We start from the raw sequence: 55,451 nt of genomic DNA, 5'->3' as shown, positions 1-55,451 counted from the left end.
CTTGAGGGAGCCCGAGATGCTGGATTGCGTGTTGTCGTTGGGGTGAGTTTTTGAGAGGGCCTTCTTTTTTTGTGTGAAGGCCCTCCTTCATTTGGGCTGCCGTGTTCTTTTGGGCTGCCGTGTTCTTTAGCCGCGCGTGGCGGGGCCGGCGGGGATGGCGGGGCTACGATTGCGGTCCGGAGCCTGCGCTCCGGACTGCCCCTTCGTCATCTTCGTCCAGGCCTTCGGCCTTCCCTTCAGATTCCCTCGGGCGCATCTACACGCCCCGCCATCCCCGCCGGCCCCGCCACACGCTCACGATGAAGTCTGGTCACGGTCGCTGGGACGGGATACGTGCCTGGCATGTTGGCGGTCAGTCGCGGCAAGATGGAGGATCTTGCGTTGTCCGCCTCAAGTCGGCCGCGCGGGCGGCCTCTTGAGGCTTATGCGGTGTCTTGCGTTCGGTGATGACGCCTTCGCGGATGTGATGGCTGACATCCGGTATTGATGCACTTGCCAATGCAACGACGTGTTGTCTGAAATATGCAGCTTCGGTGCCTGAGCGTCAGTTCAGTTTTGCGCCGGAGACCTCGACGGCTTGCTTCCAGGTGTCCAGTTCCCTGCCGATATGAGCGGCGAAGGCGGCAGGGGTGGAGCCCACGGTTTCATACCCGTAGCTGTTGAGCTGGGCCTTCAGGTCGGGGGTGTTGATGGCGGCGGCGATGGCAGTGCTGACGGTGTCCAGGATGGCAGGCGGGGTAGCGGCAGGAGCCAGGATGCCGTACCAGCCGTTGACGACGAAGCCGGGAACGGCTTCAGCGACGGTGGGAACGTCGGGCAGCAGGGGCGAACGGCGCTCGCCGGTGACGGCCAGGGCCTTGAGTTTCCCGGACTGGACTTGCGGCAACGAGGTGGAGATGCTGTCGAACATCAGCGAGACTTCCCCGCCTAGCAGGGCGACGACGGCGGGGCCGCTGCCCTTGTAGGGAACGTGCAGCATGTCCACGCCGGTCTGGTGCTTGAACATTTCGGCGGCCAGGTGGCTGGTGTTGCCGTTGCCGGCCGAGGCGAAGCTGAGCTTGCCGGGGTGCTGCCTGGCATGGTCGATGAGTTCGGGGATGTTGTTGGCCGGCGTGGACAGCGGGGCCGAAACCAGCATGGGCAAGGTCGCGACCAGCGAGACCGGGGCGAAGTCACGGCGCGTGTCGTAGGGCAGCGAGGGGTAGAGACTGGGGTTGATCGTGTGGGCGGCCAGCACCATCAACAAGGTGTAGCCGTCGGGCTTGGCGCGGACCAATTGCGCCGAAGCGATGGCGCCGCCGGCGCCGGGCTTGTATTCCAGCACCACGGGCTGGTTCCATGTCTTCTGCAAGGCCGCGCCGAGCGGCCGCGCCAGCATGTCGGCGCTGCCGCCGGGCGGATAGGGGATCAGCAGCGTGATCGGCTTGTCGGGGTAGGCGCCGGCCCCGGCCGAGGTGGCGCACAGCAGGCCGGCGGCGAAGGCAAGAGCGGTCAGGATGGAACGGTACATGAGAGGCTCCCGCAGGATCAGGCGTAGCGCGGCACGCCTGCGGCGTCCAGCGCGATGACGCGCGGCGTCGCGGCAAACAGCAAGGGCGCTTCGGTGGCGGCCTGCAAGTCCTCCGCGCTGACGCCCTGCAGCGCGGCGTGGACGCGCAGGCCGCCGGGCGTCACGTCGATGACGGCCAGGTCGGTGTAGATGCGCGTGACGACGCCGGCGCCGGTGAGCGGATAGCGGCATTGGCGCAGGATCTTGGGCGCGCCATCGCGGCCGCGGTGTTCCATCATGGCCAGTACCTGTCGCGCCCCGACGGCCAGGTCCATGGCGCCGCCGACAGCCGGAATGGCATCGGCGGCGTCGGTCTTCCAGTTGGCCAGGTCGCCACGCGCCGACACCTGGAAGGCGCCGAGCACGGCGTAGTCGAGATGGCCGCCTCGCATCATGGCGAAGGACACCGTGTGCTCGGTAATGGACGCGCCCGGCAGCAGGGTGATGGGCTGGCGGCTGGCGTTGATCAAGTCGGGATCGACCGCCGCTCCCGCCGCCGCGGGCCCCATGCCGGTGATGCCGTTCTCGCTGTGCAGCAGAATCTCCTTGTCGGGCGGCAGGTAGTCGCCGACCAGGGTCGGCATGCCGATGCCGAGGTTGACGACCGAGCCGTCCGGTATGTCGCCGGCCAACAATTGCGCGACCTGCTGGCGGGTCAGGGGGATGATCGTCGGCATGTCAGGTCTCCACGCGCACCACGGTTTGCACGAACAGGCCGGGCGTCATGATGTGCTCGGGCACGAGCGTACCCAGCGCCACCACTTCGTCGACCTGGGCGATGGCATGGCCCGCGGCCATGCACATCACCGGATTGAAATTGCGCGCGGCATGGCGGTACATCAGATTGCCCCAGCGATCGCCCTGGTGCGCGCGGATCAGCGCGTAGTCGCCGCGCAGCGGCTGTTCGAGCACGTAGCCGACGCCGTCGATCACTTCCTGGCGGCGTCCCTGCGCCAGTTCGGTGCCATAGCCGGTGGGCGTGTAGAACGGCCCGAGGCCTGCCCCGGCCGCGCGCAGGCGTTCGGCCAGGGTGCCTTGCGGCACGCACTCCAGTTCCACCTCGCCGGCGCGGAAGGCGCGGGCGAAGGCCTCGGAATTGGGCGGACGGGGATGCGAGCAGATGATCTTGCGCACCAGCCGGCGGTTGAGCAACGCGGCGATGCCGCGGTCATGGGTGCCGGCGTTGTTGGCAATGACGGTCAGGTCGCGCCGGCCAAGTTCGGCCAGGCAATGCAGCAGCTCGTATGGCACGCCGGCTTCGCCGAAGCCGCCCACCAGCACGCTGGCGCCGTCCGTGATGACGGCCACGGCATTCATCATGGAAGCCTGAATCTTGTCAATCACTCATTGCTCCTGGACGAGGCCGGCGGTGTCCACGATCCGCTTCCAGCGGACGCGCTCCTGGTCGATAAAAGCGGCGAACTCGGCCGGCGTGTTGCCGCCGGGCTGTCCACCCATGGCGCGAAAGCGTGCGGCGATGTCGGGGCTGCGCACCACGTCGCGGGTGGTGGCCTGGAGCGTGTCGATGACGGCGGCGGGCGTGCCGGCCGGCGCCACCAGGCCGAACCAGGCGGTGACCACCATGTCGGGCACGCCGGCCTCGGCCATCGTGGGCACATCGGGCAATTCCGCCAGGCGCCGTTCGCTGGTGACGGCCAGGGCGCGCAGCTTGCCCAACTGGATGTAGGGCATGGAACTGGGCAGGTTGTCGATCATGAACGTGAACTGCCGGCCCAGCAACGCAGCGACCGCCGGGCCGGCGCCCTTGTACGGCACATGGGTTCCGCCGATGCCGGCGCGCTGCTTGAAAAGTTCGGCCGACAGGTGCGGCGATTGGCCCGTGCCCGAACTGCCGAACGAGACCTGGCCCGGATCCTGCTTCGCCTGGGCCAGCAGGTCGGCCACGCTGCGCGCGGGCGACGCCTCGTTGACCACCAGCACGTTGGGGACCGAGATCACCAGCGTCACCGGCACAAAGTCGGCCGGTTGGTAGGGCAGCGTCTGGTAGAGCGCATAGTTGATGGCGTTGGGGCCGATGTTCCCCATCAGCACCGTATAGCCGTCAGGCTTGGCGCGCGTCAGCGTCTGCGCGCCGATGATGCCGGCGGCGCCGGCGCGGTTCTCCACGATGATCTGCTGGCCCAGTTTCGCGGCCAGCTTGTCGGCGATCAGGCGCGCCGCGATATCGGTGGTGCCGCCGGGCGAGGCCGGCACGATGAGGGTGATGGGCCGTTCGGGCCACGCCGCGCGGGCGGGGCCCGCCATGGCGAACAGCAGCGCGCCGGCGGCCAGCCAGCGTTGCGGGTGCGGCATGCTTGTCTCCCTGCGTGATCCTTGGACTGATCAGCTCGTGCAAAAGAGTGTGGCCGCGATGCCGCGAAATGCCTATTCCGGAATCTGGAGGAGCGGCTTCGCCTGCGCAGAAGAGCGTCCGCCCCGTCAGCGCGCCGGGCGCGCCGCCATCTGTGCCGCCGTGCGCAGGAACGACTGCAACGCGCGATTGCCATCGTCGCGGCGCGTGACCGCGTAGACCGTGCCGCTGCCCGCCGTGGCGGACAGCGCGCACACGGCGATGCGCGCGCCGAAGTGGCCGCAGGCCGACCGCGGCACCAGCGCCACGCCCAGCCCGGCCGCCACCAGCGCCAGCTGCGCCGGCACTTCGGCCACGCGCTGCGTCACCGATTGCGCCAGGCCGGCGCGAGCGCAGGTATCGGCCAGTTCGCGAGCAAAGGCAGACGTGTCCGTGCGCAGCATCACGAACGCCTCGCGCGACAGATCGGCCAATGCCAGGCGCCTGCGGCCGGCCAGGCGGTGGCCGGCGGGCAACGCCACCACCACCGGATCGGGCCACAGCGCCAGCGATTGCAATTCGCCATCATCGACCGCCGTGCGCGAGATGCTGACGTCGATGCGATGCCCGCGCAGCGCCTCCAGCTGCGCCGCCGGGTTCATCTCGTTCAGCAGCACCGAAACCTGCGGATGACTGGCGGCATGGCGCGCGATCAGCGCCGGCACCGGCCCCATGAAGTGCGAGCCGGACAAGCCGATCTCGACCCGCCCCGCCCTGCCCTGGTCCACCGCGCGCACCCGCACCGTGGCGTCCTTGAGACCGGCGAGCGTGCCGCGCACGTCATTCAGGAACGCCGCGCCGGCCTCGGTCAAGGCCACCCGGCGGTTGCTGCGGTCGAACAGCTTGACCTCCAGCTCGCGCTCCAGCTGCGCGATCTGCAGGCTGAGCGGCGGCTGTGAGATATGCAGGCGCGCCGCCGCGCGGGTGAAGTTCAGTTCTTCGGCCAGCACGGCGAAGTAGCGCAGTTGGCGGAGTTCCATGACGGGGAGCGTAGGGCCGGGCGACGGCGAATGATTTGCCAAAGATATGAAACCAGACAAAAACTATATTGGAAAGTATCAATTCCGGCGAGCAGAATAAACCCGACCCTGACGCGCCGGCCCCTGCGGCCCTGACAGTCCGCCGATCCTGACATCACGCGGACATAGGCCGGAAACGCGCAGCCATTCCAAGAATCTCCGGAGACCTTCCATGTCCGCCTCCCCGCGCAACATCCGCATCGGCCAGATCGTGCCCAGCTCCAACACCACGATGGAAACCGAGATCCCCGCCATGCTGCGCCGCCGCGAAGCCCTCGCGCCCGAGCGCTACACCTTCCATTCCAGCCGCATGCGCATGAAGCAGGTGACGGCGGCCGAGCTGGCCTCGATGGACCGCGAGTCCGACCGCTGCGCGCAGGAACTGTCCGACGCGCGCGTCGACGTGCTGGGCTATGCCTGCCTGGTGGCCATCATGAGCCAGGGCCTGGGCTATCACCGCGTGTCGCAGGAACGCCTGCATCAGGCCACGGTCGCCAACGGCGGCGCGGCGCCGGTGATCTCCAGCGCGGGCGCGCTGGTCGAGGGCCTGCACGCCATCGGCGCGCGCAAGGTCGCCATCCTCACGCCCTACATGAAGCCGCTGACCAAGCTGGTGGTGGACTACATCGAGCATGAAGGCATCGAGGTCCACGACAGCCTGTCGCTGGAGATCCCCGACAACCTGAAGGTCGGCGCGCAGGATCCGCTGGCGCCGGCCGAGCATGTGAAGCGGCTGGACACGCGCGGCGTGGACGCGGTGGTGCTGTCGGCCTGCGTGCAGATGCCCTCGCTGGCCTCGATCCAGCCCACGCAGGACCGTCTCGGCCTGCCGGTGGTGACGGCCGCCGCCGCCACCGTCTACCGCATGCTGCAGGAACTGGGCCTGGACACGCGCGTGCCGGACGCCGGCGAACTGCTGTCGGGCAAGTATTGAACGCCTGAATCGTTCCGGCCGGCAGCCTACTTGCCCAGCGACAGGATCTCGTTGGCGTTGACGATGGCACCGGCGATTTCCTCGGTGGTCACGCGCTTGTTCATGGCCTGCTCGCGGATCAGGTCGTAGGCCTGGCCCTCGGTCACATTGCGCGTGCGCATCAGGATGCTCTTGGCCTCGGCGATGCGGCGCGCGCCCAGCAGCTTGCCCTCCAGCTTGCGCAACCGGCGCGCGTGCGACTTGATGTCGTCATAGACCTGCCGCGCCACCACCAGCGAGGACAGGAGGCCGAACGAGCGCACCGGCGAGGGCAGCACGGCCTTGGCGCCGATGCGCAGCACGGCCTCGACGATGGTCGGATTCTCGTAGGTGACGATGGCGATCACCATCGGCGCGTCCTCGCTCTTGGCCCACTCGAAACCCAGGTCGATCACGTCCGGCCGCACGGCCAGGAACACCACGTCCAGCCCTTCCGGCAAGGTCGGCGCCGGCGGCCAGAAGGTCTGCACCTGACAGCCGATGCGCTGCAACTGCTGCGTCAGCTGGCGGCCATCGGCATCGTCCGGATGGTAGACGGCGATGCGCAGCGTGCGCAGGTCCTTGAGCAGGGAAGGCGTCGCGCGCACCGCGCGCTGGCGGCTGGCGGGCTCCCCCATCAGATCTCCAGCGAGCTGAGGGTGGCCGTCCAGTCGCCCAGCGAATGGGTGACCAGGTACGGATCGGGATGCACGGGCCGCGTGGCCTCGCGCACGATGGTGAATTGCCCCTTGGCGTTGACCCGGCCGACGCGCGGGTACAGGCAGGTGTGATGATTGGTCGGGTCGATGCGCACGCGGCCCTGCGGCGCCGAGAATTCGCTTTGCAGCACGCGCGGCAGGATCTGCGCGATCTCGTCGGTGCCGGTGTCGCGGTAGGCGTTGGCGAAGATGTGCATCTGGAAGTAGGCCGCCTCCCAGCACAGATTGGGCACGCAGTCTTCGCCGAAGCGCCGCCGCAATCGCTCCAGGCAGCGCCGGTTGATGTCGGAATCGATGGACTGGAAGTACGGCGCCGACGTGAAATGCCCGGCCGCCACCGCCGGCTCCATCTGGGACAGCTCGGCCTCGGACGTGGTCAGGCTGGCGATCGGCATGGTCTTGGGATCGAAGCCGGCGTCGGCATAGGCGCGGTACAGGCAGGCGGTGGAATTGCCGACCACGGTCGAGAAGATGAAGTCCGGCCGCTTGTTGCGGATGTCGTCCAGAATCTCGCGGTAGTCGCGCTCGGTGGCGTTCAACGCCACGTAGCGCTCGCCCAGCTTGGCGCTGTCCTGGCGCTGCAGCACCAGCTCGCCCATGATGCGGTTGGACTCGTACGGATAGATGTAGTCCGAGCCGATCAGGTAGACGCGCGCGCCGAAATTGGCCGTCATGAACTCGGCCAACTGCACGCTGTTCTGGTTGGGCGCGGCGCCGGTGTAGATGATGTTGTTCGAGAACTCGAAGCCCTCGTACAGCGTGGGATAGAACAGCAGCTTGTTCCACTTTTCCACCACCGGCAGCACGGCCTTGCGGCTGCTGGACATGTAGCAGCCGAAGATCACGTTGACGCGGTCCTGCGTGATCAGCCTTTCGGCCAGCACGCTGTAGGTGGCCGGATCCGAGCACGGGTCGTAGCGCACCGGCACGATCTCGCGGCCGTCCACCCCGCCGCCCTCGTTGATCTCGTCGATGGCCAGCAGCGTGCCCTGCAGCTGCGAGCGACCGATGGTCGATGTGGCCCCTGTTTCCGAGAACAGCACGCCCACGCGGATAGGATCTTTGTTCGCCATAGTCAGGGCCTGCGCGGACGCGCAGGCCGCTCCGGGTTCGATCGCGTCAGTTTCAACATGGGCGGCAGCGGCGTCAACACGAGGATTCCTGGGGGTCAGCCGGCGGCGATGCGGGCGTAGGCGCGCGCCAGCGCGGCGGCCAGCCTGGCCGGATTGGTCACGAGCTGGTAGCCGCCCGCGCCGAACATGGCGCGCAGCTGCGGCGCGGCGCGCGCATCCAGCGCCAGGCAGTGCACCCTCAGGCCACGGCGGCGCAAGGCCAGCGCGGCGGCGCGCGCGTCCTCGACCAGGTAGCGCGGATCGTGCACGTCCACGTCCGAGGGCTCGCCGTCGGTCACCACCACGATGGCATGGCGTTCCGCGTCGGCGCGCAGCGCCAGTTCGCCGGCGTGGCGCAACGCCGCGCCCAGCCGGGTCGAATGGCGCGCGCGGGCGGCCTCGACGCGGCCGGCGGCCGGCCCCAGCGGCGATTCGCCGAAATCCAGCAGCCGCACGTAGTCCACCGCCGCCCGCGTGTCGGAAGAAAAACCATGCACGGCCACGCCGTCGCCGCTGCCGGCCAGCGAACCCGCCAGCAGCAGCGCCGCGCGTTTCTCCAGATCCAGCACCGTGAGCCCGCCCGACGCCGCCAGGTCGTTGGCCGACTCCGACAGGTCCAGCAGCACCAGCGTGGCGCAGCGGCAGGGCTGGCGACCGGGCCGCATGAACAGGCGCGCGTCCGGCGCCAGATCCAGCCGCCGGTCGACCAGCACCTCGATGGCGGCGTTCAGGTCGATGTCGTCGCCCTCCCACTGGCGCCGCAGCCGGCGGCCCCGGTTCAAGCGCCGCGACTGCGCCAGCGCGACCTTGTGCCGCGCCGCGCCGCCGGCCGCGCCGGTAACGGGGCCGGGCGCGGCGCGCTCGATCACCGTGCTCCAGTCCGGCCGCGCGCGGCCCAACCGGTAGTCCCATTCCGGGTAGGCGTGGCGCGCCAGCTCGGCGGGCGCGGCGGCCTCCGGCGGCGCGCTGTCCGGCGGCGACGCGTCCGTGGGCGGCGGCGCGTCCTGGCGCGCGCCCCGGGCGGTCAGCGCATGCGCCTCGGGCGGCGGCTGGGCCGATTCACCGTGGTCCCACAGATAGGAATTGTCATCGCGGTACGGCACCGGCACGGCGTGCTGCTGCGGATTGAAGCGCACCCGCATCTGCCCCAGGTCATTGGCCAGCACCGAGGCCAGCCGGCGGAACGCGGCGGCATCGCCCAGATCCGGCTGCGCCTCGAACAGGTCGCGCGCCTTGTTGACCCAGTGGTTGTCATCGGCCAGCGCCGGATCCATCAGCACGCGGTCCAGCCGCCGCGCCAGCGCGGCGTAGCTCAGGTCGGCGGGATCGGGCGCCGGCGGCACGAAAGGGCGGAACCAGCGGCGCGCGCCGGGAAAGGCGGCGCACAGCAGGCACTCGACGCGCGCGTCCTCGATCGCCGACACCACGGCCAGCGCCAGCGGCTTGAGCGCGCCCGTCGGTTGCGCGGCGCGCGAATACAGGCGGTGCGCGGCCGCGTGCGCCACGGCGGCGCGGTACAGCGCCCAGCGGTCGACGCCGTCCAGCACCGTGTAGCTGTCCGGCGCCAGCAGGTGCGTGGCGGTCAGGATGGGCCGCGACGGGGGACCGAACAGCGACTGGCGGCGCTGCGGCTCCACCGTCATCGCGCGTCGCGACAGGCCGGTCAGCAGATACGACAGCGGCGCCTGCAAGGCTTCCAGCTCGCGCGCGGCGGCCTCGCCATGCAGCGCCTCGCGCGCATAGGGATCGCGCAGCTGGAAATAGGCGCGCTGCGCGGCCGGCGCGCGCTCGTGTCGGCGCAGGCCCGCCAGCACCCAGCGTCCCAGGCCGCCGGCGCTCAGCCGCGCCATCAGCAGGTCCAGCCGCTCGGCCACGGCCTGGGCGCATTCGGGGTCTTCCTCATGCAGCGCCTGGATCCAGCGCCAGGCTTCGTCGGCCTGGGCCGCGCCCCGGCTGGCCGACAGTCGCCGCAGCTTGTCCGCCACGGCGCCTGCCAGCGGACCGGCGGCGCCCACGCCGGCCGGCGTGGTGTCATCCCAGGAAGGCGGCGGCGCGCGCATGGCCGTCATTCCAGGTTCGCGTCGATCAAGGCGCGCAAGGCGGCCGCCATGTCGGGATCGTCGGTCAGCGCGTGCGTCATGGTCATGTCGCAGCTGTCCGCCGGGCTGACGCCATCGCGAATCAGCACGCCGGCATAGATCAGCATGCGGGTGGACGCGCCCTCGTCCAGGCCACGGTCGCGCAGCGCGCGCGAGCCCTCGGCGATGCGCACCAGGCGCGCGGCCAGCGCGCCGTCGATGCCGGATTCATGGGCCACGATCTCGGCCTCCAGCGCCGGCTCGGGATAGCCGAACTCCAGCGCGGCAAAGCGCTGCCGCGTCGAGGCCTTCATGTCCTTGGCGCTGCTCTGGTAGCCGGGGTTGTACGACACCACCAGCTGGAAGTCGGGATGCGCGCGCACCAGCTCGCCCTTCTTGTCCAGCGGCAGCACGCGGCGCGCGTCGGTCAGCGGGTGGATGACCACGGTGGTGTCCTGGCGCGCCTCGACCACCTCGTCCAGGTAGCAGATGCCGCCGTGGCGCACGGCCTGGGTCAGCGGCCCGTCATGCCAGGCGGTGCCGCCGGCATCCAGCAGATAGCGCCCGATCAGGTCGGACGCGGTCATGTCCTCGTTGCAGGCCAGCGTCACCAGCGGCCGGCCCAGCTTCCAGGCCATGTATTCCACGAAGCGGGTCTTGCCGCAGCCAGTCGGCCCCTTCAGGATCAGCGGCATGCGGTGCGCGTAGGCGCGCTCGTACAGCGCGACCTCGCCGCCGGCGGGACGGTAGAAGGGTTCCTCGGCGATCCGGTAGTCATCGAGCGGGGACGGCACGTTTGCGTTCCTCCAGGCGTGACCCGTTCCGCGCCATGCGGAACGGGATGATCAGGACTCGCGGCATTCAACGATGCCGCGCGGCCTCGTTGGGCAGTCCCTCGATCGGGCATTCGGGCGTGCCCACGGTCGTGCGGGTGAAGGACTCGACCATCTTGCGCGTGCCTTCGGGGTCGTTGATCCAGTTGGCGTAGAAGTTGTACGGGCAGGCGGCCACGCCGTTGGCTTCCTCGCCGGAATTGATCTTGCCGGTGTAGCCGCGATGCACCAGCTTGAACAGGTGGTTCTGCGACTGCATGTTCTTGCGCGCGTCGCGGATCAGGCTGGTGGACAGCTCGGCGTACTGGATGCCCATATCCTCCTCGCCGCATTCGCCCAGCGTGCGGCCGTCGAAGCCGATGATGGCCGAGTGTCCGAAGTACGAATACACGCCGTCGAAACCGGCCGCGTTGGCCACGGCCACGTAGACGTTGTTCATCCAGGCCATGGCCTTGGACACCATGACCTGCTGGTCCTTGGCCGGGTACATATAGCCCTGGCAGCGCACGATCAGCTCGGCGCCGCGCATGGCGCAGTCGCGCCAGATCTCGGGGTAGTTGCCGTCGTCGCAGATGATGAGGCTGATCTTCATGCCCTTGGGGCCTTCGGAAACGTAGGTGCAATCACCCGGATACCAGCCCTCGATCGGCACCCAGGGCATGATCTTGCGGTACTTCTGCACGATCTCGCCCTTGTTGTTCATCAGGATCAGCGTGTTGTAGGGCGCCTTGTTCGGATGCTCTTCGTGGCGCTCGCCGGTCAGCGAGAACACGCCCCAGACGTTGGCCTTGCGGCAGGCGTCGGCGAAGATCGCGGTTTCCTCGCCCGGGATGGCGGACGCGGTGTCGTACATCTCCTTGGCGTCGTACATGATGCCGTGGGTGGAGTACTCGGGGAAGATCACCAGATCCATGCCCGGCAGGCCGCGTTTCATGCCCACGACCATATCGGCGATCTTGCGGGCGTTGTCCATCACCTCGGCCTTGGTGTGCAGGCGCGGCATCTTGTAGTTCACCACGGCCACGCCGACGCAATCGTTGCTGCTGGAGATATCTCCGTGTCTCATGACAATGCTCCTCGTAGTTTGGCGGTCATACCGCCAGGAAAGACCTGACCTTGTCCTGGTCCAGCGTCTCGCGCGCTTCCTCGTGCACGATGCGGCCCCGGTCGATCACCAGGAAGCGGTCGGCCAGGTCCAGCGCGAAGCTCAGCATCTGCTCGGACACCACGACCGCGAAGCCGCGCTCGCGCCGCAGCTCATTGAGCACGCGCGCGATGTCCTTGATGATGGAAGGCTGTATGCCTTCCGTGGGTTCGTCCAGGATCAGCACCTTGGGCTCGGACATCAGCGCCCGCGCGATCGCCAGCTGCTGCTGCTGGCCGCCGGACAGATTTCCGCCCTTGCGCGCCCGCATCTCCTTGAGCACCGGAAAGAAGCGGTACAGGTATTCCGGCACCGTGCGCGCGCCGCGCTCGCCGGCGCCGGCCAGGATGTTCTGCTCCACCGTCAGGAAGGGAAAGATCATGCGGCCCTGCGGCACGAAGGCCAGGCCGCTGCGCACGCGCTGGTAGCTTTCCAGCCCCGCCAGCTCGCGCCCTTCAAGCCGGATGCTGCCCGAGCGCGCCGGCAGCATGCCGATCAGCGCCTTCAGCAGCGTGGTCTTGCCCATGCCGTTGCGGCCCATCACCGCCACCGACTCGCGCGGCGCAACGCCGAAGGACACATCGCGCAGCACCTGCGACTCGCCGTAGCCCGCGTTCAGGTTCTCGATCTGGAACATGGCGTCTCCTCAATGGCCCAGGTACACGTCGCGCACACGCGGATCGGCCTGCACCTCATGCACCGTGCCCTCGCTGAGCAGGCGCCCCTGGTGCAGCACCGTGACCTTGTGGGCGATGCGCTTGACGAAGTCCATGTCATGCTCGATCACCACCATGGACTTGCCGCGCGCGATGCGCGCGAGCAGCTCGGCGGTCTGCTCGCGCTCTCGCGGGCTCATGCCGGCCACCGGTTCGTCCAGCAGCAACAGTCGCGGCTCCTGCATCAGCAGCATGCCGATCTCCAGCCATTGCTTCTGGCCGTGGCTCAGGCGCCCCGCCTTCTCGGCCAGCCGCTCGGCCAGGAATACCTGCTGCGCCATCGCCGCGATGCGCTCGCGCACGGCGGCCGTGCGGCGAAAGCGCAGCGAGCGCATCACGCCGTACTCGCGCGGCAGCGAGATCTCGAAGTTCTCCAGCACCGTCAGGTCCTCGTAGACCGAGGGCGTCTGGAACTTGCGGCCCACGCCGGCGCGCACGATCTGGTGCTCGGCCATGCGCGACAGGTCGCGGCCCTGGAACATCACCCGGCCCGACGTGGGCCGGGTCTTGCCGCAGATCATGTCCAGCAGCGTGGTCTTGCCCGCGCCGTTGGGACCGATGATCACGCGCAGCTCGTCGCGCGCCACCGACAGGCTCAATCCATCCACCGCCTTGAAGCCGTCGAACACCACCGTCAGGTCCTCGACGCTCAGGATCGCGCCTTCGCCAGGCCGGTCGGCCTGCATGCTCATGTCCATCGCGGGGGGCTCCTGCAGGTCCAATGCCGTGCTCATTGCGCGCTCCTTGCGGCGCGTCGCGCCTGCAGCTGGCCCACCACGCCGGCCAGGCCGTTGGGCATGGCGGCCACCACCAGGATGAAGACCCCGCCCAGGAAATACAGCCAGGCCTCGGGAAAGGTCTCGGACAGATAGGACTTGAGGAAGCCGATCAGCAGCGCGCCGACCACCGCGCCGGGAATCGACAGCCGGCCGCCGACCGCCGCGTAGATCACCATCTCGATCGAGGCCACCACGCCGATGGCTCCCGGCGAGATCAGGCCCACCTGCAAGGTGAAGAAGGCCCCGCCGATGGACGACAGCACGGCCGCCGCGCTGAAGACGCAGGCCTTGACGTGCGCCGTGTCGTAGCCGGAAAAGCGCACCCGGTCCTCGCGGTCGCGGATGGCGATCAGGATCTTGCCCAGCCGGCTGCGCACCACCGCCAACGCGGCCAGCATGCACAGCGTCAGGCAGACGGCCTCGACCAGGTACAGCACGCGCTTGCCTTCGTCGCCCACGATGTCCATGCCCAGCAGGGTGCGGAAGTCGGTGATGCCGTTGGCGCCGCCGGTATCGCCCTGCTGCCCGATGATCAGCACCGTCAGCGTCATGGCCAGCGCCAGCGTGACGATGGCGAAGTACACGCCGCCCACGCGCTTGCGGAAGATCGCGTAGGAAAACAGGTAGGCCGCCGCGCCCGGCAACACCAGGATCAGTGCCAGCGTCCAGCCCAGCGAATGGAACGGCTGCCACCAGGCGGGCAGGCTGTCCACGCTGCTCCAGACCATGAAGTCCGGCAGCTCGGGCGCAGAGGCCTCCAGCTTCAGGAACATGGCCATCATGTAGCCGCCCAGGCCGAAGAAGATGCCCTGCCCCAGGCTCAGCACGCCGCTGTAGCCCCAGGTCAGCACGATGCCGATCGCGACGAAGGCGAAGGCCATGTACTTGCCCACCAGGTTCAGGCGGAACGGGTCCAGCGCCAGCGGCAGGACCAGCAGCACGGCCAGCGCCACCAGCGCGATGGAAATGACTTCGGTTCTACGGTAGATCGCCTTCATCGCCTCACCCCCGCGTCTTGCTGGCGAACAGCCCGTTGGGCCGGAAGTACAGCACCACGATGACCAGCACCAGGATGGTCACCTTGGCCATGGAACCGCTCATCAGGTATTCGAACGTGGTCTGCGACTGCGCGATGGCGAAGCCGGAGAAGGCCGTGCCCAGCAGGCTCTGCACGCCGCCGAACACCACCACGATGAAGGAATCGACGATGTAGAGCTGGCCGGTGCCGGGATTGGTCGAGCCGATCATGGTGAACACGCAGCCGGCGATGCCCGCCAGGCCGGAACCCAGCGCGAAGGTCATAGCGTCCACGCGCCGCGTATTGATGCCGACCGCGCCCGCCATGGCGCGGTTCTGCGTCACCGCGCGCACCCGCAGGCCCCAGGCGCTGCGGTACAGCAGCAGGTACACGGCGATGGACACCAGCAGCGTCAGCCCCAGGATGAAGATGCGGTTCAGCGGGAATTGCAGGTCCGGCGTCGGTTCCCAGGCGCCGCTCAGCCACGATGCCAGCGGCACGCTGACTTCCTGCGCGCCGAACAGCGAACGGTAGGCCTGCTGCAGGATCAGGCTCAGGCCCCAGGTGGCCAGCAGCGTGTCCAGCGGCCGGTTGTAGAACCAGCGTATGAAGCCGCGCTCCAGCATGTAGCCGAAGACGAAGGTGGCGGCGAAGGCCAGCGGAATGGCCGCGAACAGGTACACGTCCATCCAGCCCGGCGCCCAGCGATGAAAGCCCAGCGACACGAGATAGGTGATGTAGGCGCCCATCGCCATCAGCTCGCCGTGCGCCATGTTGATGACGCCCATCAGGCCGAACACCACGGCCAGTCCGATCGCCATCAATAGAAGGATGCTGAACAGGCTGACGCCGTTGAACAGCTGCATTGCCGCGATATCGAGATTCATGGTTTGCTTCCATGCCGGGCCGGCGGACGCGCCGCCGGCCGTCGCCGCGCCGGCCGCCGCCGCGTGCCAGGGATTCCTCGGGGCGCCGCGCGGCGCCTCCAGGGGCCTACAGTTTCGGGAAGGGATTGGGCTCGATCAGCTCGGGCGATTCCCACACCACGTCGAACTGCCCGTCGGGCCGGGCGCGCCCCACCCGCACCTTCTTCCACACGTGATGGTTCTTCTCGTGCACGCGCACCGTGCCTTCCGGCGCCTCCAGCGTCAGGCCGGCCGAAGCCGCGATCACCGCGTCCGGATCGAAGGACTTGGCCTTTTCAACCGCCAACTTCCACAGGTGCACACTGTTGTAGGCCACCTGCATCGGATCGCCGATCACGCGGTCCTGGCCGTACTTGGCCTTGAAGGCCTGCACGAACTTTTCGTTGACCGGGTTCTTCAGGCTCTGGAAGTAGCCCATGCAGGCGTAGTAGCCGGCGGCGTTGTCCTTGCCTATGCCCTCGATCTCGTTTTCCGACACGACGGTCGACAGCAGCACCACGCGCGTGCCGTCCAGGCCGGCGGCGCGCAGCTGCTTGTAGAAGGCCACGTTGGAGCCGCCCACCACCGTGCTGTAGATGCACTCGGGCTTGGCCGCCTTGATCTTGTTGATGATGGACGAGAACTCGGTGTGACCCAGCGGCGCGTATTCCTCGCCCACGACCTTGGCGCCCATGCGGGCGATGGCGGGCTTGGCGATCTTGTTGCAGGTGCGCGGGTAGATGTAGTCGGAACCGACCAGGAAGAAGTTCTTGCCCTTCTCGCGCGCCATCCATTCAACGGCGGCGATGACCGACTGCGTGGCTTCCTGCGACGGGTAGAGCACGCGCGCGTCCTGCTCCTGGCCTTCGTAGTAGGTCGGGTAGTACAGCAGGCCCTTGCTGCGCGCCAATACCGGCAGCAGCGCCTTGCGCGAGGCCGAGGTATAGCAGCCGATGATGGCCGCGACCTTGTCGCGGTCGAGCAGCTTGCGCGCCTTCTCGGCGAACACGGCGTTCTCGCTGGCGCCGTCCTCCACCACCGGATCGATGCGGCGGCCCATCACGCCGCCGGCGGCGTTGATCTCTTCGATGGCCAGCTTCTCGGCGTCCACCAGCGAAGCCTCGGCGATGGCGATGGTGCCGGACAGCGAATGCAGCAGCCCGAGCTTGACGGTGTTGTCCTGGGCCCATGCCATGCGCGGCAGCGCGGTCACGCCCGACGCGGCGCTCATCAGGATCAGGGAGCCGCTTTGCTGCAGAAAGCGGCGGCGGTTGGTTTCGCTCATCAATGCGCTCCTGTGCGTTTCGGAAGGCAAGCCCGGTCCCTGGCCGCCCGGAATGGGCAGCCGCCTGAGCCAGCCGAATCACGACGGCAACCGCCCGACCGCAGCGCTTTCGTTTCTTCGGGCAAAGCTCCGCCCACGGCGCGCCATTGCGCCATCGTGAAGAAGTCGAGAAGCAAACGGAAAACAAAAAGGCCCGAGCCGGATATACCGGCTCGGGCCTTTTTGCCCTACGCCTGACTGGCAACACTGGCAGTCGGCGTGAATTCGGAGACGATCTTGCGTCTGGAATGCATTCTGAAGAAGCGGGCGGCGCCATGCCATGCGTATTTTCCCTTAGCATGCCACCGCCCACGCAAGCCGCGCCGGCTCAGGGTTTGCGGCGCATCACGCTGTTCGCGTACATCGGTCCCTGCACGTGATGACCCGTGACCACATTGGTCTGGTAGCGCTGCGCCGCGCCGTCCAGCGTGGCCGGATCCAGCACCGCGCGCATCGTCGCGAAGCCCGCCGAATCGACGCGCGCCGGCGCCTTGCCTTGCGGATACAGCGCGCGCTTGCCGTCGTCGAGCGGCGCCCGCATCACGCCGCCGCTGGCGGTCAGGTCCAGCACCAGCTTGCCGTCGCGCAGGCGCGCGGAACCGTGCGCGCCCAGCTCCGCGTCGTCCAGCAACAGGCTGCCGGTCAGCGCGACATCGCCGCTGGGCAGGGGCTGCGCATAGAGCCGCAGCACATATGGCGGCTCGCCGTTGCCGTCGTCCAGGGTCCAGCGATATTCGCCGGCCGCGAGCGGCGACACGCCAGATTGTGATTGCGCCGGCGCCGCCCGCGCGACAGTGGATTGCGCGGACGCCCCGGCGCACAGCGCGGCGCCCAGGACCGTCGCGGCGATGCCGCGCGCGGCCAGCGCGCGGAAAGAGATGGCTTGCATGATGACTCCTTGTCGATGACTCAATACTTGACGCGCATGTTCAGCATGAAGCTGCGCGGCTCGCCATAGGCATTGCCCATGTCGGCGTTGCCCAGGCGCTGGTAATAGACCTTGTCGAACAGGTTGTTGACGTTCAGCGCCAGCGAGATGTGCTCGTCGACGCGGTAGCCAATGCGCGCGTTCCACACCGCGTAGCCGCCTTGCGAGACGCGCGTGGCGCTGCCGCGCACCGGCCCCTGCGCCGCGCTTTCCGCATAGATGCCGCTCTTGACGTTGACGCCGCCGCCCACGCTCCAGCGGTTCCATGGGCCGGGCAGCTGATACGTGGTCCACAGCTGGAAGATGTGCCTGGGCGTGAAGGTGCGGAACGGCGCGCCGCCGTTGGCGCGGTCCTTCAGGTAGCGGGTGGTGTTGAAGGTGTAGCCGCCGGCCACTTCCCAGCCCGGCGCCAGCCGGCCCGAGATCTCGGTCTCGATGCCCTGGCTGCGCACTTCGCCGCTGGCCGCGTAGCAGCAGTCGCCCACCTCCGGATAGTCCGGATCGCGCTGCGCGCGATTGCGCTCGATGATGCGGAACAGCGCCAGCGAGGCGTTCAGCCTGCCGTCCAGCCATTCGCTCTTCACGCCGGCTTCGTAGTTGGCGCCAACCACCGGCGGCAGGGATCCGCCGTCCGCCGTGCGCAGGTCGCTCTGCACGCGGAAGATGTCGGCATAGCTGGCGTAGGCGGTCCAGTTCGGATCGATGTCGTAGACCAGCCCGGCATAGGGCGTCATGCGACCGTGCTCGCTGACGGCAGGATCGCTGCGTCCGCTGATCAGGTTGCGGCTCTGCGAGCGCCACCAGCTCATGCGCGAGCCCAGCACCAGCGTCAGCGGATCGGCCAGCTTGAGCCGCGTCATCGCGTAGATGCCGGCCTGGCGCGTCTTCACATCGTTCTTGCTGCCCCATTCCGGGTCGGCCGGCTCGGGATAATCACGCACGTGGTAGTCGAACACGTCGACGCCGCGCGCCGGAAAGCCCGGCAAGGCATAGGCGTTATAGGACCGCGCGCTGCGGTCGTACCAGTTGCCGCCCAGCACCAGCTCGTGGCGCCGGCCCAGCGCCTCGAAGCCGCCCGACACCATCAGGTCCAGGCCCAGCTGGCGGTTTCGGTACTGGTTGCCTCCGCCATACAGGCGCGCCCCCAGGCCCGTCGCCCGATCGACCGCGCCGCGCACATAGGCGTACTTGAGCTTGCTGGTTTCCTCTGCCTGGTTGACGTTGAAATTCACGGTCCAGTCGTCCGACAGCCGGTGCGACAGTTCGGCGAACAGCTGCGTGTTCTCGAAGTCCCAGCGGTTCCAGTCCGCGCCCAGATAGGTACCGCGCGTCAGGCCCAGGTCGCCGCCGTCGCGATAGCGCGGCATGTGCATCATGTAGGGCAGCCAGTCGCGCCGCTGGTAGCTGCCGCCCACGGTCAGGAGCGTGTCCGCGCCCAGGTCGGCCTCGACGATGCCGTAGTAGGCCTGCTTCTGCGAGTTGGCGACGTCGTAGAAATACTTGCGGTCCTCCTGCGCCGTGGCGATGCGGCCGCGCACCGAACCCGAGGCGTTCAGCGGCGAGGACAGGTCCAGCTCGCCGCGATAGTTGTCCCAGGATCCGGCGCTGGCCGAGCCCGAGAACTGGAACGCGCGGCCAGGCCGCTTGCGCACCAGGTTGATCACGCCGCCGGGCTGGCCCGCGCCGTTGAACAGGCCGGCCGCGCCGCGCAGCAGCTCGACGTGGTCGTACATGAACAGGTCGGGCTGCGCCCACGACGCGCCGCCCGTCTGCATGGGCACGCCGTCATACTGGAAGTACTCGATCTGGAAGCCGCGTGAATAGAACTGCGGAATCGCCGCCGTGGCCGCGAGGTCGATGGTGATGCCCGGCGTCTGCGCCATGGCGTCTTCCAGCGAGCTCATGTTCTGGTCCTCGATGCGCTGGCGCGTGATCACCGAGACCGATTGCGGAATCTCGCGCAGCGACAGCGGCAGCTTGCCGCCGACGCCGACGCTGGGCGCTGTGTACGAGCCGCTGCCCTCGGTCACGCCCACGCCGTCGCCCTGCACCGTCACCGGCGCCAGCGTGGCCGCCGCTCCCGTTTCCCCTGGCCCGGCTTCCTGCGCCCCCGCGGCTCCCGCCGTCATGCCCAGGGCCACGGCCAGGCATCGCCAAGCCGCTCCCTGCCTCTTGTGCGCGCGATCGCGGCCGCTGCCCGTCACGCCAGTCTTGATGCCCGACATTCCCTCTGTTTCCCGCTCGTTGAAATAAGATTGATAATCATCTTCAACGCGGCGTGCAGCGGCAATCGGAAAGGCTTTCGAATTCCGGACGGAGGCTTTCGCTTTTTGACGGGCAGGTTTACGGGCAGGTTTACGTGCAGATTCACGGGCAGGCCCGTGGCGCCGCCGTCAGGCTTGGATACGCGGCCCTTGGATGCCGCCGGCCCCTAGCGCAAGGCGCTGGGGCTGAGGCCGAAACGCCGCCGGAACGCCACGGAGAAATGCGCCGGCGCATAGCCCACATGCCAGGCCGCTTCGGACACGCTGAGACCGCCGCTCAGGATCAGCTCACGGCCGCGCAGCAGCCGCTCTTCCTGCAGGCAACGCGCCATGCTCAGGCCGAAGGCCCGCTTGAACGCCAGATCCAGCTTGCGCGTGTTCAGGCCCAGTTCGCGCGCCAGCGCGGGCGCCGACGGCGCTTGCCGCAGATCGGCCAGCAGCCGGCGCCGGGCCTCGTGCACGGCGTCCTGTTCCCGCGCCGCCGAGGCGGGCGCGGCCTGATCGCAGCCGCCCGCCTGCGCCAGCGCCACGGCGGCCAGCTCCAGGCCCTTGGCCGCCAGGTAGAGCCCGCGCGCCGGCCCTTCATAGCGGCAGACCCGCAGCTGGTCGGCGATGCGGCGCGCCTCCCGGCTGGCCGCGCCATGCCAGACGGCGGCGCCGGAACCCGCGGCCGGATCCAGCCGGGCCAGGCAATCGGGATCGACGCCCAGCTCCTGCCACAGCGCCGAGGCCGGCAGGCGCACCATCGCATAGCGCTGCGCGATGCCCGCCTCGAACGCATCCGCGCCACGCGCGCCGCCGGGATTCCAGGCCAGGCACAGGCTGGGGCCGCGCATCTGCCAGGCCGGCCGGTCCTCGACGCGGCTGCGCGCCTGCCCGTCGAGCAGGATGATCTTCAGGCCGGGATGCAGGTCTTCCTCGCGCCAGCGCGTGGTGCCGTGGCGGAAGGCGCCGGCCTGCACGGCGTAGCCGCCGTCGAGGCACAGGCTGGCGTCGATGCGGTGATGGTCGGCGGTATCGCCGGACGCCGCCTGGGCGGCGCGGATTGCGGACATGGCGGAAAGCCGGAGCGGAACGCGGCGGTTATTTGAGAATAATTATTATTAACCAAACCGCCAGGCCGCTCAACGCCGTCGGCTCATTCCCCGGCGCGCTCCCAGCGCCGCTGGATGGCCTTGGCCGCCACCACGCCATCGGCCATGGACGTCACCACGCAGGGATGCATGCGGTGCGCCACCTCGCCAATGGCGTAGATGTCGGGCACGCTGGTCTCGGCCGTGGCGAAGTCGGTGCGGATGTAGCCGCGCTCGTCGCGGGCCAGGCGCAGGTCGTCGGCGAAACCCGCCTGCGGCTCCCAACCGTAGAACACCAGGATCAGGTCGTACTGGCGGCCATCCACGCTGCGCGCGGCGGGATCGACCTGGTAGGGGCCGATGCGCACGCCCTCGCGGCCGGCGCGCTGTACCCATTGCTGCTGCGCGCGCACGCTGCGGGCATACAGGTGCACGGCGCGCGCGCCGCGGTTGCGCACGTAGACATAGTTCTCGAAGGCATTGTCGCCGCCGCCCAGCACCGCCACCGACAGCCCGGAATAATCCTGCGCCACGATGGGCGAGCCGGGGCCGATCAGCACGCCGGGCCAGGACGCGCCCGGCGGATGGTCGGGCAGGCCCTTGGCGCGCACGCCCGAGGCGATCACCAGGGTGCGGCCGCGCACGCGCGTGGCTTCGCCCCCGGGGCCGGCCAGCGTGGCCTCGATGCCGCCCTTGCAGGGGCGCACGTCCGTGGTCCGGGTCGACAGGCGCAGCGGCACGCCGGCGGCGCGCACGCTGGCGTCGATGTTGGCGGCGACCTGCTGGCCTGTCACGCCCGGCAGCACCGCGATCCAGTCGTCGGCGAAGGGATTGTCGTTGCCCAGCCCCCCCAGCCGCTCGCTGGCCTCGACCAGCAGCGGCGACAGGCCCAGCCGGGCCAGCCACAGCGCGCAGGAGGCGCCCGCCGGCCCGCCGCCTACAATGACGGAATCGTAAACTTGTTGCATTGCGTCCCTTGATCGCCCGCGCCGCATCCTGACAGCGCCGGGCCATGCATGGATTGTAGCCAGCGCGGCGGCCCCGCCCGCGCCGCCGCTACAATTCCCGCATCCCTTCCTGGTTTTCATCATGCCCACACGCCGCATCATCCTCACCGGGCTCGCCCTCGACGCCCGCATCGGCATCCTCGAGCACGAGCGCCGCGCCACCCAGCCCCTGCATGTCGACGCCGAGTTCGACGTGGACATCACGCGCTCGGTCGACGATCACGATATCCACAGCGTGCTGGACTACCGCCGCCTGCGCGAGGCCATCGTCGAGGAATGCACGCAGGCGCATGTGAACCTGATCGAAACCCTGGTGGAACAGGTCGCCGCGCGCCTGCTGGCCGACTTCCAGGAAGTGCGCTCGCTGCGCCTGCGCATCAGCAAGCCCATGGCGTTCTCGGACTGTGCCGCCGTGGGCGTGGAAACCCAGATCTCGCGTTGAACATGAATTCCATCGCCACCCCCGAGCCGCTGGCCGCCCCCGCCGAAACGGACCAGCCCGCGGTGTCCCGCCGCCACGACAAGGCCCGCCTGGAAGGCAACAAGCTCTCCAAGCGCCTGGCGCGCGAGACCACCCGCGCCCTCTCCGACTACAACATGATCGAGTCCGGCGACAAGGTCATGGTCTGCCTGTCGGGCGGCAAGGACTCCTACGCCCTGCTCGACATCCTGCTGCAGCTGAAGAAGCGCGCGCCCTTTCCCTTCGAGGTGATCGCGGTCAACCTGGACCAGAAGCAGCCGGGCTTTCCCGCCGACATCCTGCCGCGCTACCTGACCGAGCTGGGCGTGCCCTTCCACATCGAGACGCAGGACACGTATTCCATCGTCACGCGCGTGCTGGAAGAGGGCAAGACCATGTGCTCGCTCTGTTCGCGGCTGCGCCGGGGCATCCTGTACCGCGTGGCCAGCGAACTGGGCGCGACCAAGATCGCGCTGGGCCACCATCGCGACGACATCCTGGGCACCTTCTTCCTGAACCTGTTCTACGGCGGCAAGACCAAGGGCATGCCGCCCAAGCTGGTCTCGGACGACGGCCGCCACACGGTGATCCGGCCGCTGGCCTACGTGCCCGAAAGCGACCTGATCGCCTACGCCGAGCTCAAGCAGTTCCCCATCATCCCGTGCAACCTGTGCGGCTCGCAGGAGAACCTGAAGCGCAAGGAAGTGGGCAGGATGATCCAGGAATGGGACCGCAAGCATCCGGGCCGCTCGTGGAACGTGTTCAACGCGCTGTCGCGCGTGGTGCCCTCGCACCTGATGGACCGCGATCTGTTCGACTTCGCGGGGCTCAAGCCCACGGGCGTGCCCGATGCCAATGGCGATACCGCGTTCGACGCGGTGGATCCGGAGGACGAGGCCGACACGTCTTGCGGCGATACGCCGCAAGCCGCGGAACCCGGCGCCATTGCCGAACAGAAGATCGTCTTTTCCCGCAGCTGATGCGGCGACGGACATGAAAAAGGGGCTGCGCATGCAGCCCCTTTTGCCTTGCCGCGCCACGCAATGGCGCGCGGCGCCCTGCCTTGTCAGGCGTTCAGCACGCGCACCGGCGCGCCCGCCTGCCAGGCCCGCACCGCTTCCAGCGCGTTGCGATAGAAGGCCTCGAAATTCTCGCGGCTGACGTAGCCCAGGTGCGGCGTCAGGATGACGTTGTCCAGGTCGCGCACCGGATCGGTCGGCGACAGGGGTTCGTCGGGATACACGTCCAGCCCCGCGCCGGCCAGGCGGAACTTCACCAGCGCGTCCATCAGCGCGGCCTGGTCCACCAGGCCGGCGCGCGAGGTGTTGACCAGGTAGGCCGTGGGCTTCATGGCGGCCAGCGCGGCCGCGTCGACCACGTTGCGCGTGCGGTCCGACAGCACCAGATGCAGGCTGACCACATCCGACGTGGCGAACAGCTCATGCTTGTCGACCCGCGTCACACCGGCTTCGCGGGCGCGCTCGTCGTTCAGGTTGGGGCTCCAGGCCACCACGTCCATGCCGAAGGCCAGCCCGACCCTGGCCACGGCGGCGCCCAGCTTGCCCAGGCCGACCACGCCCAGGCGCCGGCCGGCCAGCGGCTCGGGCATGGCGGTCTGCCACATGCCTCGGCGCATGGCCGCGTCCTCGGCGGGCAGGTGCTTGAACAGGCCCAGGATGTGCGCCCAGGCCAGCTCGGCCGTGGCGGTGGCCGCCAGCGCGTCTCCCGGCGCGCCGCAGACGATGACGCCGCGCGCCTTGCAGGCCGCCATGTCGATGGCGTTGTTGCGCATACCGGTGGTGATCAGCAACCGCAGCTTGGGCAGGGCCTGGATGCGGTCCGCCGGGAACGGCGTGCGCTCGCGCATGGCGACGATCACGTCGAAATCGGCCAGTTCGGCCTCGACCTGGCTATCGGGAATGTAGCTGTTGAAGATGCGGACTTCGGAATCCCCGCCCAGCGAGGTCCAGTCCGCATAGCGCCGCGCCACGTCGTGGTAATCGTCGAGGATTGCGATTTTCAAGCTCGTCTCCGTGAGGGCTGGCCCGCGCCAGCCCCCGGCCGGCGCGGGCGGGGCGGATCAGTTCAGGCGTTCTTTCAGCTGGTCCAGCGGCAGCGCGCCGCTGATGCGGGAGCCGTCGGCGAAGAACAGCGTCGGCGTGCCGCGCACCATCAGGCGCTGGCCCAGCGCCAGCAGCTTGGCCTCGGGCACGTCGCATTCGGCGGCGGCCGGCTTCTGGCCGCGCAGCATCCAGTCGTCCCAGGTCTTGCCCGGATCCTTGGCGCACCAGACGTCACGCACCTTGATCTTGGAATCGGGCGACAGGATCGGGTACAGGAAGGTGTAGACGGTCACGTTGTCCACCGACTCCATGGTCTTGCGCAGCTGCTTGCAGTAGCCGCAGTTCGGATCCTCGAAGATCGCGACCTTGCGCGAGCCGTCGCCCTTGACCTGCTTGATCGCCAGGTCCAGCGGCAGCTGGTCGAAGGTCACGGCGCTGAGCTTTTCCTGGGATTCGCGGGTCACGTCGCGGCGCGTCATGGCGTCTATCAACGGTCCTTCCATGACCCAGGTCACCTTTTCATCGGTGTAGATCAGGTCCATGCCCAGTTGCACTTCGAACAGGCCATAGGGCGTACGCCGCACGGCGGTCACGTCCATGCCGGAAAAGCGCTGGCGGAAGCGCTCCTTCACGGCGTCGGCCACGGGGTCCGCGGGCGCCACCTGGGTCGTGGACACCACCTTGTCGCCCTTGCCGGCCTGGCCGGTGGTGACGGTGGACACGGACTTGTCTTCCTTGGCCAGGACCGGGGCCGACAGGCCCAGGCCGCCCACGGCCAGGAAACAAGCCGCCAACGCGGCCGAAACTCGGAAATTCATTGGGACTCCTGTGCAGATATGTCGATTTCTTGGCGGAAAGGGTAACCGATCCGCGTATGGGCGCGGCGCCCGTAGAGCCATCAGACCGGGACGGGATGGCGAGGTTCCGCCCGTCCTTCAGTCCGACCCCATTTCCAATCAGGTCGGCCCCGTCCCGCCCATGCAGCGGCCAATGGCCGCGGACGCGCCCTCGCAGGCGAGCTAGTTCTTCGATGCGCCCGCGATCAGATGCCGCTTGATCATCGGCGCGTGCTCGACCCAGCGCATGCCGGCGTTGCGCAGCCAGGCCAGCGGCGTGGCGCGCGCGGCGAACAGCTTGTGCAGGCCGTCGGTGGCCAGGCGCATGGCCAGCACCGGCTCGGCGCGGGCGCGCTGGTAACGGTGCAGCACCCGCAGGTCGCCCGCCTGGCGGTAGGGTTCGCGGCCGGCCACGGCCTCGACCAGCGCCTCGACGTCGCCCAGGCCCAGGTTCAGCCCCTGGCCCGCCAGCGGATGCAGGCGGTGCGCGGCGTCGCCCGCCAGCGCGATGCCCGGCGCCACCATCTGCGCGCGTTCCAGCGTCAGCGGAAAGCCATGCAGCTTGCTGCGTACCTTCAGCCGGCCCAGCCGGCCTTCGGCCGCGTGCGCCAGCAGTCCTTCGAGCGCGGCGGCCTGCTCGTCCTGCAGCAAGGCCAGCAGCCGCGCGGCAGCCTCTTCGCGCATGGACCAGACCATCGACACCTGCGCGCCATCGGACGTGTCCGGCAGCGGCAGCAGCGCCAGCACGCCGTCGTCGCGGAACCACTGGACGGCGGTGCCCTGGTGCGGCCGTTCGGCGTCCAGGTGCACCACCAGCCCGGTGTCCTTGTACGGCACCGCCTCGTGCTTGAGGCCGGCGGCCTCGCGCAGCGGCGAGGCCGCGCCGTCGGCGCCCACGAACAGCTCGGCGCGGATGCGGGCGCCGTTCTCCGTCTGGATCTCGCCGTCGGCGTAGCCCGCGCAGCGGTCCTCGATCCAGGGGATGCCGAACAGGCGCACGGCCTGGATCAGCACGCGCTCGATCTCGCCCGATTCGACGATCCAGGCCAGCTGCGGCAACGCCGCCTGCCAGGCGTTGAGATTGACCTCGCCGTCGGCGTCGCCGTGGATCTCCATGGCCTGCACCGGCGTCAGCCGGGCGGCGGGCATGGCGTCCCAGACGCCCAGGCCGGCCAGGAACCGCTGGCTGGCCGGGGAAATCGCGTACACGCGCGGGTGGTAGTGGTCGGCTTCGGCCGCCGGCACCGAGGCGCGCGGGGCCAGCACGGCCACGCGCTGCCCGCGCCGGGCCAAGGCCAGGGCGGTGGACAGGCCGACGATGCCGGCCCCGCAGACTACGATCTGATGGGTCATCGCGCGCTGGGCTCCCCTGCCTGCTTGGGCCACAGCAGCCACATCTGGCCGCGCTGCTTCATGCGGCCCGCCTGCTGCCCGGCTTCCTCGCCGTAGCCCCAATAGAAGTCGGCCCGCGCCGCGCCGCGGATCGCGGTGCCGGTGTCCTGGGCGAACACCAGCCGCTGCAACGGCCGGTCGGACGCGGGATAGGTGGTGGCCAGGAATACCGGCGTGCCCAGCGGCACGAAACCGGCGTCCACCGCCACCGAACGCTGCGGCGCCAGGGCGATGCCGTAGGCGCCCTTGGGGCCCTGCTCCGGATCGACCACGGCTTCCTCGCGGAAGAACACCACGGCGGGATTGGCATTGAGCATTTCCGGCACGCGCTTCGGGTTGCGCTGCGCCCAGGCGCGGATGTTCTGCATGGAGGCCTGGTCGGCCGACAGCTCGCCGCGGTCGATCAGCCAGCGGCCGATGGACGCATAGGGCTGGCCGTTGTGATCGGCGTAGGCCACACGGATGGTCTTGCCCGAATCGGGGCCGTCGGTCAGCAACACGCGGCCCGAGCCCTGCACCTGCAGGAAGAAGTTGTCCACCGGGTCGTCCACCCACACCAGCACGGGCGGACGGCGGCCCGAGGCCTCGATGGCGGCGCGGGTGTCGTAGGGCACGACGCGCTTGCCGTCGAGCTTGCCGCGCACGCGCTTGCCGGCCAGTTCCGGGTACACCGCGCCCAGGTCGATGGTCAGCAGGTCCGCCGGTACCGTGTACAGCGGCCATTGGTAGGCGCCGCCCTGGCGCCGCGAGCCGCGCACCAGCGGCTCGTAGTAGCCGGTGACGGTATTCGAGGCCGGCTTGCCGTCGGCGGCATTCAGCCGCCAGGGCTGCAGATAGGTTTGCAGGAAGCGGCGCACGCCCTCGCCGTCGCCCGCCGCCGGCGCGCGCGCCGGATCGGCCGCCGCCGCGCAGACCGGCTGCCAGGCGCGCGGCGCGGCGCGTGCCGGCGCGGCCAGGTTGCCGCTGGTGGGTCGCATCAGTCCGCGGCAATTGCGGATGAACAACGGCCAGAACTGCGACAGGTCGTCGTTGCTCCAGCCCGGCATCTCGGCCCAGGACGCGGGCTTGAGCTTGCCGCCCAGCGCGCGCGGCGGCGTGTCCGCCAGCGCCGACAGCGACGGCACGCGCAGCGGGCCTTCCGCCGCGGGGGCCGAAACGCCCGGGCCGCTGCCCGATTCAGGGGGGATTTCGGAGGTGGTGGTGCACGCGGCGAGGAGCGCCGACAGCACGGACAGACAGAGAATGCGCTTCATGGGCCAGAAAAAACAGTCGCCTCGCGGCGTCAGTGCAAGGTACGCGGCATCGCCAGGACGAATTCGGAAATCGGCACTTCGAACGGGATGCCGTTCTCGCCGACGCAATGATAGGTGCCGCGCATCGTGCCCACCGGGGTGGGCAGCGGGCAGCCGCTGGTGTATTCGAAGGTCTCGCCGGGCGCCAGCAGGGGCTGCTGCCCGACCACGCCCAGCCCGCGCACTTCCTGCACGCGCTGGTTGCCGTCGGTGATGATCCAGTGGCGGCTGATCACCTGGGCCGGGTGTTCGCCGGTGTTGGTGATGCGGACGGTGTAGGCGAACACGAACTGGTGCTCGCCCGGATCGGACTGTTCGGGAACGAAGCGCGGAGAGACAGAGACGCTGAGGTCGTAAGGTTTCACAGTCCTTCCCTGTGTGGGGATGATGCACCCGGGGCTGCGCCTGACGCCACGCCAGGGCGTTCCAGGACGAGCTGGCGGCGCGCTTGTCGGACAACCGCGGACGGACGCCGCCGCAAGGGCTTTTCCCGACATCGCGCCCCAAACTGCAATAATGGCACATTATGCCCTCCCGCACCCCGAACGCCATGTCGAACGCCACCCGCATCACTCCCAGCATCCTGTCCGCCGACTTCGCCCGCCTGGGCGAGGAAGTGCGCGACGTCGTCGCCGCCGGCGCCGACTGGATCCACTTCGACGTGATGGACAACCACTACGTGCCCAACCTGACCATCGGCCCGATGGTCTGTGCGGCGATCCGCCCGCACGTGACGGTGCCCATCGACGTGCACCTCATGGTCGAGCCGGTGGACGAGCTGGTGCCCATGTTCGCCAAGGCCGGCGCCGACTACATCAGCTTCCACCCGGAGGCCAGCCGCCACGTGCACCGCACGCTGTCGCTGATCCGCGAGCAAGGCTGCAAGGCCGGCCTGGTGTTCAACCCGGCCACGCCGCTGTCGCTGATGGACCATGTGATGGACAAGATCGACCTGGTGCTGCTCATGTCGGTGAACCCCGGCTTCGGCGGCCAGAGCTTCATCCCCAGCACCCTGGCCAAGCTGCGCGAGGCGCGCGCCCGCATCGACGCCTGGACCCAGGCCGGCGGCCAGCCGATAGCGCTGCAGGTCGACGGCGGGGTCAAGATCGACAACATCGCCGAGATCCGCCGCGCCGGCGCCGACACCTTCGTGGCCGGCTCGGCCATCTTCGGCAAGCCCGACTACCCCGGCATCATCAAGTCCATGCGCGAGCAGATCGCGCTGGGCGAGAGCCTGTCCGCCTGAGCCCCGGGAACATCGCCATGACCGCATTCCGCGCCGCGCTGCTGGACCTGGACGGCACCCTGCTGGACTCCATCCCCGACCTGGCCTGGGCCGCCAACGCCATGCGCGTGGAGCTGGGCATGGCGCCGCTACGCGAGGACGTGGTGGCCACCTTCGTCGGCAAGGGCGTGGACAACCTGGTGCGCCGCAGCCTGGCCGGCAGCCTGGAGGCGGCCGAGCCGGACGCCGACGCCTTCGCCCATGCCCGCGAGATCTTCCACCGCCACTACCACGAGGTGAACGGCGAGAAGGCCACCGTCTACCCCGGCGTGATCGAGGGCCTGAAGCACCTGCGCGAGCAGGGGCTGAAGCTGGCGGTGGTGACCAACAAGCCCACCGAGTTCACCATTCCGCTCTTGCAGCGCGCCGGCCTGGCGGGCTTTTTCGACGCCGTGGTCTGCGGCGACACCTGCGCGCGGCGCAAGCCCGATCCGGACCAGGTGCTGCACGCCTGCGAACTGCTGGGCGTGGCCCCGCGCGAGGCCGTGACCATCGGCGATTCCATCAACGACGCCCAGGCCGGGCGCAACGCCGGCACCCAGGTGCTGGTGGTGCCTTATGGCTACAACGAAGGCCGTGACGTGCGCGAGCTGGATGTCGATGGTATAGTGGACACGCTTGTCGACGCCGCCCGGTGGGTCGCGCTCTGGAATCAAAACAGGGACGCAGCTGAAATCCATCATGGCATCGCCGGGCCGCAAGCCTGATCGACAACGCAAAACCCTGCACAACGCAAGAACGCTCGCACAACACATGAACGTTTCCATCCAGAACCAAATGCTCGGCGCCTCGTGGCGCTGGTGGCGTTTGTCTTCCGGGTGGCGATGATTCCCTTCCCGGCCCTAGACGCGACTTAGCCGCCTAGCGCCGACACTGTGCAAGCACAGCGCCAAGCCCGGAACCAGTAACCTGGACCGGGCTTTTTTGTTGCGCGCCCGGTCCCGAATGCGAAAACCCGCGAAACCCCGCGAATACCGCGACACCCCCGCAAACCATCGCCGACGAGACCCGAACATGACCGAAATCGAATTCAAAGCCCTCGCCGCCCAAGGCTACAACCGCATCCCGCTGGTGGCCGAGACCTACGCCGACCTGGACACGCCGCTGGGCATCTACCTGAAGCTGGCCCACGCCGGCCCCCAGGCCGGCCGCATGACCTGCCTGATGGAATCGGTGGTGGGCGGCGAACGCTTCGGCCGCTATTCGTTCATCGGCCTGCCGGCGCGCACCGTGATCCGCGCCAGCGGCACGCGCACCGAGGTGCTGCACGACGGCAAGGTCACCGAAACCCATGACGGCGACCCGCTGGCCTTCATCGAGCAATACCAGGCGCGCTTCAAGGTCGCGCTGCGCCCCGGCATGCCGCGTTTCTGCGGCGGCCTGGCGGGCTATTTCGGCTACGACACGGTGCGCCACATCGAGCCCTGCCTGGGCCCGGCGGTCAAGCCCTTCCCGGCCGGCATGGAAGGCGGCACGCCGGACCTGATGCTGATGCACGTGGACGAGCTGGTCATCGTCGACAACCTGGCCGGCCGCATCTACCTGATGGTCTACGCCGACCCGGCCCAGCCCGAGGCCTACAGCCGCGCCCAGCAGCGCCTGCACGACCTGCGCGCGCGGCTGCGACGCCCGGTGGAAATCCCGTACAGCCACGCCAGCATGCAGACCGAGGAACGGCGCGATTTCAAGAAGGAAGACTATCTGGCGGCCGTGCACCGCGCCAAGGAACACATCGCCGCCGGCGATCTGATGCAGGTCCAGGTCGGCCAGGTCATCGCCAAGCCCTTCCGCGATTCGCCCCTCTCCCTCTACCGCGCCCTGCGGTCGCTCAATCCCTCCCCCTACATGTATTTCTGGAACTTCGGCGACTTCCAGGTCGTGGGCGCCTCGCCCGAGATCCTGGTGCGCCAGGAGCGCATCGTCGACAACGGCGAACCGAAGTCGCAGATCACCATCCGCCCGCTGGCCGGCACCCGCAAGCGCGGCGCCACGCCCGAAGAGGACGCGGCGCTGGCGGCGGAACTGAAGGCCGATCCCAAGGAAGTGGCCGAACACGTCATGCTGATCGACCTGGCGCGCAATGACGTCGGCCGCGTGGCCGAGGTGGGCTCGGTCAAGGTCAGCGACACCATGGTGATCGAGCGCTACTCGCACGTGATGCACCTGGTGTCCAACGTCACCGGCACCCTCAATCCCGGCATGAGCAGCATGGACGTGCTGCGCGCCTCCTTCCCCGCCGGCACGCTGACCGGCGCGCCCAAGGTCGAGGCCATGAAGCTCATCGACGAGCTCGAGCCGGTGCGCCGCGGCATCTACGGCGGCGCGGCCGGCTACCTGAGCTATGGCGGCGAGATGGACGTGGCCATCGCCATCCGCACGGGCGTGATCAAGGACGGCACGCTGTATGTGCAGGCCGCCGCCGGCATCGTCGCCGACTCCAATCCCGAAGCCGAATGGGCCGAGACCGAGGCCAAGGCCCGCGCCGTGCTGCGCGCGGCCGAGCAGGTGCAGCACGGCCTGGACGAACCCATCTGAGCGCGCCCCGACAACCGATACGACCAGCGGAGCCGGCCCCGGCTCCACAGGAGAGAAGAACATGCTGCTGATGATCGACAACTACGATTCGTTTACCTACAACCTGGTGCAGTACTTCGGCGAACTGGGCGAGGACGTGCGCGTCGCGCGCAACGACCAGATCACGCTGGAGGAAATCGCCGCGCTCAACCCCGACCGCATCTGCGTGTCGCCCGGCCCCTGCTCGCCGGCCGAGGCCGGCATCTCGGTGCCCGTGATCCAGGCCTACGCCGGCAAGAAGCCCATCCTGGGCGTGTGCCTGGGCCATCAGGCGATCGGCGCGGCCTTCGGCGGCGACATCGTGCGCGCCCAGCAGATCATGCACGGCAAGACCGTCCGCATCTCGCACACCGGCACCGACATCTTCGCCGGCCTGCCCACGCCTTACACGGTCATCCGCTACAACTCGCTGACCATAGACCCGGCCACGCTGCCCGACTGCCTGGCCGTCACGGCCACCGCGCCCGACGGCGACATCATGGGCGTGCGCCACAAGACCCTGCCGCTGTACGGCGTGCAGTTCCATCCCGAGTCCGTGCTCAGCGAGCACGGCCACGCGCTGCTGCGCAATTTCCTGAACCTCGCCTGAAGAAGGACGCATCGTGACCATTTCCGCCGCAGAAGCGCTCACGCGCTGTATCGAACACCGCGAAATCTTCCATGACGAGATGCTGCATCTCATGCGCATGCTGATGCGCGGCGAGATGTCGCCGCAGATCGCCAGCGCCCTGCTGATGGGCCTGCGCGTCAAGAAGGAAACCATCGGCGAGATCACCGCCGCCGCGCAGGTCATGCGCGAATTCGCCACGCCCGTGGTCACGCCCAATCCGGCCGACCTGCTCGACATGTGCGGCACGGGCGGCGACGGCAGCCACACCTTCAACATCTCCACCACGTCCATGTTCGTGGCCGCGGCCGCCGGCGTGCCCATCGCCAAGCACGGCAACCGCAGCGCCTCCTCGTCCAGCGGCAGCGCCGATGTGCTGGAGGCGCTGGGCGCCAACCTGACGCTGTCGCCCGAGCAGGTGGCCGAGTGCATCCAGGCCACCGGCATCGGCTTCATGTTCGCGCCCGCCCACCACGGCGCCATGAAGAACGTGGCCGCCGTGCGCAAGGAACTGGCCGTGCGCACCATCTTCAACATCCTGGGCCCGCTGACCAACCCGGCCGGCGCCGCCAACCAGCTGATGGGCGTGTTCCACGCCGACCTGGTCGGCATCCAGGTGCGCGTGCTGGAGCGCCTGGGCTCGCGCCACGTGCTGGTGGTGCACGGCAAGGACGGCATGGACGAGGCCTCGCTGGGCGCGGCCACGCTGGTGGGCGAACTCAAGGACGGGAAAGTCTCGGAATATGAGATCCACCCCGAGGACTACGGCCTGTCCATGATGTCGAACCGCAGCATCAAGGTATCCAATCGCGAGGAATCGCGTGCGCTTGTCATCGAGGCGCTGGACAATGCCGAGGGCGCCGCCCGTGATATCGTCGCGCTCAACGCGGGTCTGGCCATCTATGCCGGTAACAAAGCCGGTTCCATTCCCGAAGCCTTGGCGCTAGCATTCGAAATGATCGCCACCGGCGCCGCACGTGCCAAGCTCGAAGAATTCTGCGCATACACCCGGAAATTCCAAAAATGACACAGGCCCACCCCCGAAGCGCTACGCGCTTCCCCCTCAAGGGGGCATGCCTGCGGACCGGCAAAGCCGGCTCCGCGGCATCCCTCTTGCACGGCCTGGGTTTCAGTTATTGCCGGTATTGCACCTGCATCATGGATCAATGAAATGAATGACATTCTCGCGAAAATTCTCGCCGTCAAGGCCGAGGAAGTCGCAGCCGCACGCCAGATGCGCAGCGAAGCCGAAGTCCTGCGCGAGGCGCAGGCCCGGCAGGACGTGCGCGGCTTCGCGCAGTCCATCGAAGACAAGATCTCGCAAGGCAAGCCCGGCGTGATCGCCGAAATCAAGAAGGCCTCGCCGTCCAAGGGCGTGCTGCGCGAAACATTCAGCCCGGCCGAGATCGCCGCCACGTATGCCGTGCACGGCGCGGCCTGCCTGTCGGTGCTGACCGACGTGCAGTTCTTCCAGGGCTCGCACGACCATCTGCGCCAGGCCCGCGCGGCCTGCTCGCTGCCGGTGCTGCGCAAGGACTTCGTGATCGATCCCTACCAGATCATCTCGGCCCGCGCCATGGGCGCCGACTGCGTGCTGCTGATCGTGGCCGCGCTCAGCCCCGGCCAACTGCGCGAGATGGAAACGCTGGCGATGGAACTGGGCATGGACGTGCTGGTGGAAGTGCACGACGCCAAGGAGCTTGAAGTCGCGCTGACGATGAAGACGCCGCTGCTGGGCATCAACAACCGCAACCTGCGCACCTTCGAGACCAGCCTGTCCAACACGCTGGACCTGCTGCCCCTGATTCCCGCGGGCAAGCGCGTCGTGACCGAAAGCGGCATTCTCAAGCCCGAGGACGTGCAGCTGATGCGCCAGCACAAGGTCGACGCCTTCCTGGTGGGCGAAGCCTTCATGCGCGCGCCCGATCCGGGCGCCGAACTGGCGCGGCTGATCCGCTGATCCCCTGACCCTCTGATTTGCTGCGGGCCCGGTCCCGGGCGGCCTACGGCCGTTCGGCCCGGGCCGCTTCCAGCGCCGCCACGCGCCGGTACAGCGTGCTGCGGTGCACGCCCAGCGCGCGCGCCGCGCGGCTGACATTGCCGCCATGCGCGGCCAGCGCCTCGCGGATGGCGGCGTCGGCCAGCGCCTGCAGGCTGGGCGGCGATGCCTCGGGCTGAGGTGGCGCATGCCGCGCCGCATTGCTGGCGCCCCCGCGCTGGATCTCCTCCGGCAACATCGACAGGCCCGCCACGCCCGACGGGCCGGCCAGCACGCGCAACGTGCGCAGCACCGAGGCCAGCTGCCGGTAATTGCCCGGCCAAGCGTAGCTGGCCAGCGCCTGCTCGACCGCGGGCGGCAGCGCCGTGGCCGCGCCCTGCCCGTTCCATAGCATGCGCAGCAGCTCGCGCAGGTCCGTCCGCTCGCGCAGCGGCCCCAGCGTCACCGTGTATTCGGCAATGCGGAAATACAGGTCCGGCCGCACCGGCGCGTCCGCGCCCTCGTGCGCCAGCGGGCGATGCGTGGCGCACAGCAGCGCGAAATCCACCGGCACCGGCCGCGCCGCACCCAGCGGCGACACCTCGCGCTCCTGCAGCACGCGCAACAGGCGCGACTGCAACGCCAGCGGCATGTCGCCGATCTCGTCCAGGAACAGCACGCCCCCATGCGCCTGCCGCAGCAGCCCCTTGCTGCCCTGGCGGCGGGCGCCGGTGAAGGCCCCGTCTTCATAGCCGAAGAGTTCGGATTCGATCAGGCTTTCGGGCAGGGCCGCGCAGTTCACGGCCACGAACGGCCCGGCGGCGCGCCCGCTGCGCGCATGCATCTGGCGCGCGAACACTTCCTTGCCCGCGCCGGTTTCGCCCTGCAACAGGATCGATACGCCGGCATCCATCAGGTGCACCGCGCGGCCCAGCGCGTCCAGCGCCGCCGCGTCCAGGCTGACGGCGGCCGGCGCGGGCGCGGCGGCTCGCGGCTGGCCGCGTTCCGGCGCCGGCAAGGCACGCGGCGCGGGCGACGGCGGCAGGCTCAGCCGCGCGTGATAGACGGCGCCGTTGCGCGCCTGCACCCGGCCCGTGGCATCGGGCGCGTGCGCCAGCGCGTCTTCGAACAGGTCTTCATGGCGATACACGCCCAGCGCCGTGGCCGAGAGCTCCAGCGCCCGCAGCGCCAGCCGGTTGGCCCCGACCAGCAGGTCGCCCCGGAAGGCCAGCAGCGCCTCGCCCGGCGCCCCCAGCCCGGCCGGATCGGCATGCAGGCGCAGCACGGTGTCGCGCTCGTGCGCCTGCGCGAACAGGCGGTGCTCGATCTGGTCCACCGCGGCACGCACCAGGGCCAGCGCATCGGGCCGGATGCCGCCCGCCTGGCTGGACAGGTCCAGCACGCCCAGGATCCGTCCCTGGCTGTCGCAAACCGGCACCGCCGCGCAGGTCAGGATGCGGTTGGGCTCGAAATAGTGCTCGGCCCCGTGCACGACGATGGAACGACCCTCGACCAGCGCCGTACCGATGGCATTGGTGCCAGCCGCGGCCTCGTCCCAGGGAGAGCCGGGCATCAGGGCGATGCGCGATGCGCGCTGAGCGAAATCCAGGTCGCCGCCGCAGTCCAGCACCAGGCCGCGCGAATCGGACAGGATTACCAGGCCGCCCTGTCCGTGCGCGCGCTTGCGCAGCTCGGCCATGGCCGGATCGGACATGCGGCGCAGCGCCTCGTTGCGCTCGCGGACCTCGCGCAATTCGGCCTGGGTCAGCGGTTCGGCGGGGCGCAGGCCGCGCATGTCGAAACCCAGGTCGGCGCAGCGCCGCCACGAACGCAGGATCGGCTCGGCGACCATGCCGCCGGGCACGGCGCCTTGCTGGTTGAACAGCAGGCGCGCTTGCGTCAGCGACTGCCGACGGGTCTGGATGGCCATGCATGTCTCCTTGAGCGGCGTTCTGCGACACCTGTTGCGCGACGCTGTCGCAAAACGCGACAGCGCCGGGACGGACTTGCGCCGTCCGCGCCTGCGTGAGGCGCGCGCAAGCCTACTTTCGCACGCGGTCCGCGCGCTTGTCCAGCCGCGTCCCCGGTTGGCACGCGGATTGCTTGTAAGCATGCAGGCAGGCTGTCGCCGCCAATCCCGCTGCACAAACCCGCTGCATAAATACACCTACGGAGACTAGCAATGGACATCGCGACCCGCGTCACCCCCGACACCTATGGCACGCGCATCGACATCAAGCCGCAGTACGACAATTTCATCGACGGGCGCTGGCAGAAACCGGCGGACGGCGAATACTTCGACAACCTCACGCCCGTCACCGGCCAGCTGCTGACGCGCAACGCCCGCTCCAAGGAGCGCGACATCGAGATGGCGCTGGACGCCGCGCACCGCGCCGCGCCCAAGTGGGCCGCCACCGCGCCGGCCGAGCGCGCGCGCATGCTGCTGCGCATCGCCGACGTGATGGAAGCCAACCTGGAGCGCCTGGCCACGGCCGAGACCTGGGACAACGGCAAGCCGATACGCGAGGCCCGCGCCGCCGACATCCCGCTGGCGATCGACCATTTCCGCTACTTCGCCTCGGCCATCCGCAGCCAGGAGGGCGGGCTGTCCGAGATAGATCACGACACGGTGGCCTATCACTTCAACGAGCCGCTGGGCGTGGTCGGGCAGATCATCCCGTGGAACTTCCCCATCCTGATGGCCGCGTGGAAGCTCGCCCCCGCGCTGGCCGCCGGCAACTGCGTGGTGCTCAAGCCGGCCGAGCAGACGCCGCTGGGCATCATGCTGCTGGCCGAGCTGGTCGCCGACATCCTGCCGCCGGGCGTGCTCAACGTCGTCACCGGCTTCGGCCTGGAAGCGGGCAAGCCGCTGGCCTCCAGCAAGCGCATCGCCAAGATCGCCTTCACCGGCGAGACCACCACCGGCCGCCTCATCATGCAGTACGCGTCGCAGAACATCATCCCGGTGACGCTGGAGCTGGGCGGCAAGTCGCCCAACATCTTCTTCGACAACGTCGCCGCCGAGGACGACGATTTCTTCGACAAGGCCGTCGAGGGCTTCGTGATGTTCGCGCTCAACCAGGGCGAGGTCTGCACCTGCCCCAGCCGCGCGCTGATCCAGGAATCGATCTACGAGAAATTCATGGAGCGCGCGCTCAAGCGCGTGGCCGCGATCAAGCAGGGCAATCCGCTGGACGCCGACACCATGCTGGGCGCGCAAGCCTCGACCGAGCAGCTGGAAAAGATCCTGTCCTACCTGGACATCGGCAAGCAGGAAGGCGCGCAGGTGCTGGCCGGCGGCGGGCGCGCGCAGCTCGCCGGCGCGCTGGAACACGGCTACTTCGTGCAGCCCACGGTGTTCAAAGGCCACAACAAGATGCGCATCTTCCAGGAAGAGATCTTCGGCCCGGTGGTGGCCGTGACCACCTTCAAGGACGCCGACGACGCGCTCAGCCAGGCCAACGACACGCTCTACGGCCTGGGCGCGGGCGTCTGGTCGCGCGACATCAACACCTGCTACCGCATGGGCCGCGGCATCAAGGCCGGCCGCGTCTGGACCAACTGCTATCACGCCTATCCGGCGCACGCGGCGTTCGGCGGCTACAAGCAATCCGGCATCGGGCGCGAGAACCACAAGATGATGCTCAACCACTACCAGCAGACCAAGAACCTGCTGGTGAGCTACTCGCCCAAGAAGCTGGGCTTCTTCTGATCCGGTGACAGCGGCGGCGGCGTCGCGGCCGCCGCCCGCCCGGTCCGCGGCAAGCGCCGCCGACCGGGTCCGCAACGCGCAACCGGAGACACGCCATGTCCGAAGCCACGCCGCGCGTGGTCGCCACCGACGCGGCCCGCGACCTCATCGCCACGCTGCGGGCCAAGCATGGCCCGCTGATGTTCCACCAGTCCGGCGGCTGCTGCGACGGCAGCTCGCCCATGTGCTACGCGCTGGGCGAATTCATGGTGGGCGGCGCCGACGTGCTGCTGGGCGACCTGGAGGGCTGCCCGTTCTACATGGGCGAGGACCAGTTCGCCTACTGGGAGCACACCCAGCTCATCATCGACGCCGTGCCCGGCCGGGGCGGCGCCTTCTCGCTGGACAGCGCCGAGGGCGTCCGCTTCCTGCTGCGCTCGCGGCTGTACTCGGACGAGGAATGGGCGAACGTGGCGCCTGTGGGCCGGGGCTAGAACCGTGGGGCCAAGCCCGTAAAGGCCTGACGGCCTCGCACAGTCGGAAGATCGGGGCCAGGCCAGGCTCAGCCGCCGCCCGGCCCCTGCTTGCCCTGCGGCACGGCGTCGCCGGATCCGGACTGTTTCCACTGGAACGCGACGCGGCGGATGCGCGCGGCGCGGAATTGGGTGAACGAACGGCCGCCCGGCATGGGCGCGCCGCGCAAGGGACTGCTGGAATTCTTCATTGCTAGGCTGAAGGGGTGGGAAAAACGGTGGGCACGGCCTCGTGCAGGCGCGAGGCGCGGCCATCAAGCGGATGAAACGGCCCTATCAGGCCGACGCGGCGACGCGGGCCGTGACGCGAGCAACCGGACGGCCCTGCTGCGCCCATTCCAGCGCATCCTCGAGCCGGTCGTTGCCCCAGAACATCTCGTCGCCGACGAAAAAGGTGGGCGCGCCGAACAGGCCCAGATTGCGGGCGCGGTCGACCTGGCGGCGCAACGATTCCTTGACGGCCTCGGTCTTGGCGCGCCCGATCAGCGCGTCCGCGTCCAGCGCCAGGTCCCGCAGCAGGTCGTGGACCACGTCCTCGGCCTGGATGTCCAGGTCATGCTGGAAATTGGCGCGGAACACGGCCAGGCAGAAATCGCGGCCCCAGGATTCATCCTGTCCCATCAGCGCGATGCGCGCCGGCAGCACGCTGATGCGCGGGAACAGGCGCGGACGGCGATAGGTCACGCCGTACTTGTCGGCCAGGCGCGCGATGTCGCGCATCATATAGGCGCCCTTGCCCGGGAACAGCCGGAACGGCGTGTCGTTCCAGCCCTGGGCCTGGAAGATCGGGCCAAGCAGGAAGGGCCGCAGATCCACGCGCACCCCGGCGTCGCGCGCCAGGTCCTCGATGCGCTCGATCGCCAGGTAGCTGTACGGGCTGGCGAAATCGAACCACATCTGCATGCGCGGCATATCGGGCTGGGGAACATTCATCACGGGGCTCCGGCGACCTGAATTAGCGCGACCTGCGCATCCGGCAGGCCGCTGAGGACGACATCGCGATCGCTGTCCACGGTGATGGCCTCTCCCGCATGCAGCACGCTGTCTTCGGGTTGGCGGTATTCGGACACCCAAAGCGTGCCGGCGTGGCACACGATGCGCAGGCCCGAAGCGCGTCTGAGCAGCATAGTCGAACGCCCGGCCAAACGGAATGACATTCCCGCAGTGCAACATAACTGGATCATGACGCCCCCTTGCCACGGCAACGGCTATCGCGGCGGGAACCCTCGCATGAAATACAACGGAACCCATCGTCTGGGTCATATTGGACGCTTCAGGCGGTATAGTGCTCAAGCGATATTTCGACCCCTTACGCATGAGTTTCAGGAATGTCATATCCGCTGGCCAAACTGCCCCCGCTTGATCTGGTCCGAGGCTTCGTGGCCGTGGGGCGGCGCATGAGCATCACGCTGGCCGCCGAGGACCTGCACGTGACCCAGTCCGCGGTCAGCCGCCAGATCCGGGCGCTGGAGGCTCACCTGGGCGTGCCGCTGCTGGTGCGCGGCTTTCGCAGCGTGTCCTTCACCTCGGAAGGCGCCCGGCTGTTCCGCATGGCCGATATCTGGCTGGCCCAGCTCGGCGACCTGACCGAGCAGCTGCGCGCGCCCGAGCGCCGCACCCCGGTCACCGTCACCACCACCATTGGCGTGGCCTCGCTGTGGCTGCTGCCGCGCCTGGGCGACTTCCAGGCGGCGCACCCGGACATCGACGTGCGCGTGGCGGCCGACAACCGGGTCATCGACATCGACCGCGAAAGCGTGGACATCGCCATCCGCTACAGCTTGCGCGACACCGTGCCTGACGGCGCCGCCTGGATGTTCGGCGAATCGGTGGTGCCGGTGGCGCACCCCACGCTGGACGTGCGCGGCCTGGACGCGCGCGAACTGCAGCGCCACGTGCTGCTGGAATTCGACGACCCGAGCCGTCCCTGGCTGCAATGGTCCGAATGGCTCAGCGCGCGCGGCCTGTCGCGCGTGCGGCCCAAGGGCATGCTGCGCTTCAACCAGTACGACCAGATCGTGCACGCGGCCCTGGCCGGCCACGGCATCGCGCTGGGCCGCCTGGCGCTGATCGCGCCGATGCTGGCCGACCGCCGGCTGGCGGCCGTGGGCGGGCAGCCCGCCAGCGCCACCGAGCACGCCTACTGGCTGGTCCGCAACGCCCGCCGCAGCACGCCCGACGCGGACGTGGTGACGCGCTGGCTGACGGAACAGGCAGCGGCCACGGCGCGCGGCCTGGGGGACTGACCCCTGCGGCGGCCCGCGAGGACAAATTTATACAGAACTTTATAAAGACCGGCCGCGACTTCGCTAGAATGCCGTCGGCCTGCAGCGAAACGCCTCCGCAATGATGCAAAGAACCTATCGGACGCGCCCTGCACCGCACGCCCCCGCGCGGCACTGAAGCCGCGCCTTTCCCCAAAGCAGTCCGCAGCATCCCGCCGCCCGGCCCTGGCCGTTGGTGGGCAGGTTTTTTTTACCTATTGGCGCAGATGAAGCTTTCCCGTCCGTTTTTTTCCTGGCAAGGCTGGTTCCAGAACTTCCAGCAGTCCTTCCTGCTGCTGCTGGCCCCCTGGCTGGTCAGCGTGCTGGCGCAGTTCGCCGGCCGCGCCTACCTGCTGGCCAAGCACGCGCCGCCGTCGCTGTACACGGCCTCGTCGGCCGACGTCGGCCGCTCGCTGACCATCGGCCTGCTGTTCGACATCAAGGTCGCCGCCATCGCCTTTTCGGCGCCGCTGCTGGCCGGCCTGGCGATCGCCGCCTTTCCCCGGCTGCAACGCGGCTGGCTGCGCTGGCAGTCCGCGCTGGGCGCGGTGATGGCCATGCTGTTCACCGCCACCACGGTGATCAGCGTTTTCTACTACGCCACCTTCGCCCGCTCGATCGACGTCTTCGTGTTCGGCCTGATCGACGAAGACACCTCGGCCGTCCTGGGCACCGTGTGGCAGGGCTATCCCGTGCTGCGCGCCGGCCTGCTGCTGTCGGCCGTGCTGGCGGCCACCTGGTGGCTGACCGCGAAATGGCGCGCGCGGCTGGAGCGGGCCCGGCCGACGCCGCGCTCGGCCATCGCCTGCGCGCTGCGGCTGCTGCTGATCATCGGCATCACGGTGCTGGCCTGCCGCGGCTCGATCAGCAAGTTCCCCCTGAACAAGGACGACACCAACCTGTCCGCCGTCGCGCTGCTCAACGACATCGCGCCCAACGGCATCTCGGCCTTCACCTGGGCCCTGGCCGACCGCGATAACGACAAGCGCTTTTCTCCGGTGACGCAGCGCGAAGGGCAGCTGCTGTACCAGCGCTTCCTGGACCGCCCCGGCGATGGCCTGGAACCCTTCATGGCCGTCACGGCATCGAACCCCGCCGCGCGCGAGCGCCCGCCGCACGTCGTGCTGCAGGTCATGGAGAGCATGGGCCATCACCTCAGCTCGCTCGACGCCCCCGGACGCGACCTGCTGGGCGCGCTGCGGCCGCATTGGGAATCCGACTGGCGCTTCGACCGCTTCGTGTCCGAAGGCAACGGCACCATCGATTCGCTGGCCCGGCTGCTGGTGCGCAGCCCCATGAAGGCCATCGGCCAGTCGTCGGCGGCATCGGCCAGGTTCGCCGGCAATGCCTTCGCGCCGTATCTGCAACGCGGCTACCGGGTGCTGTTCGTTACCTCGGGCACGTCCACCTGGCGCAACCTGGGCTCCTTCGTGCGCCAGCAGGGCGCGCACGAATTCATCGACCAGCAGACGCTGCGCCAGCGCTATCCCGAGGCGCAGATCGGCACCTGGGGCGTGCCCGACGAATACATGTTCCGCTACATGGAGGAACGCCTGGCCGAGGCCGACCGCGCCGGCCAGCCCCTGTTCATCATGGCGCTGTCGACCACCCATCATCCGCCCTTCACGCCTCCGCCCGGCGCCGGCGGGCGTGGCCTGGCGCTGGACGAAGCGACACGGGCCAAGCATTTCTACGACTGGACCGCCATCGACGACGTGCTGGGCACGCTGCGCTACGCCAACGACCAGCTGGGCGGCTTCATCACGCGCGTGAAGGCCTCGTCCGCCGGCGCCCGCACCATCATCGCGGCCACCGGCGACCACAACATCCTGGGCGTGGACTACCAGGATCCGAACGACGCGGCGCTGGCCCACGCGGTGCCCTTCTATGTGTACGCCCCGCCGGCCTACCGCGCCAACGCCGTCTACGACCGCGAGCGGATCGGCAGCCACAAGGACATCATGCCGACGCTCTACCAGCTGAGCCTGTCGCAGGCCCCGTACTTCCAGTCCGGCTGCGACCTGCTGTCGCGGCATCCGAACAGCGGCTGGTGCTTCGGTTTCAACGCGCCCTACCTGATGCTCACTCAGGCCGGCGCCTACCAGCCCCAGCGCCCCAGCCGGATCCGGCCCTGGGCCGGCCCGTCGGGCCTGGCCCTGTCGGCCGAGCGCGACGCCACGGCCGAGGAATGGGCGGAACACGTCAGGCTGAACGCCTATCCGGCGCTGATGGAGTGGCAGATCAACCTGCAGGTGCAGGAGCAGGGCCACCTGCGCAAATAAGGCGGGATCGGGCCGCGCGCCAGCGCGGCCCGCGCGGGCATCAGCCGACCCGCACCTCGGGCGCGCCCGCGCCCATCTCGCCGACCACGGCCGCCTGGTCGAAGCCCTGGCTGCGGAACAGGTCCAGCACCGCCTGGGTCGCTTCCGGCGCGCAGGCCACCAGCAGCCCGCCCGAGGTCTGCGGATCGGTCAACAGCGCGCGCTCCACATCCGTCACGTCATCGGCCAGCTTCACCGCGGCGCCATAGGACGCCCAGTTGCGGCCCGACGCGCCGGTGATCACGCCATCGGCCGCGTAGGCCTGCACGCCCGGCAGCCAGGGCAGCGCAGCGCGTCGCAGATGGGCGGTCAGGCCCGCGCCGCGCGCCATTTCCAACGCATGGCCGAGCAGGCCAAAACCGGTCACGTCGGTGATGGCATGCACGCCGTCCAGGGCCGCCAGCGCGGCACCGGGCCGGTTCAGCCGCGTGGTGGTGTCGATCATGACGCGGTAGCCGGCCTCGTCGAGCCGGTTTTTCTTCAGCGCGGCGGACAGGATGCCCACGCCCAGCGCCTTGCCCAGGATCAGCACGTCGCCGGCGCGCGCATCGGCATTGCGCTTGACGCGTCCGGGATGCACCAGCCCCATCGCCGCCAGGCCGTAGATCGGCTCGACCGAGTCGATGCTGTGGCCGCCCGCCACGGGAATGCCTGCCTCGGCGCAGACCGATTCGCCGCCGCGCAGGATGTCGGCGATGACGCTGTGCGGCAGCACGTTGATCGGCATGCCGACGATGGCCAGCGCCATGATGGGCGTGCCGCCCATGGCGTAGACGTCCGACAGCGCGTTGGTCGCGGCGATGCGGCCGAAGTCGTAGGGATCGTCGACGATGGGCATGAAGAAATCGGTGGTGGCGATCAGCGCCTGCTCGTCGTTGAGCTTGTAGACCGCGGCGTCGTCCGCGGTCTCGGTGCCCACCATCAGGTTGGGATAGGTGGCCGCCGGACCGAAGCGGGCCAGCAGCTCGGACAGCACGCCCGGCGCGATCTTGCAGCCACAGCCGCCGCCATGCGACAGCGAGGTCAGGCGCGGCACGGCCGGGGCCGCTGCATTCTGGTTCATAGGGTTCTCCATATGTAGACCGAAAAAGGATAGCACCGCGCCCATGATGGGCCTATCATGGCCAGGCAGCAGGCAGCAAGGGACGGCCGCCCGCCAGGGCGCACCGACAGCCACACTTCACCGTGCGTGAGGGCTATATGGACCGCCGCGACTTTCTCCGTATCACGGGCGCCTCGGGCGCCCTGTGCGCCGCCGGCGCGACGCTTGCCGGCTCCGCGCTGGCGCAGGAGCGTACCGCCACCGTCTCCGCCGACTGGCGCACCTTCGAACTGAGCGCCGACATCAGCATCGAAGACCCCGGCAGCCAGGCCCGCCTGTGGATTCCCGTGCCCGACAGCGCCGACACCGACTACCAGCGCGGCGCGCAGACCGTCTGGCGCATCGAGGGCGGCGGCACCGCCTGGCTGGCGCAGGCCCCCGGCTACGGCGTGCGCATGCTGGCCGCGCAATGGCCTGAAAATCCGGACATACGCAGGATCACGGTCACCAGCCGCTTCCAGACGCGCAACCGCCGCGTCGACCTGGAACGGCCCGCGCCCGCCGGCTTCCGGCCCGAAAGCGCGGCGACGCTGCGCGAATATCTCAAGCCCACCGAGCTGCTGCCCACCGACGGCATCGTCAAGGCCACCGCCGACCGCATCACGCTCGGCCACGACGGCGACCTGGCGCGGGCGCGCGCGATCTACGAATGGGTGGTCGAGAACACCTGCCGCACGGCATCCACCCGCGGCTGCGGCGTGGGCGACGTGCGCTACATGCTCACGGCCGATGACCTGAACGGCAAGTGCGCCGACATCAATGCGCTGTTCGTGGCGCTGGCGCGCGCCGCCGGCATCCCCGCGCGCGACGCCTACGGCCTGCGCGTGGCCGACTCGCAACTGGGCTACAGAAGTCTGGGCAAGGCCGGCGACGTGACCCGCGCCCAGCACTGCCGCGCCGAGTTCTACGCCGCCAGCCACGGCTGGGTGCCGGTCGATCCGGCCGACGTGCGCAAGGTGATGCTGGAAGAACCGCCGGGCGAATTGCCGCTCAACAATCCACAGGTGCGCGCTGCGCGCGTGATGCTGTTCGGCGCCTGGGAGATGAACTGGGTGGCCTTCAACCACGGCCACGATGTGGCCTTGCCCGGCTCCGGCCTCGGGCCGGTTCCTTTCCTGATGTATCCCAATGGCGAGACGGCCGCCGGGCGCATGGACAGCCTGGACCCCGACAGCTTCCGCTACCGCCTGACGGCGCGCCAGCTCCCGGCCTGACCGCCACGGACCGCCCGACTTGTTCAGCCGCCGCCACTTCCTGCAATCGGGCCTCGCGCTGGCCGCGCTGCCGCTGGCGGCGCGCGCCGCCTCGGACGATGCGCTCAAGTCCGCCACCGGCCCGGATTGGGCGGCCTGGACCTCATCCACGCCGCCGCTGATCCTGCCCGACCTATCCGGCCGCGAACACAAGCTCTCGGCCTGGCGCGGCAATGTCGTGCTGCTGAGCTTCTGGGCCACCTGGTGCGATCCCTGCCGCGACGAAATCCCGCTGATGTCTGCGATGGCGCGGCGGCACCGCGAGGAAGGGCTGCGGCTGGTCGCGGTGAACGTGGGCGAGTCGCTGGCGAAGGTCAGCACCTTTCTCGCCAAATGGCCGGTCGCCGGCGCGGTGCTGCACGACCGCAACAGCGCGGCGGCCAAGGCATGGAATGCGGTGGGACTGCCGGCCAACTACCTGATCGACCGAAGCGGCGCGGCGCGCCAATGGCATCTGGGCGAACTGGACTGGAAGGCGGACCGCGTCAGCGGCGTGGTCACGCGCATGCTGCGGGCCTGAAGCGCCGACGCGCGGCAGCTGGCACAAGAGGGATGGCGGAAGGCAGCAGGAGTCGAACCTACCTGGGAACGTCTGACGCCCCCAACCGGGTTTGAAGCCCGGCCGTGCCGCCGGGCACGGATGCCTTCCGCGAAGGCCCGCCTATGATACCGGCTCTGCCTCGTCCTGCCCAAGCGCGTAGGCGCCGCGCAGCACGTGGTTGTCGCGCACGCGCCGCGTGTAGCCGACGCGGTCGAAGAACTCCAGGATCTGGATGGCGCGCTTGCGGCCCAGGCCGGTCGCGTCGCGGAACGCCGCGGCGTTGAGCCCGGCGGGCGCGGCCGCCAATCCGCGCGCAAGCGCTGCCAGCTCGCGCACGCGGTCGCGGTGATAGAACAGGTCCTTCACCACCTGCGCCACCTCGCCGCGCCGCAGCAGCTTGCGCAGCAGCAGCCGCACGCGCTCTTCCGGCTCGCCGCGCAGGCGCGCCAGGTCGCGCACCCAGGGCGGGTCGTAGCGGCCCTCGGCCAGCAGCGGCAGCAGCGCGCCGGCCAGCGCGGTTTCATCGTCGGACAGCGTCGCGGCATGGCCCGGCAGATGCAGCCAGGGACCGTTGCGCGCGATCCGCCCTTCTGCTTGCAGATCATCCAGCAGCACCTGCCACAAGGCCTCCCCCATGGCCGGCAGCGCCATGCGGCGCAGCCGCGCGCCGTCCGGGCCGGGCTCGTCCGGCGCGGCCTGGTGGAAGGCCGCCAGCGCCTGTTCGGCCTTGGCGCGCTGCGCGTCCCAATGCGTGGCCAGGATCAGCGTGCGGGGCGCCTGCGGCGTGCGGCCGGCCAGCCATTGCGCCCCGGGAGGCGCGGCCAGCGCGCGCGCGTCGCGGCCGGTCAGGCGCTGCAAGGCGGCTTCGTCCAGGCCCAGCGCCGCCTGTTCCAGCAGCGGCGCGAGATCCGCGCCGTCCAGCATCGCCGCCAGCGCGCGCAGCCATTGCAGCCGCGCTGGCGCGCGCCGCTTGCGGTCCGGCGCATTGGGATCGAGCACGCGGCCGCCGCCCACGGTGCGTGTAGCCTGTGCATTGCGCACGATGTAGCGGTCGCCGGGCATGGCGCAGACCGGCGAGTCGAACACCAGCTGCGCCCAGCCGGACTGGCCCGGCGCCAGCGTTTCCGCCGACAGCGGCACGGCATGCGCCAGATGGCGGGCCGCGCCGATATGCACATGCAGCGGCGTCCAGGCGCGCACCGTGCCGGCCGCGCCGGCGGCATCGGCCTCGCCGCCAGGCAGCAGCGTCAGTTCGACATCCACATGGCGCGACGGCAGAAAGCAGCGCGCGTCCGCCACCCAGTCGCCCCGCGCGATCGCATTCTTGTCGATGCCGGCCAGGTTGAGCGCGCAGCGTTGCCCGGCCGCGCCGGTCTCGCTGGGCCGGTTCTGCGCATGGATGCCGCGCACCCGCAGCCGTTCGCCGGCCGGCATCAGCCGCAGGTCGGCGCTTTCGTCGCCGGCCCGCGCCAGGCCCGCGTGCGCCGTGCCGGTCACCACCGTGCCGTGGCCCGCCAGCGTGAAAACGCGGTCCACTGCCAGCCGGAACAGGCCGTCGTCGCGACGCTGGCCCAGCGCCTGGGCCGCCTCGTGCAGATGAAGCCGCAGCCGTTCCGTGCCGGCGTCGCCGGCCTGCGCGGCGCACAGCTCGAACACCGGCGCGCCGTCCAGGAAGGTGCCCGCCGTCAGCGCGGCGATGCCGTCGCGCGCCGCCGCCAGCTGCGCCGCGTCGGCGCGGTCGGCCTTGGTCAGCGCCACCGCGCCGCGCGCCACGCCCAGCAAGGACAGGATGGCCAGGTGCTCGCGCGTCTGCGGCATGACGCCGTCGTCGGCCGCCACGACCAAAAGGCCGAAGTCGATGCCGCTGGCGCCGGCCGCCATGGTGTGCACCAGTTTCTCGTGGCCGGGCACGTCGATGAAGCCCAGCACGTCGCCATTGTCCAGCGGCGTGTAGGCATAGCCCAGCTCGATGGAAATGCCGCGCGCCTTTTCTTCCTTGAGGCGGTCGGTGTCCACGCCCGTCAGGGCGCACACCAGCGTGGTCTTGCCGTGGTCGATATGGCCCGCGGTGCCGACGATCACAGGATGGGCTCCGCCAGCTGCGCGGCGAAGGCGGCCTCGTCGCGCGCCTCCAGGCAGCGCAGGTCCAGCCACAGCGCGTCGTCGGCGATGCGGCCGATCACCGGCACCGGCAGGCCGCGCAGCGCGGCTTCCAGCCTGTCCAGGTGCCGTCCCGGCCGGCCGGGGCCGCGATGGCGCGCCGCCAGCCCGTAGCTGGGCAGCTGGTCCACCGGCAGCGCGCCGCTGCCGATCTGGCTGTACATGGGCACGGCCTCGACCTCGAAGGCGGAACCGGCCGCGTGCGCCAGCGCGCCGCGCAACCGTTCGGCCAGCGCCTGGATCTCGCGCTGCGGCCGCGTCAGCAGGCGCAGCGTGGTCAGGCGGTCGGCCAGGAATTCCGGCGCGCGGTACAGGGCCAGCACCGGCTCCAGCGCGGCCAGGGTCAGCTTGCCCACGCGCAGCGCGCGCTTGAGCGGGTTCTTCTTGATCTTGCGGATCAGGTCGGCGCGGCCCACCAGCAGGCCGGCCTGCGGGCCGCCCAGCAGCTTGTCGCCGCTGAAAGTGACCAGGTCGGCGCCGGCGGCGATGGTCTCGCGCACGGTGTCTTCTTTCGGCAGGCCGAACTGGGCCAGGTCCACCAGCGTGCCGCTGCCCAGGTCCACCGTGGCCGGCAGGCCGCGCGCATGCGCCATGGCGGCCACCTCGGCCACGCTCACGCTCTTGGTGAAGCCGGTGACGGCGTAATTGCTGCAATGCACCTTCATCAGCATCGCGGTGCGCGGGCCGATGGCGTTCTCGTAATCGGCGGCGTGGGTGCGGTTGGTGGTGCCCACCTCGACCAGCTTGGCGCCGGCGCGCTTCATGATGTCGGGGATGCGGAAGGCACCGCCGATCTCGACCAGCTCGCCGCGCGACACCACCACTTCGCGCCGGTCCGCCAGCGCGTTGAGCATCAACAGCACGGCGGCAGCATTGTTGTTGACCACGGTGGCCGCCTCGGCCCCGGTCAGCTCGCGCAGCAGGCCCTCGACCAGATCGTCGCGGTCGCCGCGTCCGCCCGTGTCCAAGTCGAACTCCAGGTTGGCCGGCGAGGTCAGCGCGCGCAGCACCGAGGCCACGGCCTCATCGGGCAGCAGCGCGCGGCCCAGGTTGGTGTGCAGCACGGTGCCGGTCAGGTTGTGCACGGCGCGCAGGCGCGGCGCCGTGGCGCGGGCCAGGGCGGCGTCCACGCGGCCCGCCACGGCCGCCGCGTCCAGCTCGGCGCGCGCCAGGCCGCCCTGCAGCGCGCGCTGGCGCAGCGCGTCCAGGTCCTGGCGCAGCGCCGCCACCACCTGCGTGCGGCCGTGGGCGTCCAGCGCCGGGCGCAGCGCGTCGGCGTTCAGCAGCCGGTCGAGCGCAGGGATGTCGGAAACGGCGGCGGCCTGGCCGGCGCCAGCGGACGGCGGGACGGCGCTCATTCTTCCTCCGCGCCGTTCCACAGCAAGGGATTGCCGCTGGCGCGGGCGTAGCCGGCCTCGCCGACCAGCACGTCCAGCATCAGGCTGGCCAGGTCGTCGGCCACCGGCTCGACGTGCAGGTCCTTGTCCTGGTAGAAGATCTTGCGATAGCTGTGGCAGTGGTCGCAGGTTTCGGCCTTGATGGCCTCGGAGCGGCCTTCGATGGCCTGGTAGGCCACCGACTCCACGTCCTCGCAGTGCGAGCACTTCACGCGCACCATGTGCCACTGGGTCGAGCACAGGCTGCAGCAGAGGTAGCGGTAGCCCTCGAACTGGCCGCCCACGCGCACGATGCTGGCCACCGGCAGGCTGGCGCAGACCGGGCAGACGCCGAACGGGCTGGCCACCGGCAGCAGCTTTTCGTCGAAACGGCTGGCCAGGCTGGTCCAGTAGACCTGCAAGGCCGCCATGACGAAGGGCGCGGCGGCGCCGTCGACGCCATGGTCCTGCTCGGCCAGCACGGCCTCGGCCAGATCCTCCAGCGCCTCGGGGTCCTCGTCCACGGCGCGGCGCAGCGCGGCGCAGACCTCGGCGGCCTCGGCGGGCGTGCCGGGCGCCTGGGCGACCTCGTCGACCAGGCGCGCCAGGATGGCCCGCCACAGCGGGTCGCGCGGCCAGCCTACCGCCTGCAGCGGCGGCATGCCATGGGCCTGGGCCAGCGAGATGCGGTCCTCGTCGGCGCCGGGCGGCTGGCAATCCTGCAAGGCGCGGTGCTGGGCGTCGACCAGGTCGGCCATCAGCCGCAGGTAGTCGCCCACCGGGCTTTCGGCCGCCAGATGGCGCAGGCGCGCGGCGCGCGTGGCGAACACGCCGGCGCGCTCGGGCAGCTGGATGCGGGGAATGCGGTTGTGGTCTAGCGCTTCGATCTCGCCGCGCGGAAGAATTCGCTGCAATTGCGTCTCCAAGAAAACGAACACGGCTGCCCGCCCCGCGTGGGGGACGGGCAGCCGTGCGACCGGTCCGGTCGGGGAAGGCGACGGGCTACTTGCCCGCGGGCTTCCTGAGCTGCTCGCGGAACCAGGCGCGATGATGCTTCCACGCCCAGCCTGCCGTCACATGGCCCCGCAGCATCGCCGTCAAGGAACCCTTGACCCAGATCGCCGCGTAAATATGCACAATGATCGCGCAAATCAGCACCAGCGCACAAACGGCATGCAGCACCGAGGCGGCGCGGATGGCCCAGATCGGGAAGTAGAACGCGAAGTATTCGCGCCAGATCACGATGCCGCTGACGAACAGGCCCAGCATGCACAGGATCAGCACGTAGAACAGCAGCTTCTGGCCGGCGTTGTACTTGCCGACCTCGGGCAGCTTTTCCTCGCGGTTGTCGATCACGTCGTCCAGCTGGCTCAGCCACTGGCGGTCGGCCTTCGTCATGATGTTGTTGCGCCACATGTGGCCGGCGAAGACCACGAAGCAGAAGAACATCACCAGCCCGATGAACGGATGCAGGATGCGGGTCCAGGGACCGCCGCCGAACAGGTTCGAGAGCCAGAAGAAGGCCGGATGGAACAGCGCCAGGCCGGACAGCGCCAGCAGGATGAAGGTCAGCGCGATGGCCCAGTGGTTGGTGCGTTCACCGGGCGAGTAGCGCTTGATCAGGCGGTTGCCGCGGTGGTCGCGGGATTGGCTGTCACTCATGGCGAGCCTCCTCTTCGGCCTTGCGTTCGTCTTCCTCGTGCACCTCGTTGCGGCCGACGCGGGCGTAGTGGAAGAAGCCCGCCAGCGCGGTCAGCGCCATCGCCGCCACGCCCAAAGGCTTGGCGATGCCCTTCCACAGCGACACCATCGGGCTGATGTGCGGATCCTTCGGCAGCCCGTGGTACAGCCCCGGCTGGTCGGCGTGGTGCAGCACGTACATGACGTGGGTGCCGCCCACGCCCTGCGGATCGTACAGCCCGGCCTGCTCGAAGCCGCGCGACTTCAGGTCCTCGATGCGCTCGGCCGCGTGCTGCTTCATGTCCTCCTTGGTGCCGAACACGATGGCGCCGGTGGGACAGGACTTCACGCAGGCCGGCTCCTGGCCGACCGCGACGCGGTCGGAGCACAGGGTGCACTTGTAGGCCTTGTTGTCCTTCTTCGAGATGCGCGGCACGTTGAACGGACAGCCGGTGATGCAGTAGCCGCAACCGATGCAGTTCTCTTCGTGGAAGTCCACGATGCCGTTGTTGTACTGGATGATCGCGCCCGGCGAAGGACAGGCCTTCAGGCAGCCGGGATCCTCGCAGTGCATGCAGCCGTCCTTGCGGATCAGCCATTCCAGGTCGCCCTGCGTGTTCTCGTATTCGGAGAAGCGCATGACGGTCCAGGAATGCTCGGTCAGGTCGGCCGGGTTGTCATAGACGCCCACGTTGGTGCCGACCTCGTCGCGCAGGTCGTTCCATTCCATGCACGCGGCCTGGCATGCCTTGCAGCCGATGCACTTGGAAACGTCGATCAGCTTGGCGACCGAGCCGACGGACGGCTCGCGGATGCCGGGCGGCGGGGTGGTGGTGGCGGAGCGCCGCTTGATGTCCAGGGATTGCATAGCCATGTCGGTCTCCTGTTATGCCTTTTCGACGTTGACCAGGAACGACTTGAACTCCGGCGTCTGGGAGTTCCCGTCGCCCACGAACGGCGTCAGGGTGTTGGTCAGGAAGCCCGGCTTGGCGATGCCCACGAAACCCCAGTGGATCGGTATGCCCACGTGGTGCACGGTCTTGCCTTCGATCGTCAGCGCGCGCAGCCGCTTGGTCACCAGCGCCACGGCCTTGATGTAGCCGCGGTTCGAGGACACCTTCACGCGCTGGCCGTTGGCGATGCCCAGTTCCTTGGCCATCGCCTCGCCGATCTCGACGAACTGCTCGGGCTGCAGGATCGCGTTGATGCGGACGTTCTTGGTCCAGTAGTGGAAGTGCTCGGTCAGGCGGTAGGTGGTGGCCACGAACGGGAACTTGTCCACCGTGCCCATCGCCGCCAGGTCGTCCTTGAACACGCGCGCGGCCGGGTTGCTGGTCACGCCCTTGGCCTTGGGATGCAGCGGGTTGTAGCCCAGCGGCGTCTCGAACGGCTCGTAGTGCTCGGGGAACGGACCCTCGGCCATGCCCGCGCGGGCGAAGAAGCGCGCCACGCCCTCGGGGTTCATGATGAACGGCCCCATGCCGCCTTCCGGATTCTCGTCGGCCTTGAAGTCCGGGATGTCGGCGCCGCCCCAGCTCTTGCCGTTCCAGGAAATCAGGCTGCGGCGCGGGTCGAAGGGCTTGCCCGACACGTCACAGGACGCGCGGTTGTAGAGAATGCGGCGGTTGGCCGGCCACGCCCAGGCCCAGTTCAGGGTCTGGCCGATGCCGGTGGGATCGCTGTTGTCGCGGCGCGCCATCAGGTTGCCCGCCGGGCTCCAGGCGCCGGCGAAGATCCAGCAGCCGCTGGCGGTGGAACCGTCGTCGCGCAGCTCGGCGAAGGCAGCCAGCTGCTCGCCGGCCTTGCGCGTGATCTTGGTCGGATCCTTGGGATCGGCCAGGTCGGCCAGCGCCTTGCCCGAGTATTCCTTGGCCAGTTCCTCGGCCGTCGGACTCTGCGGGTTGGAATACGGCCACGACAGGTTGACGATGGGGTCGGGATACTTGCCGCCGTCGTCCTGGTACATCTTGCGCAGGCGCGTGAAGATCAGCGACATGATCTCGATGTCGCTCTTGGCCTCGCCCGGAGGCTCGGCGCCCTTCCAGTGCCATTGCAGCCAGCGCCCGGAGTTCACCAGCGCGCCGTCTTCCTCGGCGAAACAGGTGGTCGGCAGGCGGAAGACCTCGGTCTGAATCTTGGTCGGATCCACATCGTTGGCCTCGCCCGCGTTGCGCCAGAACTCGGAGGTCTCCGTGACCAGCGGGTCCATGATGACCAGGTACTTGAGCTTGGAGAAGCCCGCGGTCAGCTTGGCCTTGTTGGGCGCGGCGGCCAGCGGGTTGAAGCCCTGCGCCAGGTAGCCGTTCATCTTGCCCTGGTTCATCAGCTCGTAGACCTGCAGCATGTCGTAGAGCTTGTCGAGCTTGGGCAGGTAGTCGAAGGCCCAGTTGTTCTCGGCCGTGGCGGACTTGCCCCACCAGGCCTTCATCAGGCTGACGTGGAACTTGGCGTAGTTCTGCCAATAGCTGAGCTGGTTCGGACGCAGCGGCTTGGAGGCGCGCGCGGCGATGTACTTGCCGTAGTCCTGCTCGGGCTCGTTGGGCAGCGTCATGTAGCCGGGCAGCAGGTTCGACATCAGGCCCAGATCGGTCAGGCCCTGGATGTTCGAGTGCCCGCGCAGCGCGTTCATGCCGCCGCCGGCGATGCCGATGTTGCCCAGCAGCAGCTGCACCATCGCGCCGGTGCGGATGATCTGCGAGCCGATGGAGTGCTGCGTCCAGCCCAGCGCGTACAGGATGGTGGCGGCGCGGTTCTTGGTCGCCGTCGAGGCCAGCATGTCGCAGACCTTCAGGAACTTGTCCTTGGGCGTGCCGCAGACGCGCTCGACCATTTCCTCGGTGTAGCGCGAGTAGTGCTTCTTCAGCAGCTGGTAGACGCAGCGCGGGTGTTCCAGCGAGGGATCGGTCTTGACGTAGCCGTCGTCGCCGCGCTCGTAGTCCCAGCTCGACTTGTCATAGCTGCGTTTCTCGGCGTTGTAGCCCGAGTACAGGCCCGCGTCGAACGCGAAGTCCTCGCGCACGATGAAGGAGAAGTCCGTGTAGTTGCGCACGTACTCGTGCTGGATCTTGTCGTGATCCAACAGGTACTTGATGACGCCACCCAGGAAGATGATGTCGGTGCCGGTGCGTATGGGCGCGTAAAAGTCCGCCACGGACGCCGAGCGCGTGAAGCGCGGGTCCACGACGATGAGTTTCGCCTTGTTGTGGGCTTTGGCTTCCGTGACCCATTTGAACCCGCAAGGGTGGGCCTCGGCGGCATTTCCGCCCATGATCAGTACTACGTCCGCGTTCTTGATGTCGACCCAATGGTTCGTCATCGCTCCACGGCCAAACGTCGGGGCAAGACCTGCCACCGTCGGGCCATGTCAGACACGGGCTTGGTTGTCGAATGCCAGAATTCCCATGCTGCGCACGGTCTTGTGCGTGATGTAGCCCACCTCGTTGCTGCTTGCCGAGGCGGCCAGCATGCCGGTGGTCAGCCACCGGTTGACCGTCTTGCCGTCTTCCGTCTTCTCGACGAAGTTGGCGTCGCGGTCGGCCTTCATGAGCTTGGTGATGCGCGTCAGGGCGTCGTCCCACGACATCCGCACCCACTTGTCCGTACCGGGCGCCCGGTATTCCGGGTACTTCAGGCGGTTGGGGCTGTGGATGAAGTCGATCAGGGCCGCGCCCTTGGGACAGAGCGTGCCGCGGTTGACGGGGTGATCGGGATCGCCTTCGATGTGGACGATGCTGGCGCGCGCATTCTTGGCGCCGTCGCCCAGGCCGTACATCAAGAGGCCACAGGCGACCGAACAGTAGGGACAGGTATTGCGCGTTTCGGTCATGCGCGCAAGCTTGTACTGACGGACTTCCGCCATGGCCGTGCCGGGGGCAGCCCCCAGCAATGCCAGACTGGAGCCTGCCAGCGTCGCACCTGTCACCTTGAAGAACTGGCGGCGGTTCATGTTGACCATGAAACACTCCTCTCCGGGTGAGTGACGGAAGCCGCGGGCCGGCCCGATGGGAAAGCCCTACGAATTCCAAGGATATTTAACGCGAAGTATATGCCCATAACCCGTCCCCGCGCCACGGGCCGGGCGGACGAGCGCAAGCCGGGGATTTGACGGCCTGATCCCGGTTTTTCGCGGATTTTGGATGATCGCGGGACTGTTACCATTGCCCGCGAACCCCGCAAGTCCGTTGGAGCGCCGATGCGCCGCGTTGCCCCGCTGATCCTGACCCTGTCCCTGGCCGCCGCCTGGCCGTCCCTGGCGCCGGCCGCGCCGCCGGCC

Annotated in this window: 50 protein-coding genes and 1 tRNA gene; 15 read left to right on the top strand and 36 right to left on the bottom strand. The window is 69.0% G+C overall.

Going from position 1 to position 55,451, the window contains the following annotated elements; all coding sequences use genetic code 11:
* Positions 1–544: 544 nt before the first annotated feature.
* The 5 genes from KDH83_RS06830 to KDH83_RS06810 form a co-directional block, all read right to left on the bottom strand.
* On the bottom strand, positions 545–1,510 hold the full coding sequence (locus KDH83_RS06830; RefSeq protein ID WP_212313773.1) for a tripartite tricarboxylate transporter substrate binding protein: 966 nt from the start codon (positions 1,508–1,510) through the stop codon (positions 545–547).
* Positions 1,511–1,527: 17 nt separating this feature from the next.
* Positions 1,528–2,226, bottom strand: coding sequence for a 3-oxoacid CoA-transferase subunit B (locus KDH83_RS06825; RefSeq protein ID WP_212313771.1), 699 nt, complete (start codon positions 2,224–2,226; stop codon positions 1,528–1,530).
* Position 2,227: 1 nt separating this feature from the next.
* On the bottom strand, positions 2,228–2,893 hold the full coding sequence (locus tag KDH83_RS06820) for a 3-oxoacid CoA-transferase subunit A (RefSeq protein ID WP_212313769.1): 666 nt from the start codon (positions 2,891–2,893) through the stop codon (positions 2,228–2,230).
* A complete protein-coding gene (locus KDH83_RS06815; protein ID WP_212313768.1) occupies positions 2,894–3,862 on the bottom strand; it encodes a tripartite tricarboxylate transporter substrate binding protein in 969 nt (322 codons plus the stop codon).
* A 126-nt stretch (positions 3,863–3,988) separates the two neighbouring features.
* Entirely contained in the window at positions 3,989–4,879 is an 891-nt protein-coding gene (locus tag KDH83_RS06810) for a LysR substrate-binding domain-containing protein (protein ID WP_212313767.1), read from the bottom strand.
* A 211-nt stretch (positions 4,880–5,090) separates the two neighbouring features.
* Here KDH83_RS06810 and KDH83_RS06805 point away from each other — a divergent pair, with 211 nt between their 5' ends.
* A complete protein-coding gene (locus KDH83_RS06805) occupies positions 5,091–5,852 on the top strand; it encodes an aspartate/glutamate racemase family protein (protein ID WP_212313766.1) in 762 nt (253 codons plus the stop codon).
* 26 nt (positions 5,853–5,878) lie between these two features.
* Here KDH83_RS06805 and KDH83_RS06800 read toward each other — a convergent pair whose 3' ends face one another.
* The 14 genes from KDH83_RS06800 to KDH83_RS06735 form a co-directional block, all read right to left on the bottom strand.
* Positions 5,879–6,508 (bottom strand): ANTAR domain-containing protein, encoded by a 630-nt coding sequence (locus KDH83_RS06800; RefSeq protein ID WP_212313765.1) that lies wholly within the window; start codon positions 6,506–6,508, stop codon positions 5,879–5,881.
* Positions 6,508–7,662 carry a transporter substrate-binding domain-containing protein gene (locus tag KDH83_RS06795; protein ID WP_212313764.1) on the bottom strand — a complete coding sequence of 385 codons (1,155 nt, stop codon included), beginning with the start codon at positions 7,660–7,662 and terminating at the stop codon, positions 6,508–6,510. Before KDH83_RS06795 ends, KDH83_RS06800 begins: the two co-directional genes overlap by 1 nt.
* A 95-nt stretch (positions 7,663–7,757) precedes the next feature.
* Positions 7,758–9,761, bottom strand: a complete 2,004-nt coding sequence (locus KDH83_RS06790) for a VWA domain-containing protein (RefSeq protein WP_212313763.1) — start codon at positions 9,759–9,761, stop codon at positions 7,758–7,760.
* 5 nt (positions 9,762–9,766) lie between these two features.
* The gene (locus KDH83_RS06785) at positions 9,767–10,573 is read right to left on the bottom strand and encodes a CbbQ/NirQ/NorQ/GpvN family protein (protein WP_212313760.1); all 807 of its coding nucleotides are present in this window, start codon (positions 10,571–10,573) and stop codon (positions 9,767–9,769) included.
* A gap of 67 nt (positions 10,574–10,640) precedes the next feature.
* Positions 10,641–11,678 carry an aliphatic amidase gene (locus KDH83_RS06780; protein ID WP_212313758.1) on the bottom strand — a complete coding sequence of 346 codons (1,038 nt, stop codon included), beginning with the start codon at positions 11,676–11,678 and terminating at the stop codon, positions 10,641–10,643.
* A 25-nt stretch (positions 11,679–11,703) separates the two neighbouring features.
* Positions 11,704–12,393, bottom strand: a complete 690-nt coding sequence (gene urtE, locus KDH83_RS06775) for an urea ABC transporter ATP-binding subunit UrtE (protein ID WP_212313756.1) — start codon at positions 12,391–12,393, stop codon at positions 11,704–11,706.
* A gap of 9 nt (positions 12,394–12,402) precedes the next feature.
* Entirely contained in the window at positions 12,403–13,164 is a 762-nt protein-coding gene (gene urtD, locus KDH83_RS06770; RefSeq protein ID WP_212313777.1) for an urea ABC transporter ATP-binding protein UrtD, read from the bottom strand.
* Positions 13,165–13,202: 38 nt separating this feature from the next.
* A complete protein-coding gene (gene urtC, locus KDH83_RS06765) occupies positions 13,203–14,249 on the bottom strand; it encodes an urea ABC transporter permease subunit UrtC (RefSeq protein ID WP_212313754.1) in 1,047 nt (348 codons plus the stop codon).
* 4 nt (positions 14,250–14,253) lie between these two features.
* The gene (gene urtB, locus KDH83_RS06760; protein WP_212313752.1) at positions 14,254–15,156 is read right to left on the bottom strand and encodes an urea ABC transporter permease subunit UrtB; all 903 of its coding nucleotides are present in this window, start codon (positions 15,154–15,156) and stop codon (positions 14,254–14,256) included.
* A gap of 106 nt (positions 15,157–15,262) precedes the next feature.
* A complete protein-coding gene (urtA, locus tag KDH83_RS06755; RefSeq protein ID WP_212313750.1) occupies positions 15,263–16,459 on the bottom strand; it encodes an urea ABC transporter substrate-binding protein in 1,197 nt (398 codons plus the stop codon).
* A 367-nt stretch (positions 16,460–16,826) separates the two neighbouring features.
* Positions 16,827–17,387: a hypothetical protein gene (locus KDH83_RS06750; RefSeq protein WP_212313748.1), complete on the bottom strand. Its 561-nt coding sequence runs from the start codon at positions 17,385–17,387 to the stop codon at positions 16,827–16,829.
* Between the two features lie 20 nt (positions 17,388–17,407).
* Complete coding sequence (locus tag KDH83_RS06745) at positions 17,408–19,651, bottom strand: TonB-dependent siderophore receptor (RefSeq protein ID WP_212313746.1); 2,244 nt, start codon at positions 19,649–19,651, stop codon at positions 17,408–17,410.
* Positions 19,652–19,857: 206 nt separating this feature from the next.
* The gene (locus KDH83_RS06740; protein ID WP_212313744.1) at positions 19,858–20,745 is read right to left on the bottom strand and encodes an AraC family transcriptional regulator; all 888 of its coding nucleotides are present in this window, start codon (positions 20,743–20,745) and stop codon (positions 19,858–19,860) included.
* An 83-nt stretch (positions 20,746–20,828) separates the two neighbouring features.
* Positions 20,829–21,731: an NAD(P)/FAD-dependent oxidoreductase gene (locus KDH83_RS06735; RefSeq protein WP_212313742.1), complete on the bottom strand. Its 903-nt coding sequence runs from the start codon at positions 21,729–21,731 to the stop codon at positions 20,829–20,831.
* A gap of 121 nt (positions 21,732–21,852) precedes the next feature.
* Between KDH83_RS06735 and folB the strand changes: the two genes are divergently transcribed.
* Positions 21,853–22,212: a dihydroneopterin aldolase gene (gene folB / locus KDH83_RS06730; RefSeq protein ID WP_212313740.1), complete on the top strand. Its 360-nt coding sequence runs from the start codon at positions 21,853–21,855 to the stop codon at positions 22,210–22,212.
* Between the two features lie 2 nt (positions 22,213–22,214).
* Complete coding sequence (gene ttcA, locus KDH83_RS06725) at positions 22,215–23,210, top strand: tRNA 2-thiocytidine(32) synthetase TtcA (RefSeq protein WP_249204905.1); 996 nt, start codon at positions 22,215–22,217, stop codon at positions 23,208–23,210.
* Between the two features lie 86 nt (positions 23,211–23,296).
* Here ttcA and KDH83_RS06720 read toward each other — a convergent pair whose 3' ends face one another.
* The 5 genes from KDH83_RS06720 to apaG form a co-directional block, all read right to left on the bottom strand.
* Positions 23,297–24,253, bottom strand: coding sequence for a D-2-hydroxyacid dehydrogenase family protein (locus tag KDH83_RS06720; RefSeq protein ID WP_212313738.1), 957 nt, complete (start codon positions 24,251–24,253; stop codon positions 23,297–23,299).
* Between the two features lie 57 nt (positions 24,254–24,310).
* Complete coding sequence (locus KDH83_RS06715) at positions 24,311–25,111, bottom strand: DsbC family protein (protein WP_212313736.1); 801 nt, start codon at positions 25,109–25,111, stop codon at positions 24,311–24,313.
* A 201-nt stretch (positions 25,112–25,312) separates the two neighbouring features.
* Positions 25,313–26,482: a UbiH/UbiF family hydroxylase gene (locus tag KDH83_RS06710; RefSeq protein ID WP_212313735.1), complete on the bottom strand. Its 1,170-nt coding sequence runs from the start codon at positions 26,480–26,482 to the stop codon at positions 25,313–25,315.
* Positions 26,479–27,774: a murein transglycosylase A gene (locus KDH83_RS06705; RefSeq protein WP_212313733.1), complete on the bottom strand. Its 1,296-nt coding sequence runs from the start codon at positions 27,772–27,774 to the stop codon at positions 26,479–26,481. The genes KDH83_RS06710 and KDH83_RS06705 overlap by 4 nt, the downstream gene beginning before the upstream one ends.
* A 29-nt stretch (positions 27,775–27,803) precedes the next feature.
* Complete coding sequence (gene apaG, locus KDH83_RS06700) at positions 27,804–28,178, bottom strand: Co2+/Mg2+ efflux protein ApaG (RefSeq protein ID WP_103272143.1); 375 nt, start codon at positions 28,176–28,178, stop codon at positions 27,804–27,806.
* A gap of 161 nt (positions 28,179–28,339) precedes the next feature.
* Here apaG and rpe point away from each other — a divergent pair, with 161 nt between their 5' ends.
* The 6 genes from rpe to trpC all read left to right on the top strand — a co-directional run bounded on the left by rpe (position 28,340) and on the right by trpC (position 34,239).
* Complete coding sequence (rpe, locus tag KDH83_RS06695; RefSeq protein WP_103272142.1) at positions 28,340–29,059, top strand: ribulose-phosphate 3-epimerase; 720 nt, start codon at positions 28,340–28,342, stop codon at positions 29,057–29,059.
* Between the two features lie 17 nt (positions 29,060–29,076).
* On the top strand, positions 29,077–29,805 hold the full coding sequence (locus KDH83_RS06690; RefSeq protein ID WP_212313731.1) for a phosphoglycolate phosphatase: 729 nt from the start codon (positions 29,077–29,079) through the stop codon (positions 29,803–29,805).
* Positions 29,806–30,112: 307 nt separating this feature from the next.
* Positions 30,113–31,633 carry an anthranilate synthase component I gene (gene trpE, locus KDH83_RS06685; RefSeq protein WP_212313729.1) on the top strand — a complete coding sequence of 507 codons (1,521 nt, stop codon included), beginning with the start codon at positions 30,113–30,115 and terminating at the stop codon, positions 31,631–31,633.
* 61 nt (positions 31,634–31,694) lie between these two features.
* A complete protein-coding gene (locus KDH83_RS06680) occupies positions 31,695–32,261 on the top strand; it encodes an aminodeoxychorismate/anthranilate synthase component II (protein ID WP_212313727.1) in 567 nt (188 codons plus the stop codon).
* A gap of 13 nt (positions 32,262–32,274) precedes the next feature.
* Entirely contained in the window at positions 32,275–33,306 is a 1,032-nt protein-coding gene (gene trpD / locus KDH83_RS06675; protein ID WP_103272138.1) for an anthranilate phosphoribosyltransferase, read from the top strand.
* 144 nt (positions 33,307–33,450) lie between these two features.
* A complete protein-coding gene (gene trpC, locus KDH83_RS06670) occupies positions 33,451–34,239 on the top strand; it encodes an indole-3-glycerol phosphate synthase TrpC (RefSeq protein WP_212313725.1) in 789 nt (262 codons plus the stop codon).
* Between the two features lie 43 nt (positions 34,240–34,282).
* On the opposite strand, the gene KDH83_RS06665 is transcribed toward trpC, so the two are convergent.
* Entirely contained in the window at positions 34,283–36,187 is a 1,905-nt protein-coding gene (locus KDH83_RS06665) for a sigma-54-dependent Fis family transcriptional regulator (RefSeq protein ID WP_212313723.1), read from the bottom strand.
* A gap of 252 nt (positions 36,188–36,439) precedes the next feature.
* Here KDH83_RS06665 and adh point away from each other — a divergent pair, with 252 nt between their 5' ends.
* Together adh and KDH83_RS06655 are read left to right on the top strand one after the other, a co-directional pair.
* Positions 36,440–37,969 (top strand): aldehyde dehydrogenase, encoded by a 1,530-nt coding sequence (gene adh / locus KDH83_RS06660; RefSeq protein ID WP_212313721.1) that lies wholly within the window; start codon positions 36,440–36,442, stop codon positions 37,967–37,969.
* 95 nt (positions 37,970–38,064) lie between these two features.
* Positions 38,065–38,442 (top strand): DUF779 domain-containing protein, encoded by a 378-nt coding sequence (locus KDH83_RS06655; protein ID WP_212313719.1) that lies wholly within the window; start codon positions 38,065–38,067, stop codon positions 38,440–38,442.
* Between the two features lie 68 nt (positions 38,443–38,510).
* Here the strand turns inward: KDH83_RS06655 and KDH83_RS06650 are convergent, their stop codons facing one another.
* The 3 genes from KDH83_RS06650 to KDH83_RS06640 form a co-directional block, all read right to left on the bottom strand.
* The gene (locus KDH83_RS06650) at positions 38,511–38,672 is read right to left on the bottom strand and encodes a hypothetical protein (protein ID WP_212313717.1); all 162 of its coding nucleotides are present in this window, start codon (positions 38,670–38,672) and stop codon (positions 38,511–38,513) included.
* Positions 38,673–38,757: 85 nt separating this feature from the next.
* Positions 38,758–39,414: a 2-hydroxychromene-2-carboxylate isomerase gene (locus KDH83_RS06645; protein ID WP_212313715.1), complete on the bottom strand. Its 657-nt coding sequence runs from the start codon at positions 39,412–39,414 to the stop codon at positions 38,758–38,760.
* A complete protein-coding gene (locus KDH83_RS06640; protein ID WP_212313713.1) occupies positions 39,414–39,638 on the bottom strand; it encodes a DUF2917 domain-containing protein in 225 nt (74 codons plus the stop codon). The genes KDH83_RS06645 and KDH83_RS06640 overlap by 1 nt, the downstream gene beginning before the upstream one ends.
* 171 nt (positions 39,639–39,809) lie before the next feature.
* Between KDH83_RS06640 and KDH83_RS06635 the strand changes: the two genes are divergently transcribed.
* A complete protein-coding gene (locus KDH83_RS06635) occupies positions 39,810–40,727 on the top strand; it encodes a LysR substrate-binding domain-containing protein (protein WP_212313711.1) in 918 nt (305 codons plus the stop codon).
* A gap of 245 nt (positions 40,728–40,972) precedes the next feature.
* Positions 40,973–43,027, top strand: a complete 2,055-nt coding sequence (locus KDH83_RS06630) for an alkaline phosphatase family protein (RefSeq protein ID WP_212313709.1) — start codon at positions 40,973–40,975, stop codon at positions 43,025–43,027.
* Positions 43,028–43,067: 40 nt separating this feature from the next.
* Here the strand turns inward: KDH83_RS06630 and selD are convergent, their stop codons facing one another.
* Positions 43,068–44,129 carry a selenide, water dikinase SelD gene (selD, locus tag KDH83_RS06625; protein WP_212313707.1) on the bottom strand — a complete coding sequence of 354 codons (1,062 nt, stop codon included), beginning with the start codon at positions 44,127–44,129 and terminating at the stop codon, positions 43,068–43,070.
* Between the two features lie 137 nt (positions 44,130–44,266).
* Between selD and KDH83_RS06620 the strand changes: the two genes are divergently transcribed.
* Together KDH83_RS06620 and KDH83_RS06615 are read left to right on the top strand one after the other, a co-directional pair.
* Complete coding sequence (locus tag KDH83_RS06620) at positions 44,267–45,382, top strand: transglutaminase-like domain-containing protein (protein ID WP_212313705.1); 1,116 nt, start codon at positions 44,267–44,269, stop codon at positions 45,380–45,382.
* Positions 45,383–45,401: 19 nt separating this feature from the next.
* The gene (locus tag KDH83_RS06615; protein ID WP_212313703.1) at positions 45,402–45,941 is read left to right on the top strand and encodes a TlpA disulfide reductase family protein; all 540 of its coding nucleotides are present in this window, start codon (positions 45,402–45,404) and stop codon (positions 45,939–45,941) included.
* Positions 45,942–45,974: 33 nt separating this feature from the next.
* Here the strand turns inward: KDH83_RS06615 and KDH83_RS06610 are convergent.
* The 7 genes from KDH83_RS06610 to fdnG all read right to left on the bottom strand — a co-directional run bounded on the left by KDH83_RS06610 (position 45,975) and on the right by fdnG (position 55,133).
* Positions 45,975–46,070, bottom strand: a tRNA-Sec gene (locus KDH83_RS06610).
* Positions 46,071–46,082: 12 nt separating this feature from the next.
* Positions 46,083–48,044: a selenocysteine-specific translation elongation factor gene (gene selB, locus KDH83_RS06605; protein WP_212313701.1), complete on the bottom strand. Its 1,962-nt coding sequence runs from the start codon at positions 48,042–48,044 to the stop codon at positions 46,083–46,085.
* Positions 48,041–49,480, bottom strand: a complete 1,440-nt coding sequence (selA, locus tag KDH83_RS06600) for an L-seryl-tRNA(Sec) selenium transferase (protein ID WP_212313699.1) — start codon at positions 49,478–49,480, stop codon at positions 48,041–48,043. The genes selB and selA overlap by 4 nt, the downstream gene beginning before the upstream one ends.
* Positions 49,477–50,412: a formate dehydrogenase accessory protein FdhE gene (gene fdhE, locus KDH83_RS06595; RefSeq protein WP_212313698.1), complete on the bottom strand. Its 936-nt coding sequence runs from the start codon at positions 50,410–50,412 to the stop codon at positions 49,477–49,479. The genes selA and fdhE overlap by 4 nt, the downstream gene beginning before the upstream one ends.
* A gap of 88 nt (positions 50,413–50,500) precedes the next feature.
* Positions 50,501–51,160 carry a formate dehydrogenase subunit gamma gene (locus KDH83_RS06590; RefSeq protein WP_103272123.1) on the bottom strand — a complete coding sequence of 220 codons (660 nt, stop codon included), beginning with the start codon at positions 51,158–51,160 and terminating at the stop codon, positions 50,501–50,503.
* Positions 51,153–52,052, bottom strand: coding sequence for a formate dehydrogenase subunit beta (fdxH, locus tag KDH83_RS06585; RefSeq protein ID WP_212313697.1), 900 nt, complete (start codon positions 52,050–52,052; stop codon positions 51,153–51,155). The genes KDH83_RS06590 and fdxH overlap by 8 nt, the downstream gene beginning before the upstream one ends.
* A gap of 12 nt (positions 52,053–52,064) precedes the next feature.
* The gene (fdnG, locus tag KDH83_RS06580) at positions 52,065–55,133 is read right to left on the bottom strand and encodes a formate dehydrogenase-N subunit alpha (protein WP_212313696.1); all 3,069 of its coding nucleotides are present in this window, start codon (positions 55,131–55,133) and stop codon (positions 52,065–52,067) included.
* Positions 55,134–55,451 lie beyond the last annotated feature (318 nt).

It is taken from the genome of Achromobacter sp. Marseille-Q0513, assembly GCF_018195695.1.
Taxonomy (GTDB): domain Bacteria; phylum Pseudomonadota; class Gammaproteobacteria; order Burkholderiales; family Burkholderiaceae_B; genus Achromobacter.
This window is presented reverse-complemented; position numbering and strand designations above follow the sequence as displayed.

Coding starts and splice junctions, on each gene's coding strand:
- KDH83_RS06740 (WP_212313744.1), bottom strand. CDS start 20,745: ATGTCCGCAATCCGCGCCGCCCAGGCGGCGTCCGGCGATACCGCCGAC.
- KDH83_RS06640 (WP_212313713.1), bottom strand. CDS start 39,638: ATGTCATTCCGTTTGGCCGGGCGTTCGACTATGCTGCTCAGACGCGCT.
- KDH83_RS06680 (WP_212313727.1), top strand. CDS start 31,695: ATGCTGCTGATGATCGACAACTACGATTCGTTTACCTACAACCTGGTG.
- KDH83_RS06635 (WP_212313711.1), top strand. CDS start 39,810: ATGTCATATCCGCTGGCCAAACTGCCCCCGCTTGATCTGGTCCGAGGC.
- KDH83_RS06830 (WP_212313773.1), bottom strand. CDS start 1,510: ATGTACCGTTCCATCCTGACCGCTCTTGCCTTCGCCGCCGGCCTGCTG.
- KDH83_RS06630 (WP_212313709.1), top strand. CDS start 40,973: ATGAAGCTTTCCCGTCCGTTTTTTTCCTGGCAAGGCTGGTTCCAGAAC.
- KDH83_RS06665 (WP_212313723.1), bottom strand. CDS start 36,187: ATGGCCATCCAGACCCGTCGGCAGTCGCTGACGCAAGCGCGCCTGCTG.
- KDH83_RS06750 (WP_212313748.1), bottom strand. CDS start 17,387: ATGCAAGCCATCTCTTTCCGCGCGCTGGCCGCGCGCGGCATCGCCGCG.
- rpe (WP_103272142.1), top strand. CDS start 28,340: ATGCCCTCCCGCACCCCGAACGCCATGTCGAACGCCACCCGCATCACT.
- adh (WP_212313721.1), top strand. CDS start 36,440: ATGGACATCGCGACCCGCGTCACCCCCGACACCTATGGCACGCGCATC.
- KDH83_RS06800 (WP_212313765.1), bottom strand. CDS start 6,508: ATGGGGGAGCCCGCCAGCCGCCAGCGCGCGGTGCGCGCGACGCCTTCC.
- KDH83_RS06745 (WP_212313746.1), bottom strand. CDS start 19,651: ATGTCGGGCATCAAGACTGGCGTGACGGGCAGCGGCCGCGATCGCGCG.
- KDH83_RS06620 (WP_212313705.1), top strand. CDS start 44,267: ATGGACCGCCGCGACTTTCTCCGTATCACGGGCGCCTCGGGCGCCCTG.
- KDH83_RS06715 (WP_212313736.1), bottom strand. CDS start 25,111: ATGAATTTCCGAGTTTCGGCCGCGTTGGCGGCTTGTTTCCTGGCCGTG.
- KDH83_RS06705 (WP_212313733.1), bottom strand. CDS start 27,774: ATGAAGCGCATTCTCTGTCTGTCCGTGCTGTCGGCGCTCCTCGCCGCG.
- KDH83_RS06690 (WP_212313731.1), top strand. CDS start 29,077: ATGACCGCATTCCGCGCCGCGCTGCTGGACCTGGACGGCACCCTGCTG.
- trpE (WP_212313729.1), top strand. CDS start 30,113: ATGACCGAAATCGAATTCAAAGCCCTCGCCGCCCAAGGCTACAACCGC.
- KDH83_RS06810 (WP_212313767.1), bottom strand. CDS start 4,879: ATGGAACTCCGCCAACTGCGCTACTTCGCCGTGCTGGCCGAAGAACTG.
- KDH83_RS06815 (WP_212313768.1), bottom strand. CDS start 3,862: ATGCCGCACCCGCAACGCTGGCTGGCCGCCGGCGCGCTGCTGTTCGCC.
- urtE (WP_212313756.1), bottom strand. CDS start 12,393: ATGTTCCAGATCGAGAACCTGAACGCGGGCTACGGCGAGTCGCAGGTG.
- KDH83_RS06645 (WP_212313715.1), bottom strand. CDS start 39,414: ATGAATGTTCCCCAGCCCGATATGCCGCGCATGCAGATGTGGTTCGAT.
- urtC (WP_212313754.1), bottom strand. CDS start 14,249: ATGAAGGCGATCTACCGTAGAACCGAAGTCATTTCCATCGCGCTGGTG.
- ttcA (WP_249204905.1), top strand. CDS start 22,215: ATGAATTCCATCGCCACCCCCGAGCCGCTGGCCGCCCCCGCCGAAACG.
- KDH83_RS06650 (WP_212313717.1), bottom strand. CDS start 38,672: ATGAAGAATTCCAGCAGTCCCTTGCGCGGCGCGCCCATGCCGGGCGGC.
- urtA (WP_212313750.1), bottom strand. CDS start 16,459: ATGAGCGAAACCAACCGCCGCCGCTTTCTGCAGCAAAGCGGCTCCCTG.
- KDH83_RS06805 (WP_212313766.1), top strand. CDS start 5,091: ATGTCCGCCTCCCCGCGCAACATCCGCATCGGCCAGATCGTGCCCAGC.
- KDH83_RS06780 (WP_212313758.1), bottom strand. CDS start 11,678: ATGAGACACGGAGATATCTCCAGCAGCAACGATTGCGTCGGCGTGGCC.
- urtB (WP_212313752.1), bottom strand. CDS start 15,156: ATGAATCTCGATATCGCGGCAATGCAGCTGTTCAACGGCGTCAGCCTG.
- trpC (WP_212313725.1), top strand. CDS start 33,451: ATGAATGACATTCTCGCGAAAATTCTCGCCGTCAAGGCCGAGGAAGTC.
- KDH83_RS06790 (WP_212313763.1), bottom strand. CDS start 9,761: ATGCGCGCGCCGCCGCCTTCCTGGGATGACACCACGCCGGCCGGCGTG.
- selD (WP_212313707.1), bottom strand. CDS start 44,129: ATGAACCAGAATGCAGCGGCCCCGGCCGTGCCGCGCCTGACCTCGCTG.
- KDH83_RS06590 (WP_103272123.1), bottom strand. CDS start 51,160: ATGAGTGACAGCCAATCCCGCGACCACCGCGGCAACCGCCTGATCAAG.
- KDH83_RS06825 (WP_212313771.1), bottom strand. CDS start 2,226: ATGCCGACGATCATCCCCCTGACCCGCCAGCAGGTCGCGCAATTGTTG.
- KDH83_RS06655 (WP_212313719.1), top strand. CDS start 38,065: ATGTCCGAAGCCACGCCGCGCGTGGTCGCCACCGACGCGGCCCGCGAC.
- urtD (WP_212313777.1), bottom strand. CDS start 13,164: ATGAGCATGCAGGCCGACCGGCCTGGCGAAGGCGCGATCCTGAGCGTC.
- KDH83_RS06735 (WP_212313742.1), bottom strand. CDS start 21,731: ATGCAACAAGTTTACGATTCCGTCATTGTAGGCGGCGGGCCGGCGGGC.
- folB (WP_212313740.1), top strand. CDS start 21,853: ATGCCCACACGCCGCATCATCCTCACCGGGCTCGCCCTCGACGCCCGC.
- KDH83_RS06710 (WP_212313735.1), bottom strand. CDS start 26,482: ATGACCCATCAGATCGTAGTCTGCGGGGCCGGCATCGTCGGCCTGTCC.
- selA (WP_212313699.1), bottom strand. CDS start 49,480: ATGAGCGCCGTCCCGCCGTCCGCTGGCGCCGGCCAGGCCGCCGCCGTT.
- fdxH (WP_212313697.1), bottom strand. CDS start 52,052: ATGGCTATGCAATCCCTGGACATCAAGCGGCGCTCCGCCACCACCACC.
- KDH83_RS06795 (WP_212313764.1), bottom strand. CDS start 7,662: ATGGCGAACAAAGATCCTATCCGCGTGGGCGTGCTGTTCTCGGAAACA.